Origin of the sequence: Streptomyces sp. NPDC059166, from assembly GCF_042755185.1 — a bacterium.
GTDB lineage: Bacteria > Actinomycetota > Actinomycetes > Streptomycetales > Streptomycetaceae > Streptomyces.
This window is the reverse complement of record NZ_JBHZCI010000016.1, coordinates 112,820-158,790: the sequence shown is the minus strand read 5'-3', so window position 1 is coordinate 158,790 and position 45,971 is coordinate 112,820. Positions and strand designations below refer to the sequence as shown.

51 protein-coding genes are annotated in these 45,971 nt (G+C 71.1%); 21 read left to right on the top strand and 30 right to left on the bottom strand.

The features are described from left to right. Nucleotides 1–878: 878 nt before the first annotated feature. A complete protein-coding gene (locus tag ACFXOA_RS14955; protein WP_385027138.1) occupies nt 879–1,481 on the bottom strand; it encodes a DNA-3-methyladenine glycosylase in 603 nt (200 codons plus the stop codon). 139 nt (nt 1,482–1,620) lie between these two features. On the opposite strand from ACFXOA_RS14955, the gene ACFXOA_RS14950 reads away from it, so the two are divergent. The 3 genes from ACFXOA_RS14950 to ACFXOA_RS14940 all read left to right on the top strand — a co-directional run bounded on the left by ACFXOA_RS14950 (nt 1,621) and on the right by ACFXOA_RS14940 (nt 3,641). After that, nucleotides 1,621–2,403 carry a sporulation protein gene (locus tag ACFXOA_RS14950; protein ID WP_385027135.1) on the top strand — a complete coding sequence of 261 codons (783 nt, stop codon included), beginning with the start codon at nt 1,621–1,623 and terminating at the stop codon, nt 2,401–2,403. A 55-nt stretch (nt 2,404–2,458) separates the two neighbouring features. Beyond that, nucleotides 2,459–2,992 carry a YbhB/YbcL family Raf kinase inhibitor-like protein gene (locus ACFXOA_RS14945; protein ID WP_385027132.1) on the top strand — a complete coding sequence of 178 codons (534 nt, stop codon included), beginning with the start codon at nt 2,459–2,461 and terminating at the stop codon, nt 2,990–2,992. Nucleotides 2,993–3,134: 142 nt separating this feature from the next. Further along, nucleotides 3,135–3,641, top strand: a complete 507-nt coding sequence (locus ACFXOA_RS14940; protein WP_362542452.1) for an HNH endonuclease — start codon at nt 3,135–3,137, stop codon at nt 3,639–3,641. Between the two features lie 46 nt (nt 3,642–3,687). Here the strand turns inward: ACFXOA_RS14940 and ACFXOA_RS14935 are convergent, their stop codons facing one another. From ACFXOA_RS14935 to ACFXOA_RS14920, 4 genes are all read right to left on the bottom strand, one after another. After that, nucleotides 3,688–4,461: a sulfite exporter TauE/SafE family protein gene (locus ACFXOA_RS14935; protein ID WP_385027129.1), complete on the bottom strand. Its 774-nt coding sequence runs from the start codon at nt 4,459–4,461 to the stop codon at nt 3,688–3,690. 78 nt (nt 4,462–4,539) lie between these two features. Continuing rightward, nucleotides 4,540–5,496 carry an SPFH domain-containing protein gene (locus ACFXOA_RS14930; protein ID WP_385027126.1) on the bottom strand — a complete coding sequence of 319 codons (957 nt, stop codon included), beginning with the start codon at nt 5,494–5,496 and terminating at the stop codon, nt 4,540–4,542. Between the two features lie 145 nt (nt 5,497–5,641). After that, complete coding sequence (locus ACFXOA_RS14925; protein ID WP_385027123.1) at nt 5,642–6,070, bottom strand: NfeD family protein; 429 nt, start codon at nt 6,068–6,070, stop codon at nt 5,642–5,644. Nucleotides 6,071–6,135: 65 nt separating this feature from the next. Continuing rightward, the gene (locus ACFXOA_RS14920; protein WP_385027120.1) at nt 6,136–6,936 is read right to left on the bottom strand and encodes an ABC transporter ATP-binding protein; all 801 of its coding nucleotides are present in this window, start codon (nt 6,934–6,936) and stop codon (nt 6,136–6,138) included. Between the two features lie 120 nt (nt 6,937–7,056). Here ACFXOA_RS14920 and ACFXOA_RS14915 point away from each other — a divergent pair, with 120 nt between their 5' ends. Continuing rightward, on the top strand, nt 7,057–7,836 hold the full coding sequence (locus tag ACFXOA_RS14915) for a hypothetical protein (protein WP_385027117.1): 780 nt from the start codon (nt 7,057–7,059) through the stop codon (nt 7,834–7,836). 124 nt (nt 7,837–7,960) lie between these two features. On the opposite strand, the gene ACFXOA_RS14910 is transcribed toward ACFXOA_RS14915, so the two are convergent. The 3 genes from ACFXOA_RS14910 to ACFXOA_RS14900 all read right to left on the bottom strand — a co-directional run bounded on the left by ACFXOA_RS14910 (nt 7,961) and on the right by ACFXOA_RS14900 (nt 10,172). Continuing rightward, nucleotides 7,961–8,212: a chaplin gene (locus ACFXOA_RS14910; RefSeq protein WP_385027114.1), complete on the bottom strand. Its 252-nt coding sequence runs from the start codon at nt 8,210–8,212 to the stop codon at nt 7,961–7,963. 177 nt (nt 8,213–8,389) lie between these two features. Further along, nucleotides 8,390–9,034, bottom strand: coding sequence for a response regulator (locus ACFXOA_RS14905; protein ID WP_385027111.1), 645 nt, complete (start codon nt 9,032–9,034; stop codon nt 8,390–8,392). Then, the gene (locus tag ACFXOA_RS14900; RefSeq protein ID WP_385027108.1) at nt 9,027–10,172 is read right to left on the bottom strand and encodes a GAF domain-containing sensor histidine kinase; all 1,146 of its coding nucleotides are present in this window, start codon (nt 10,170–10,172) and stop codon (nt 9,027–9,029) included. The genes ACFXOA_RS14905 and ACFXOA_RS14900 overlap by 8 nt, the downstream gene beginning before the upstream one ends. 182 nt (nt 10,173–10,354) lie before the next feature. Here ACFXOA_RS14900 and ACFXOA_RS14895 point away from each other — a divergent pair, with 182 nt between their 5' ends. From ACFXOA_RS14895 to ACFXOA_RS14885, 3 genes are all read left to right on the top strand, one after another. Beyond that, nucleotides 10,355–11,068 (top strand): SDR family NAD(P)-dependent oxidoreductase, encoded by a 714-nt coding sequence (locus tag ACFXOA_RS14895; RefSeq protein ID WP_385027105.1) that lies wholly within the window; start codon nt 10,355–10,357, stop codon nt 11,066–11,068. Beyond that, entirely contained in the window at nt 11,065–12,111 is a 1,047-nt protein-coding gene (locus tag ACFXOA_RS14890; protein WP_385027102.1) for an S-adenosylmethionine:tRNA ribosyltransferase-isomerase, read from the top strand. The genes ACFXOA_RS14895 and ACFXOA_RS14890 overlap by 4 nt, the downstream gene beginning before the upstream one ends. A 318-nt stretch (nt 12,112–12,429) precedes the next feature. After that, nucleotides 12,430–13,185 (top strand): transglycosylase SLT domain-containing protein, encoded by a 756-nt coding sequence (locus ACFXOA_RS14885; RefSeq protein WP_385027099.1) that lies wholly within the window; start codon nt 12,430–12,432, stop codon nt 13,183–13,185. Between the two features lie 153 nt (nt 13,186–13,338). Here the strand turns inward: ACFXOA_RS14885 and ACFXOA_RS14880 are convergent, their stop codons facing one another. Continuing rightward, nucleotides 13,339–15,885: an FHA domain-containing protein gene (locus tag ACFXOA_RS14880; RefSeq protein ID WP_385027096.1), complete on the bottom strand. Its 2,547-nt coding sequence runs from the start codon at nt 15,883–15,885 to the stop codon at nt 13,339–13,341. A gap of 282 nt (nt 15,886–16,167) precedes the next feature. Between ACFXOA_RS14880 and serB the strand changes: the two genes are divergently transcribed. Then, complete coding sequence (gene serB, locus ACFXOA_RS14875; RefSeq protein ID WP_385027093.1) at nt 16,168–17,424, top strand: phosphoserine phosphatase SerB; 1,257 nt, start codon at nt 16,168–16,170, stop codon at nt 17,422–17,424. Nucleotides 17,425–17,501: 77 nt separating this feature from the next. Here the strand turns inward: serB and ACFXOA_RS14870 are convergent, their stop codons facing one another. From ACFXOA_RS14870 to ACFXOA_RS14855, 4 genes are all read right to left on the bottom strand, one after another. Beyond that, nucleotides 17,502–18,020 carry a SixA phosphatase family protein gene (locus ACFXOA_RS14870; RefSeq protein WP_385027090.1) on the bottom strand — a complete coding sequence of 173 codons (519 nt, stop codon included), beginning with the start codon at nt 18,018–18,020 and terminating at the stop codon, nt 17,502–17,504. 93 nt (nt 18,021–18,113) lie between these two features. Further along, nucleotides 18,114–18,320 (bottom strand): hypothetical protein, encoded by a 207-nt coding sequence (locus tag ACFXOA_RS14865; RefSeq protein WP_385027156.1) that lies wholly within the window; start codon nt 18,318–18,320, stop codon nt 18,114–18,116. Between the two features lie 149 nt (nt 18,321–18,469). Beyond that, complete coding sequence (locus ACFXOA_RS14860; RefSeq protein ID WP_385027087.1) at nt 18,470–18,586, bottom strand: SGM_5486 family transporter-associated protein; 117 nt, start codon at nt 18,584–18,586, stop codon at nt 18,470–18,472. Between the two features lie 17 nt (nt 18,587–18,603). Then, entirely contained in the window at nt 18,604–19,866 is a 1,263-nt protein-coding gene (locus tag ACFXOA_RS14855; protein ID WP_385027084.1) for a CynX/NimT family MFS transporter, read from the bottom strand. Between the two features lie 150 nt (nt 19,867–20,016). On the opposite strand from ACFXOA_RS14855, the gene ACFXOA_RS14850 reads away from it, so the two are divergent. Further along, nucleotides 20,017–20,691, top strand: coding sequence for a FadR/GntR family transcriptional regulator (locus ACFXOA_RS14850; RefSeq protein WP_385027081.1), 675 nt, complete (start codon nt 20,017–20,019; stop codon nt 20,689–20,691). 164 nt (nt 20,692–20,855) lie between these two features. On the opposite strand, the gene ACFXOA_RS14845 is transcribed toward ACFXOA_RS14850, so the two are convergent. The 3 genes from ACFXOA_RS14845 to fabG form a co-directional block, all read right to left on the bottom strand. After that, complete coding sequence (locus ACFXOA_RS14845; RefSeq protein WP_385027078.1) at nt 20,856–21,227, bottom strand: hypothetical protein; 372 nt, start codon at nt 21,225–21,227, stop codon at nt 20,856–20,858. Nucleotides 21,228–21,386: 159 nt separating this feature from the next. Next, nucleotides 21,387–22,154, bottom strand: coding sequence for an enoyl-ACP reductase FabI (fabI, locus tag ACFXOA_RS14840; RefSeq protein ID WP_362542508.1), 768 nt, complete (start codon nt 22,152–22,154; stop codon nt 21,387–21,389). A 5-nt stretch (nt 22,155–22,159) separates the two neighbouring features. After that, a complete protein-coding gene (gene fabG / locus ACFXOA_RS14835) occupies nt 22,160–22,879 on the bottom strand; it encodes a 3-oxoacyl-[acyl-carrier-protein] reductase (protein ID WP_385027075.1) in 720 nt (239 codons plus the stop codon). Between the two features lie 220 nt (nt 22,880–23,099). Here fabG and ACFXOA_RS14830 point away from each other — a divergent pair, with 220 nt between their 5' ends. The 3 genes from ACFXOA_RS14830 to tyrS are packed head-to-tail and all read left to right on the top strand — an operon-like array spanning nt 23,100 to nt 27,336. Further along, a complete protein-coding gene (locus ACFXOA_RS14830; RefSeq protein ID WP_385027072.1) occupies nt 23,100–24,623 on the top strand; it encodes a TldD/PmbA family protein in 1,524 nt (507 codons plus the stop codon). Beyond that, nucleotides 24,620–26,014, top strand: coding sequence for a metallopeptidase TldD-related protein (locus tag ACFXOA_RS14825; RefSeq protein ID WP_385027069.1), 1,395 nt, complete (start codon nt 24,620–24,622; stop codon nt 26,012–26,014). Before ACFXOA_RS14830 ends, ACFXOA_RS14825 begins: the two co-directional genes overlap by 4 nt. 53 nt (nt 26,015–26,067) lie before the next feature. Next, on the top strand, nt 26,068–27,336 hold the full coding sequence (gene tyrS, locus ACFXOA_RS14820) for a tyrosine--tRNA ligase (protein ID WP_385027066.1): 1,269 nt from the start codon (nt 26,068–26,070) through the stop codon (nt 27,334–27,336). Nucleotides 27,337–27,404: 68 nt separating this feature from the next. On the opposite strand, the gene ACFXOA_RS14815 is transcribed toward tyrS, so the two are convergent. Next, entirely contained in the window at nt 27,405–27,689 is a 285-nt protein-coding gene (locus ACFXOA_RS14815; RefSeq protein WP_385027063.1) for a GlsB/YeaQ/YmgE family stress response membrane protein, read from the bottom strand. Nucleotides 27,690–27,903: 214 nt separating this feature from the next. On the opposite strand from ACFXOA_RS14815, the gene ACFXOA_RS14810 reads away from it, so the two are divergent. Together ACFXOA_RS14810 and ACFXOA_RS14805 are read left to right on the top strand one after the other, a co-directional pair. Continuing rightward, complete coding sequence (locus ACFXOA_RS14810; protein ID WP_385027060.1) at nt 27,904–28,278, top strand: DUF3099 domain-containing protein; 375 nt, start codon at nt 27,904–27,906, stop codon at nt 28,276–28,278. 207 nt (nt 28,279–28,485) lie between these two features. Beyond that, on the top strand, nt 28,486–28,734 hold the full coding sequence (locus ACFXOA_RS14805; protein ID WP_385027057.1) for a hypothetical protein: 249 nt from the start codon (nt 28,486–28,488) through the stop codon (nt 28,732–28,734). Here ACFXOA_RS14805 and moaA read toward each other — a convergent pair. The 3 genes from moaA to ACFXOA_RS14790 all read right to left on the bottom strand — a co-directional run bounded on the left by moaA (nt 28,717) and on the right by ACFXOA_RS14790 (nt 31,858). Beyond that, complete coding sequence (moaA, locus tag ACFXOA_RS14800; protein ID WP_385027054.1) at nt 28,717–29,706, bottom strand: GTP 3',8-cyclase MoaA; 990 nt, start codon at nt 29,704–29,706, stop codon at nt 28,717–28,719. The genes ACFXOA_RS14805 and moaA overlap by 18 nt on opposite strands. Before the next feature lie 149 nt (nt 29,707–29,855). Continuing rightward, entirely contained in the window at nt 29,856–31,496 is a 1,641-nt protein-coding gene (locus tag ACFXOA_RS14795; protein WP_385027051.1) for a cation acetate symporter, read from the bottom strand. Continuing rightward, a complete protein-coding gene (locus ACFXOA_RS14790) occupies nt 31,493–31,858 on the bottom strand; it encodes a DUF485 domain-containing protein (RefSeq protein WP_385027048.1) in 366 nt (121 codons plus the stop codon). The genes ACFXOA_RS14795 and ACFXOA_RS14790 overlap by 4 nt, the downstream gene beginning before the upstream one ends. Before the next feature lie 311 nt (nt 31,859–32,169). On the opposite strand from ACFXOA_RS14790, the gene ACFXOA_RS14785 reads away from it, so the two are divergent. Further along, nucleotides 32,170–33,702 carry a S8 family serine peptidase gene (locus tag ACFXOA_RS14785; RefSeq protein WP_385027045.1) on the top strand — a complete coding sequence of 511 codons (1,533 nt, stop codon included), beginning with the start codon at nt 32,170–32,172 and terminating at the stop codon, nt 33,700–33,702. 189 nt (nt 33,703–33,891) lie between these two features. Here the strand turns inward: ACFXOA_RS14785 and ACFXOA_RS14780 are convergent, their stop codons facing one another. The 3 genes from ACFXOA_RS14780 to ACFXOA_RS14770 all read right to left on the bottom strand — a co-directional run bounded on the left by ACFXOA_RS14780 (nt 33,892) and on the right by ACFXOA_RS14770 (nt 36,351). Next, on the bottom strand, nt 33,892–34,572 hold the full coding sequence (locus ACFXOA_RS14780) for a lysoplasmalogenase (protein WP_385027042.1): 681 nt from the start codon (nt 34,570–34,572) through the stop codon (nt 33,892–33,894). Next, nucleotides 34,569–35,456 carry a sterol desaturase family protein gene (locus ACFXOA_RS14775; RefSeq protein ID WP_385027039.1) on the bottom strand — a complete coding sequence of 296 codons (888 nt, stop codon included), beginning with the start codon at nt 35,454–35,456 and terminating at the stop codon, nt 34,569–34,571. The genes ACFXOA_RS14780 and ACFXOA_RS14775 overlap by 4 nt, the downstream gene beginning before the upstream one ends. A 181-nt stretch (nt 35,457–35,637) precedes the next feature. Beyond that, on the bottom strand, nt 35,638–36,351 hold the full coding sequence (locus tag ACFXOA_RS14770) for a VIT family protein (RefSeq protein WP_385027036.1): 714 nt from the start codon (nt 36,349–36,351) through the stop codon (nt 35,638–35,640). 141 nt (nt 36,352–36,492) lie between these two features. Between ACFXOA_RS14770 and ACFXOA_RS14765 the strand changes: the two genes are divergently transcribed. From ACFXOA_RS14765 to ACFXOA_RS14745, 5 genes are all read left to right on the top strand, one after another. Next, nucleotides 36,493–37,500, top strand: coding sequence for a DEDDh family exonuclease (locus ACFXOA_RS14765; protein ID WP_385027033.1), 1,008 nt, complete (start codon nt 36,493–36,495; stop codon nt 37,498–37,500). A gap of 64 nt (nt 37,501–37,564) precedes the next feature. Continuing rightward, nucleotides 37,565–37,798: a hypothetical protein gene (locus tag ACFXOA_RS14760; protein ID WP_078492597.1), complete on the top strand. Its 234-nt coding sequence runs from the start codon at nt 37,565–37,567 to the stop codon at nt 37,796–37,798. A gap of 68 nt (nt 37,799–37,866) precedes the next feature. Further along, nucleotides 37,867–38,661 (top strand): SURF1 family protein, encoded by a 795-nt coding sequence (locus ACFXOA_RS14755; RefSeq protein WP_385027030.1) that lies wholly within the window; start codon nt 37,867–37,869, stop codon nt 38,659–38,661. 73 nt (nt 38,662–38,734) lie between these two features. Then, nucleotides 38,735–40,528 carry a glycoside hydrolase family 15 protein gene (locus ACFXOA_RS14750; protein WP_385027027.1) on the top strand — a complete coding sequence of 598 codons (1,794 nt, stop codon included), beginning with the start codon at nt 38,735–38,737 and terminating at the stop codon, nt 40,526–40,528. A 4-nt stretch (nt 40,529–40,532) separates the two neighbouring features. Continuing rightward, on the top strand, nt 40,533–41,288 hold the full coding sequence (locus ACFXOA_RS14745) for an SDR family oxidoreductase (RefSeq protein ID WP_385027024.1): 756 nt from the start codon (nt 40,533–40,535) through the stop codon (nt 41,286–41,288). 72 nt (nt 41,289–41,360) lie between these two features. Here ACFXOA_RS14745 and amaP read toward each other — a convergent pair whose 3' ends face one another. From amaP to ACFXOA_RS14720, 5 genes are read right to left on the bottom strand one after another with little or no spacing between them, the layout of a single operon-like run. Continuing rightward, a complete protein-coding gene (amaP, locus tag ACFXOA_RS14740) occupies nt 41,361–41,939 on the bottom strand; it encodes an alkaline shock response membrane anchor protein AmaP (protein WP_385027021.1) in 579 nt (192 codons plus the stop codon). A gap of 4 nt (nt 41,940–41,943) precedes the next feature. Further along, entirely contained in the window at nt 41,944–42,618 is a 675-nt protein-coding gene (locus tag ACFXOA_RS14735; protein ID WP_385027018.1) for a DUF6286 domain-containing protein, read from the bottom strand. Next, nucleotides 42,615–42,968, bottom strand: a complete 354-nt coding sequence (locus tag ACFXOA_RS14730) for a hypothetical protein (RefSeq protein ID WP_385027015.1) — start codon at nt 42,966–42,968, stop codon at nt 42,615–42,617. The genes ACFXOA_RS14735 and ACFXOA_RS14730 overlap by 4 nt, the downstream gene beginning before the upstream one ends. Then, nucleotides 42,965–43,156: a hypothetical protein gene (locus ACFXOA_RS14725; RefSeq protein ID WP_385027012.1), complete on the bottom strand. Its 192-nt coding sequence runs from the start codon at nt 43,154–43,156 to the stop codon at nt 42,965–42,967. Before ACFXOA_RS14725 ends, ACFXOA_RS14730 begins: the two co-directional genes overlap by 4 nt. Nucleotides 43,157–43,189: 33 nt before the next feature. Next, a complete protein-coding gene (locus tag ACFXOA_RS14720; protein ID WP_385027009.1) occupies nt 43,190–43,684 on the bottom strand; it encodes an Asp23/Gls24 family envelope stress response protein in 495 nt (164 codons plus the stop codon). Nucleotides 43,685–43,780: 96 nt separating this feature from the next. On the opposite strand from ACFXOA_RS14720, the gene ACFXOA_RS14715 reads away from it, so the two are divergent. Continuing rightward, nucleotides 43,781–44,476, top strand: coding sequence for a hypothetical protein (locus ACFXOA_RS14715; protein WP_385027006.1), 696 nt, complete (start codon nt 43,781–43,783; stop codon nt 44,474–44,476). Between the two features lie 40 nt (nt 44,477–44,516). Here ACFXOA_RS14715 and ACFXOA_RS14710 read toward each other — a convergent pair whose 3' ends face one another. Then, nucleotides 44,517–45,308, bottom strand: coding sequence for an enoyl-CoA hydratase/isomerase family protein (locus ACFXOA_RS14710; protein WP_385027003.1), 792 nt, complete (start codon nt 45,306–45,308; stop codon nt 44,517–44,519). Between the two features lie 152 nt (nt 45,309–45,460). Next, nucleotides 45,461–45,682, bottom strand: coding sequence for a helix-turn-helix domain-containing protein (locus ACFXOA_RS14705; protein ID WP_006123601.1), 222 nt, complete (start codon nt 45,680–45,682; stop codon nt 45,461–45,463). Between the last annotated feature and the right edge of the window lie 289 nt (nt 45,683–45,971).

Genomic DNA, 45,971 nt, shown 5'->3' with positions numbered 1-45,971 from the left:
CCGTTTCACCGGGGCCCTCCGGGCGCTTCCCTTCGTTCTTGCGTTTCCGACTCTATCAGACTCTTTCGTGTCCGATTCCCGGCCGAAGCGGGTTCCTGCTAGGCAGTTAAATTACCGCCCCGCTTTCCAGTTCTTCGCTTTCGCGTTTCCCTTTCGGCGTGGTCACTACTTTAGCTGATTTCCTCTGCGACTCATAATCGAGCCGGTTGCGGAGAATTTCGGCATGCCGAAATTGCACCCGCCAGGGGTGAATCGTAGGTAGTGGTTGGCCCTCTCACGGTGCTTCGGCCCGGTCCGATGGACCACGCCAGCAACTGCTTCCGTTCAAGCGGCTCGGACTACGTTAGGGAAACGGCGGGGACGAGTCAAGTTGCGTCGGGGCGAGGCGCCGGCGCTCTCCGTCACCGACCGAGAGGGCCGGAACCAGCGGAGGGCCGGGAAGGCCGGCGGCGCATCCGCCCCCCGCGCCGGTGTACCCGTCGGCCCGTTCCTGGTGGGACGGGGTGATGGCACCTCGCAAGGGGTGCGAGCGATCGGTTTCCCCCATCGGAGGGGACACCCCGTTCCGCCTCGGCCGGCATCAGCGGTGGGGCGCGGCGAAACCGTTCGTTTGGCTGATTCGATCTCTTGCCTGGCTGGAAAACAAGAGGGCCGGGTTGCGGTCGTCCGTCTCGCGGAGGCGTCCTCCCGGGCCGGGGTGTACGTGTGTCCTCCGTGCACCGCATCTCATGGGCGCCTCGCCAGGAGAACGAACTCCTTCCCCGGGCGATCGGGAGCGTCCCGGACGTCGTTTCGCGCGGCGACGTCGAGCGAAGCCCTCGCGGGAACCGGAGGCGTCCTCCTCCGGGCAAGACCTGTGGACGGCCCTCGGCGAGGACTCAGGTCTCCTTGTGCGGCCTGGCTCTCGGGCTGAGCCGGTAGGCCGAGACCGTCGGGTCGTTCACGAGGTAGAAGCGGTGCTGCCAGTCGTGTGCTCTGCTGACGCCCACCCGGGGCCCGGAGCGGACGTGTGCGGGATCCGGCGGCCGGCCCTCGGACAGCTTGACCCGGGTGCCCGTCAGTACGTCCACGCCGTTCTGTTCGGCGGTGATACCGAGAGCGCGGCACAGGTTGCCCGGGCCCCGTGCGAGACGCGGGCCGTCGGCGCGGTCCCCTCGCCGTTCGCGTGCCAGTTCCTCCCCTTCGACGACTCTGCCCGCCCTGATGAGGACGGCTGACGCGATGCCGTCCGTACCGGTGACGATGTTGGCGCACCAGTGCAGCCCGTGGGACCGGTAGACGTACAGGTGTCCGGCGGGACCGAACATGACGGCGTTGCGTTCCGTCTTCCCCCGGTAGGCGTGGGAGGCCGGGTCCGCGGCGCCTGAGTACGCCTCGGTCTCCGTGATGGCGATGCTCACCGTTCCTTCGGCGGTCTCGTGGGTGAGGGTGGCACCGAGCAGCCTGGGGGCGACTTCTTCAGCGAGGTCAGTGAGATTCACATCGTCCATGCTCGCCGAACCGGCCCCTCGTGCACGAGTTCAGGCTTCCGAGAGCCCGGTGGGACCGGGACGGACGGCCGTACGGGGAACCGGTTACGGTCGTGGCGCGTATGTAGGGGTCAGGACCTAGGAGGAAAACATGGGCTTCAAGCGGCTGCTCGCGAGCATGGGTGCCGGCGGTGCTTCGGTCGAGACCGAGCTGACCGAACTCAACGTCGTCCCCGGTGGGGTCGTCCAGGGCGAGGTGCGGATCCAGGGCGGATCCGTGTCCCAGCAGATCGAGGGTCTCTCGGTCGGCCTGCAGGCGCGGGTCGAGGTCGAAGGCGGGGACCAGGAGACCAAGCAGGACATCGAGTTCACCAAGATGCGTCTCGGCGGGGCGTTCCAGGTGGAGGCGGGCGCGGTGCACGTCGTGCCGTTCGGCCTGGAGATTCCGTGGGAGACGCCGATCACGATGTTCGCGGGGCAGCACCTGCGCGGCATGAACATCGGGGTGACGACGGAGCTGGAGATCGCCCGGGCCCTGGACTCCGGTGACCTGGACCCGATCAACGTGCATCCGCTCCCCGCCCAGCAGGCCATCCTTGACGCCTTCGGGCAGCTCGGCTTCGGTTTCCGCAGCGCGGACATGGAGCGTGGCCACATCCGCGGGACCCGGCAGCGGCTGCCGTTCTACCAGGAGATCGAGTTCTTCCCGCCGCAGCAGTACCGGGGACTCAACCAGGTCGAGCTGACCTTCGTCGCGGACGACCGGGAGATGGACGTCGTCCTGGAGATGGACAAGAAGCCGGGGCTCTTCAGCGAGGGCAGCGATTCCTACCGGGCGTTCAAGGTCGGTCTCAACGACTACCAGGGCACCGACTGGGCCGCCTACCTGAATCAGTGGCTCGCGCAGGTCGGCGGCCAGCGCAACTGGCTCTGACAGCCCTTAGGGTCGGTGGGAGAAACATGCCGACCGACAAGGAGAGGTGCGAGACGTGACCGAGCCGAAGAGGGCGCCGCTTCCTCATGACTTCCATCCCGAGGTTCCCGCGTTCACCGTGGTGAGCGAGGACCTCTCTCCGGGAGCGGTGCTGTCGGACGACCAGGTCTACGCCGCCGGGAACACCTCACCGCAGCTGCGGTGGGAGAGCTTCCCCGCGGAGACGAAGAGCTTCGCCGTGACGTGCTTCGACCCGGATGCCCCGACGGGCAGCGGATTCTGGCACTGGGTGCTGTTCGACATCCCGGCATCCGTGACGGAACTTCCGGCCGGCGCGGGCAGCGGGGCGTTCGAAGGGCTCCCCGCGGGCTCGGTCCAGGCCCGCAACGACTACGGGGCGAAGGAGTTCGGAGGCGCCGCGCCGCCGGCCGGTGAGAACCACCGCTATGTCTTCACCGTGTACGCGGTCGACACCGAGAAGCTCGGACCGGACAGCGACACCCCGCCCGCGGCCGTCGGGTTCAACCTGCGTTTCCACACGCTGGGACGCGCCCAGCTGATCGGGGAGTACGCGGCCCCCGAAAGCTGAAGGTTCGCCTCCTGTTTGCCCTGCCCTGGTCTTGGAGAGATCAGGGCAGGGCACTTTTTATTGCGTTGTCCGTCACGGCACTCCCGGACAGAGTTGATCCCGGGCCCGCCGACCGACGGGCGGCACACGGGAGGTGGACAGGATGCGCGACACACTTGTACTCAACGCGAGCTTCGAGCCGCTGTCGACGGTGACGCTCAACCGTGCGGTCGTTCTGATCCTGCAGGACAAGGCCGTCGTCGAGCAGTCGCATCCCGCCCTTCGTATGCGCGGTGCCGCGGTGGATCTGCCGGTACCCCAGGTGATCAGACTCTGCAGGTACGTGCGGGTTCCGTTCCGAAGACACGCTCCGTGGTCCAGAAGGGGTGTACTCATACGGGACCAGCACCGGTGCGCGTACTGCGGGCGCAGGGCCAGCACCGTCGACCACGTGGTGCCGCGCGCCCAGGGGGGCCAGGACACCTGGCTGAACACCGTGGCCTCGTGTGCCGAGGACAACCACCGCAAGGCGGCGCGGACTCCGGAGGAGGCGGGCATGCCGCTGCTGCGTCAGCCGTTCGTGCCCTCGCCGGCCGACGCGATGCTGCTGGCGCTCGGTGCCGGTGACCGGTCCGCGCTGCCCGAGTGGCTGGCGCGCACGGCTGCGTGAGGTCGGCCCGTACGAGCCCGTCCCCCGGGGGGCGGGCTCACGTCGTTCAGCGCAGCAGCAGCTGGACGATGGCCGCGGTGCCGACGGCCACGATCAGGCCGCGCAGGAGCCGCGGGCTCAGGCGGCGGCCGACCTTCGCGCCGATCTGGCCGCCGATCGCGGACCCGACCGCGATGAGTACGACCGCCGTCCAGTCGAAGTCGGCGACGAAGAGGAAGAAGAGCGCGGCGACGCTGTTGACGACCGCGGCGAGGACGTTCTTGACGGCGTTGAGGCGCTGCATGGTGTCGTCGAGCAGCATGCCCATCAGGGAGAGGTAGATGATCCCCTGGGCTGCTGTGAAGTAGCCGCCGTAGACGCTGGCGAGCATCAGGCCGGTGAAGAGGAGGGGTCCGCCGTCGGCTCGGGCGGGGGTGCCGGTGCGTTCACGCCGGCGCTGGACGGCTCTGCTGATCCGGGGCTGCAGGACGACGAGCACGAGGGCGAGTGCCACCAGTACGGGGACGATCGTCTCGAAGGCTGTCGAGGGCAGGGCCAGCAGGAGGGTGGCGCCGGTGAGTCCGCCGATCAGCGCTCCGGTGCCGAGGTTCAGGATCCGGCGGCGCTGGCCGGTCAGTTCCTCGCGGTAGCCGATGGCTCCGCTGACGGACCCGGGGATGAGGCCGAGGGCGTTGGAGACGGTGGCGGTGACCGGGGGCAGGCCGGTGGCCAGGAGCACGGGGAAGGTGATCAACGTGCCTGACCCGACGATGGTGTTGATCGTGCCGGCACCGATCCCTGCCGCGAACACCGCGAGCATTTCCCAGATGGACAAGGCCATCTCCTTCGATGGTCAGTGACGCCTCCCCGCCATGAAGGTCGAGGGGCCTCACTGATCATGCACGAAGGTGTTCTCCGGTCATTCGACGGGGGGTGCCTCCCTGCGTTGCACGGGGGGCGCCTCCCTGCGTTGTTCCGAGCCCGTGTTGAAGCCGGGTGCCCCGCCGCCGAGGTTGCCGAACGCGCCGCTGAGTCCCTTGAGGGCGTCGCCGATCTCGCTGGGCACGATCCAGAGCTTGTTGGCGTCGCCCTCGGCGATCTTGGGGAGCATCTGGAGGTACTGGTACGAGAGGAGCTTCTGGTCGGGGTCCCCCGCGTGGATGGACTCGAAGACCGTCCTGATGGCCTGGGCCTCGCCCTCGGCGCGCAGGGCGGATGCCTTGGCCTCACCTTCGGCCCTGAGGATCGCGGACTGCTTCTCGCCCTCCGCGGTGAGGATCGCGGACTGGCGGATGCCCTCCGCGGTGAGGATCGCGGCGCGCTTGTCCCGGTCGGCGCGCATCTGCTTCTCCATCGAGTCCTGGATGGAGGTGGGCGGTTCGATGGCCTTGAGCTCGACCCGGTTGACGCGGATGCCCCACTTGCCGGTGGCCTCGTCGAGCACTCCGCGCAGCGCGGCGTTGATCTCCTCGCGGGAGGTCAGGGTCCTCTCGAGGTCCATGCCGCCGATGATGTTGCGGAGGGTGGTGACGGTGAGCTGCTCGATCGCCTGGATGTAGCTGGCGACCTCGTAGGTGGCGGCCCTGGCGTCGGTCACCTGGTAGTAGATGACGGTGTCGATGTTGACGACGAGGTTGTCCTGGGTGATCACCGGCTGGGGCGGGAAGGGGACGACCTGTTCGCGGAGGTCGATCCTGTTGCGGATCGAGTCGATGAACGGGACGACGATGTTCAGTCCGGCGTTCAGCGTGCGGGTGTAGCGGCCGAAGCGCTCGACGATGGCGGCACTGGCCTGCGGGATGACCTGGATCGTCTTGATCAGGGCGATGAAGACGAGCACCACCAGAATGATCAGGACGATGATGATCGGTTGCATCGTGTGCCTCGTGCCCTTCGGTTGCCGACGGATCGCGGTGATCGAGGTCGAACCGTCATGGGTTCCGCGTCATCCACGACGGTTGCGGTCTCATGATGATCGACTTCGAGTTTGGCAGACCGGGGCCCGCCGTGTGACCGGTTCGCTACATGACGACGGCCGTTGCACCGTCGATGTCCACGACGTCCACCTGCCGGCCTGGTTCGAAGATCTGGTCGGCGTCCAGCGAGCGGGCCGACCACACCTCTCCGGCGAGCTTGATACGTCCGCCGCCGCCGTCCACCCTTTCCAGGACGACGGCCTGACGGCCTTTCAGTGCGTCGATGCCGCTGGCGTGCGTCGCCCGGCCGGCCCGTTGCCGGGCCGCGATCGGGCGTACGACGGCGATCAGGGCGACCGACACCGCGACGAACACCAGGACCTGGGCCACGATGCCGCCTCCGAGGGCCGCGACGACGGCCGCCGCCACCGCCCCGACGGCGAACATCCCGAACTCGGGCATCGCGGTCAGGACGAGGGGGATGCCCAGCCCCACCGCGACGATCAGCCACCACACCCACGCGTCGATGTCCACATGGTCATCGTAGGACCGCGGGTGCCCTCCCCGACAGGGCGCAGGGGAGGTTGGCTGTGGTGCGACTACTGGCCGAGGGGCAGTCCCCGGGCGGTGTAGCGGTCACCGTGGTGTTCGACCACGAGGGGCAGGCCGAAGCAGAGGGAGAGGTTCCGGGAGCTGAGCTCGGTCTCCATGGGTCCCGCGGCGAGCACCTTGCCCTGACGGATCATCAGGACGTGGGTGAAGCCGGGTGCGATCTCCTCGACGTGGTGGGTGACCATGACCATGGAGGGGGCGTACGGGTCGCGCGCCAGCCGGCCGAGGCGACGGACCAGGTCCTCGCGCCCTCCGAGGTCGAGACCGGCGGCCGGCTCGTCGAGGAGGAGGAGCTCGGGGTCGGTCATCATGGCGCGGGCGATGAGGGTGCGCTTGCGTTCGCCCTCGGAGAGCGTGCCGAACTTCCGGTCGAGGTAGTCGGTCATGCCGAGGCGGTCGAGGAAGGCGCGGGCGCGCTCCTCGTCGACGGCTTCGTAGTCCTCGTTCCAGGTGGCGGTCATGCCGTACGCGGCGGTGAGGACCGTCTGCAGCACGGTCTGGCGCCGGGGCAGCTTTTCGGCCATGGCCACGCCTGCGATGCCGATGCGGGGGCGGAGCTCGAAGACGTCGGTGCCGACTCCGCCGAGCCGCTCACCGAGGACCTTGGCCGTGCCGGTGCTCGGGAAGAGGTAGCTGGAGGCGATGTTGAGGAGGGTGGTCTTGCCGGCGCCGTTCGGGCCGAGGATGACCCAGCGCTCCCCCTCCTTGACCGACCAGGAGACGTCGTCCACCAGAGCGCGTCCGTCGCGGACCACGGATACGTCCACCAGCTCCAGTACATCGCTCATGGCGCGTTGTCTCCCCATACAGTGTCGAGATCGTCGCGTGCCTGTGGGCACAGCTCCCAGGGAAAACCTACGCCACCCGGGGAGTGCTCAGGCCCTGGGGCTGTTCCCTAGGCTGTCCCCATGCTTTCGGAACCACGCTCAGGGCGGCTCGCCGCATGGGGAAACGCACTTTTGGCCGGACTTGTGTCTCCGGACGACGCGGCGCTCGCGATCGTCGGCGAGGACGCGGTGCACCGGGTCGGGGGGCTGCCGGGTGAGGAGGGGCCGGTCGGGCTCACGTTCGCGCTCGGTCGGCTGAGGGGCCTGGGTGCCGGCGGTTTCCGGGTCGCGCTGCCCGCGCCGGGGCATCCGCTGGGGCTCAGCGGTCCGCCTGACTTCAACGCCAGGGCCCTGGAGGCGGAGGAGGCGGTGGTCACATCCGGGGCTCCGTACGGGCTGGTGCCGGAGGTGACCGAGGTGGGACCCGTCGGGGATCTCCACGTGGAGGTCCTCTGGCACTGTCTGCCGGTGCGCGAGGCGCCGCCGGCCGATGTGCCCTCGCTGGGCGAGGCCGAGCGGGAGCTCGCCGAGGCACTGCGGGACGCGACCGCCGTGCTGTCCCGGCTGGACGTCGCCGGTTCGGGCCCGGTGGCCGAGGCCGCGGTGGACGCCTACCGGGCACGGGTGGAACGCGGGCGCGAGGTGCTGGCTCCCGGGTACCCCCCGCGCGCGGTCCGGGTGCTGGAACTGGCTCAGCGGGTGGGGCTGCTGGTGTCGGTGGCCCATGAGAACGGCCACGGCGGCGCGGTGAGTGCCTCCGAGATCGCGGCCCGGGGAGAGGCGCTGCGCCCGGTGGAGCGGGTTGCCCGCCGGGCCCAGGTCGCGGCGTACAACGCCTATGTGGAGCAGCAGGGGCGTTAGGGCGTGCGGCGGGCAGCCGCCGAGCGGGCGGGACTTCCGGTACGTGCCCCGGGGCCTGTCCGGCGGACGTACCGCTGGGCGGGCCCGGCCGGACCCGCCCAGCGGCCGGACGTGTGGCGTCGGCTCAGTGGTTCACGCCGTGGTTGCCGAAGGCGGGGTTGAGCAGACCGATCACGTCGACCGTGTTGCCCACCACGTTCACCGGAACGCTCACCGGCACCTGGACGAGGTTCCCCGAGACGACGCCCGGGGAGCCGGCCGCCTGGCCGTGGGCCCCGGCACCGCCGTGGCCTGCGGCGGAGGCGGCTCCCGCACCGGCGGCGACGAGCCCGCCCGCGATCATGGTGACGGCGGCGGCCTTCTTCAGCTTCTTCACTTCCGGATCCTCCTGGTGTGGCCGCGGCCGACCGCCGCAGCACGCCTGGAGAACGCGGCCCGGGGACAGAGGATGCGCCGTTCGGGTGACATCCACCCGACGGTATGAATCTCGTACCGGAGTGGAACCGCTCCGACCGGCGCACGGGCGGCGCAGGGCCTCTACGTCCCGCCGCGGTCAGCCCGCCGCGCCGTGCCGTACCGCCCACAGCGCGGCCTGGGTCCGGTCCGACAGGTCCAGCTTCATCAGGATGTTCGAGACGTGCGTCTTGACCGTCTTCTCCGACAGGACGAGCGCACGGGCGATCTCACGGTTGGAGCGGCCGTCGGCGATGAGCCCCAGAACCTCGCGCTCCCGCTCGGTCAGGGTGCTCCCGCGTCCCGTGCCGGTCCCGTTGTCCTCCTGGGCGAGCAGCGCTCCGGCGACTTCCGGCTGGAGCAGCACGTGGCCGGCGTGGACCGACCTGATGGCGCCGGCCAGCGCGTCCGGGTCCACGTCCTTGTACACGTAACCGGAGGCGCCGGCCCGGAGCGCGGGGACGACCGTGCGCTGTTCGGTGAAGCTCGTGACGATCAGCACCCTGGCGGGGTTCTCCAGCTGCCTCAGGAGGCGCAGCGCCTCGATGCCGTCGGTGCCGGGCATCTTGATGTCCATCAGCACGACGTCGGGCCTCAGCTCCTCGGCCCTGGCGACCCCCTCGGCCCCGTCCGACGCCTCCCCGACGACCTCTATGTCGTCCTGGATCTCCAGGAAGGTGCGCAGCCCTCGTCTGACCACCTGGTGATCGTCGACCAGCAGCACCTTGATGATCTTGTCAGCCACAGGAGACCTCCATCCTGACGGTGGTGCCCTTGCCGGGCTCCGAGTCGACGGTGAGCCGGCCTCCGACGCTGCCGGCCCGGTGCCGCATCGAGACGAGGCCCAGGTGGCGGCCCGCGCGCCGGACGGAGTGGGTGTCGAAACCGCTTCCGTCGTCGGTGATCCGCAGCACCGTGGTGGCGGCGTCCCTGCCGAGCGTGACGGCGACCCGTCCGGCTCCGGAGTGGCGCAGCGCGTTGTGCAGGGCTTCCTGGGCGACCCGGAGCATCGCCTCCTCCTGGGCCGAGGGCAGAGCGCGTACGCCTGTGCTCTCGAAGGTCACCCTGGCGCTGTGGGCACGGTCCAGGACCTGGATCTGGGTGCGCAGCGTGGCGACCAGGCCGTCCTCGTCCAGGGCGGCCGGGCGGAGCTCGACGACGGCGGCGCGCAGCTCGTCCACGGCCTCCCCGGCCAGGGCGGCCACCTGCTGGAGTTCGCCCTTGGCGCGGACCGGGTCGCGGTCCACCAGGGCGGCGGCCGCCTGGGCGGTCAGCCGGAGCGAGAACAGCTTCTGGCTGACGGCGTCGTGCAGCTCATGGGCGAGCCGTGAGCGCTCCTCGGCGATCGTGAGCTCGCGGCTGCGCTCGTAGAGCCGGGCGTTGGTGAGGGCGATCGCCGCGTGCTGGGCGAGGATCCCGAGGAGTTCCTCGTCCTCCTGCGTGAAGCCGCAGCCGCCCGTGGGGCGGGGGCAGCGTTTGTTGGCGAGGAAGAGCGCGCCGATGGTCTCGTCGCCGTCCTGGACGGGCAGGCCGAGGAAGTCGGACATGTCGGGGTGGGCGTCGGGCCAGCCCTCGAAGCGGGGGTCCTCACGGACGTCGTCGAGTCTCTGCGGCTTCGCCTCGTGGAGCATCGCCGCGAGGATGCCGTGCTGGCGGGGCAGCGGCCCGATGGCCTTCCACTGTTCGTCGCTGACACCGTCCACGACGAACTGCGCGAAGCCGCCGTGGTCGTCCGGTACCCCGAGTGCCGCGTACTCGGCGTCCAGCAGTTCGCGGGCCGAGGCGACGATCGTCTTGAGGACGTCCCTCATCTCCAGGTGCCGGCTCATGGCGAGCAGCGCGGCGCTGACCGCGGCGAGGCCCGACGGTGGGCGATGGCTCATGTGCTCACCGTACCGGCGGGGGGATCGGCTCCGTATCGGACCTCGGACGGCTCCGGGGTCGGGCGCCGGGCCTAGGCCGAAGTGCCTCGTACCGCTGCGGCCGACGGCCGAGGCGCGCGGAAGGGGCGCGTTCCTACGTTGGCGGCGTCGGAACAGTTCGAGAACCGAGGGGATGACGGTCGATGCCGGTAGCTGTGATCACGGGCGGATCGAAGGGACTGGGGCGCGCGCTGGGCGCCGCCCTGGCCGGACGGGGCTGGGATCTGGTGCTGGGCGCCAGATCGGCGGGGGTGCTGGAGGCGACGGCCGGGGAGCTGGGCCGCCGGTACGGGGGCCGGGTCGTCGCCGTGTCCGGTGACGTCAGGGACCATGCGCACCGGCGTGCGCTGGTGGCCGCGGCCGCGGGGCTGGGCGGGCTGGACCTCCTGGTGAGCAACGCCAGCGCCCTCGGCGCCGCACCGCTGGTGCGGCTGGAAGCCCTGTCCGCGGCGGGACTGAGGGAGGCGCTCGAGACGAACGTCGTCGCGCCGCTCGCTCTGGTGCAGGAGGCGCTGCCGCTGCTGCGGGCCTCGGCGTCCGGAGCGGTGGCGGTGGTCAGCTCGGACGCGGCCGTCGAGCCGTATCCGACGTGGGGAGGTTACGGGGCGTCCAAGGCGGCGCTGGACCAGCTGGCCGCCGTCCTCGGGCAGGAGGAGCCGGGGTTGCGGGTGTGGTCCGTGGATCCCGGCGACATGGCGACGGACCTCTACACGGCGGCGGTCCCCGACGACCCCGCCCCCCGGCCGGATCCGGAGGATGTGGCCCCCGCCTTCGTACGGCTGCTGGAGCAGCGCCCGGCCGGCGGCAGGTACACCGCCGCGGCTCTGCTGGACGCGGGCCGGAGGGCGGAGCGGTGACCGCGCTGGAGGCGCTGCGGGTCCCTGCGGAGTTGTCGGCTCGGGTGCCCGCGGAGCAGAGGGGGCGCTCCGGACGTGACGACGTGCGGCTGCTGGTGTCCCGGGGCACGGAGGTCTCGCACCGGAGGTTCTGGGATCTGCCCGGGGAGCTGCGGGCCGGGGACGTCCTGGTGGTGAACACGTCGACGACGCTGGCGGCCGCGGTGGACGGGCGTCTGGGAGGTGAGCCGGTGGTCGTCCACTTCTCGACGCGGGGTGAGGACGGCCGCTGGGCGGTGGAGCTGCGACGGCCTGACGGCAGGGGTACCACCGGGCCGCGTCCCGGCGGTCCGGCGGGTGCGGTGGTCCGGCTCCCGGGCGGCGAGTCGGTGGTCCTGGAGGAGCCGCTCGGGCCGGAGGCGGGCGCCCGCCTCTGGTGGGCGCGGGCACCCCGTGACGTCCCGGGTCTGCTGGGCGGGTACGGGCGTCCGATCCGGTACGCCTACACCGAGCGGGACCAGCCGACGTCGGCGTACCGGACGGTGTTCGCGGTGCCGTCGCCCGACGGGAGCGGTTCCGCCGAGATGCCGAGCGCGGCGAGGCCGTTCACCGCGGACCTGGTGACGGCGCTGGTGAGCCGCGGGGTGCTGTTCGCCCCGCTGACCCTGCACACGGGGGTGTCGTCACCCGAGGCGCACGAGCCCCCGTACGCGGAGCGATTCGAGGTGCCGCCCGCCACGGCTTCGCTGATCCGGGCGGCACGGGCCGACGGCGGCAGGGTGATCGCCGTGGGCACGACCGCGGTCCGGGCCCTTGAGTCGTCGGCGCGCGCCGACGGGGTGGTGCGCGCCGCGGCGGGCTGGACGGATCTGGTGGTGACGCCCCGGCGGGGCGTACGGGTGGTGGACGGTCTGCTGACCGGGCTGCACGAGCCCGAGGCCTCGCACCTGCTGATGCTGGAGGCGATCGCCGGCCGCGAGGCGCTGCGGCGGGGGTACGCCGAGGCCTTGCGGGGCGGGTACCTGTGGCACGAGTTCGGGGACTCCCACCTGCTACTGCCCTGATGCCCGGAATGTCGCTTACGCTACGCGTAGCGAAAGCAACTATTCGTCATCGTAAAGGCGGCGCGATGTGAGGCCAGGCATAGGATCCACGTCACTTACGAAGGAGGATAGTTTGACCAAAACGGGCATCACGCCTGGGTTCAAAACGGACAAGGAGGCATGAACGAGACCCGCACAAACTAAACAGCTTCGTACGTCACACCTTTGCCATGGCCTTTTGCGGTAGCTAAGAATCGTGTTGTCCCCGACGGAGATGCGCCCCGGCGCTTCCGTCCGCGTCCTCGCCGAGGACACCACGATTCGAAGAGGTACGACTGAATGTCTTTCTCCCGCATCACCAGCCGTGGCCGTCGTCTGAACAAGGTCCAGAAGCTCTCCGTCGCGGGGGTTTCGACCCTGGCAGCGGCCGGCGTCGCCTTCTCGCTCGTCCCGCACGACGGGTCGGCGACGACCGAGCCGCAGGCCGCTTCGGCCGCCGCGCCGGTGGCCTACACCGGCAAGAAGGCCGAGAACATCCAGGCCGGCGCGATCGAGCAGAACGCCACCGCCAAGCAGCTGGTCAAGGCCGCTGACGAGGCGAAGGCCAAGGACTCCGCCGCGGAGAAGAAGGCCGCCGCCAAGGCCGAGGCGAAGGCCAAGGCCGTCGCCGAGGCGAAGAGCGAGAAGGCCGCCGCCAAGAAGAAGGCCAAGGCCGAGGCGAAGAAGCGTGCTGCCAAGAAGGCCAGCCGCGCCGCCGACCGCAAGCCGGTCTACGCGAACAACCTGGACGGCTGGATCCGCGAGTCCCTCGCGATCATGCACAAGAAGAACATCCCCGGCACCTACGAGGGTCTCCACCGCAACATCATGCGTGAGTCCAGCGGCAACCCGCGTGCCATCAACAACTGGGACATCAACGCCATCAACGGCGTGCCGTCCAAGGGCCTGCTGCAGGTCATCAAGCCGACCTTCGACTTCTACCACGTCAAGGGCACCAAGCACGACCAGTACGACCCGGTCGCCAACATCACCGCTGCCGCGAACTACGCCGCGGACAAGTACGGCTCCATCGACAACGTCGACAGCGCGTACTGAGCCGACGCACACGGAGCCACGCTCCGGGCAAGGCCTGGGCAGAGCAGCCGGCCGCCGGTCCGCAGCGTCGCGTGACCGGCCGGCACATGCCGAAGGGCGGCACCCCACGGGGTGCCGCCCTCGGGCGTTTCCGGAGCCGGTCCGCGGACGGCGCTACTTCCGCATCACCTCGGGCTCGTGGCGGCGCAGCATCCGGGAGACCGCCCAGAAGAGGACGATCCCCATGAGGAGCAGGACGGCGATGTCCATCCCCCACTGCCCGGCCGAGCTCTCCCAGAGCGGGTCGAGGTCGGTGGGCTTCTCCGGGTCCCACGGCGGCATGAGGTGGGCGAGGTCCAGGGTGGTGCCGGCCGCCGCGACCGCCCAGCGCGAGGGCATCAGCCAGGCGAACTGCTCCAGGCCCGGCGACCCGTAGACCTGGAAGAGCACGCCGGTGAAGACCACCTGGACGATGGCGAACATGACCAGCAGCGGCATGGTCTTCTCGGCTGTCTTCACCAGGGCCGAGATGAGCAGGCCGACCATCATGGACGTGAAGCCGAGCACGATGATCGAGACGCAGATCTCCGCGGCGGGGGGCATGAACAGCCCCTCCTCCGGCAGCTCGCGGGTGGAGAAGCCGATCCCGCAGATGATCACACCCTGGAAAGCGGTGATCACGCCGAGGACGATCACCTTCGACAGGAGGTAGGCGGAACGTGAGAGCCCTGTGGCCCGTTCCCGTTCGTAGATCACCCTCTCCTTGATCAGTTCGCGTACGGAGTTGGCCGCGGCGGCGAAGCACATACCGACCGCGATGATCAGCATGATCGTTCCGGCCTTGCCGTTGAACCGGGAGGGCGGGTCCGGCTCCGCGAGCCCGAACTCCGCGGGGATCACCACGCTGACGACCCCGAGCACCGCGGGCAGGATGACCATCAGCGCGAGGAAGCCCTTGTCGGACACGATCACCGAGATGTAGCGGCGCATCAGCGTGAACAGCTGTGCCGTCCAGCCGGACGGCTTGGGCGGGCGCATCTGCTGCGGCGAGGGCATGTGGACGGACTGCGGGGCCACGGCGTCGATGTCCGCGGCGTACATCTGGTAGTGCTGCGAGCCGCGCCAGCGTCCCGCCCAGTCGTAGTCGCGGTAGTTCTCGAAGGCGGAGAACACGTCGGCCCAGCTGGTGTAGCCGAAGAAGTTCAGCGCCTCCTCCGGCGGACCGAAGTAGGCCACCGACCCGCCGGGAGCCATCACCAGCAGCTTGTCGCAGATGGCCAGCTCGGCCACGGAGTGCGTGACCACCAGGACCGTGCGGCCGTCGTCGGCGAGGCCGCGCAGCAGCTGCATCACATCGCGGTCCATGCCCGGGTCGAGGCCCGAGGTCGGCTCGTCCAGGAAGATCAGCGACGGCTTGGTCAGCAGCTCCAGGGCCACCGAGACCCGCTTGCGCTGGCCCCCCGACAGCGAGGTGACCTTCTTGTCCTTGTGGATGTCGAGCTTCAGCTCGGCGAGGACCTCGTGGATCCGCGCGGTGCGCTCGGCCTCGGTGGTGTCCGCGGGGAAGCGGAGCTTGGCCGCGTACTTGAGGGCCTTGGTGACCGTGAGTTCCTTGTGCAGGATGTCGTCCTGCGGCACCAGGCCGATGCGCTGCCGGAGCTCGGCGAACTGCTTGTACAGATTGCGGTTGTCGTAGAGGACGTCGCCCTGGTTGGCGGGCCGGTAGCCGGTGAGCGCCTTGAGCAGGGTGGACTTGCCGGAGCCCGACGGGCCGATGACCGCGATCAGCGACTTCTCGGGGACCCCGAAGGAGACGTCCTTGAGGATGTCCTTGCCACCGTCGACCGTCACCGTGAGGTGGCGGGCGGAGAAGGAGACCTCGCCGGTGTCGACGAACTCCTCCAGCCGGTCGCCGACCAGCCGGAACGTCGAGTGGCCGACACCGACGATGTCGTTCGGGCCGATGAGCGCCGAGCCCGACTTGTGCAGGGGCTGGCCGTTGACGTACGTGCCGTTGTGCGAGCCGAGGTCACGGATCTCGAAGCGGCCGTCGGGCGTGGCCCGGAACTCTGCGTGCAGACGCGAGACCTGGAGGTCGGAGACCACCAGCTCGTTCTCGAGCGCACGGCCGATGCGCATGACACGGCCGAGGTCGAGCTGGTGGAACGTCGTGGGGCTGCGGTCACCGTAGACCGGCGGCGCGCCCGCGGCTCCGCCCGCTCCCGGCGGGTTCCCGTGGCCCTGCTGGTGCGGCACCGGGGGCTGCCCGCCCTGCGGCGCCTGCTGCCAGGGGGCCTGCTGCGGGGGTGCCTGCTGCTGGGCGGGGCCCCCGGGCCAGCCGGCTCCCTGCTGCTGCGCGGGAGGTACGGGCGCCTGCTGCCCGCCCGGAGCCTGCGCGCCGACGACGCCGGCGCCCGCCGCGGCGGTGAGGTTCAGCCTCGGTCCGTCGTCGGCGTTGCCCAGGCGGACCGAGGCCCCGGGGCCGATCTCGGCCTGCTGGACCCGCCGCCCCTGCACGTACGTGCCGTTCGTGCTGCCGTGGTCCTCGATGGACCAGCCCCGGCCGTTCCAGCTGATCGTGGCATGCCGCCACGACACCCTGGCGTCGTCGATCGTCACGTCGCCCTGCGGATCACGTCCGAGGGTGTACGGCCTGGACGGATCGAGCGCCCAGGTCCTGCCATTCAATTCCAGTACGAGTTCCGGCACTCCGCGCCCCACTAGTCGTCCCCCGAGTCGCTCCCGTCGCAGGGAGCCTAGGGATGCTGAACATCGTGGGGAACTATTCCAGGAGCGGTCCGGTAACGGAAAGCCGGGCGGCGTGAAGACCGCGCGCAGGCTCCACGTTGCTCCCCCGGACTCGGGAGGAATGCTGCCGGACCGCCCCAACCGAGGCGCCCGCTCGCGGGTCGCACCCCACCCCGTGGAGCCCGGCCCCCTGGTGTCCGCCACTCGGGACGGGCTTCGGAGCTCAGCACCCGGCCCTATACGGTGGGACCCACCATGAGCGCATCCCAGCCACCTCGGTCACCCCTGTCCCCTGAGCCCCATGAGCCCGCTCGGGACACGGACACCCCCACGATTCTCGTCAAGATCTTCGGGAAGGACCGTCCGGGCATCACCGCAGGGCTCTTCGACACCCTGGCCGCCTACGCCGTCGACGTCGTGGACATCGAGCAGGTCGTCACCCGTGGCCGCATCGTCCTGTGCGCCCTGGTGACGTCACCGGCCCAGGGCGGCACGACCGAGGGAGACCTGCGGGCGACGGTGCACAGCTGGGCGGACTCGCTCAAACTGCAGGCCGAGATCATCTCGGGGACGGGCGACAACCGCCCGCGCGGCTGCGGACGTTCGCACGTGACCGTGCTGGGGCACCCGCTGACGGCCGAGTCCACCGCCGCCATAGCGGCCATGATCACGTCCACCGGCGGCAACATCGACCGCATCTTCAGGCTCGCGAAGTACCCCGTGACCGCCGTCGAGTTCGCGGTCTCCGGCGCCGCCACCGAGGAGCTGCGGACCGTGCTGGCGACCGAGGCCGCGGGCATCGGCGTCGACATCGCCGTGGTGTCCGCCGGGCTCAGCCGCCGGGCCCAGCGCCTGGTCGTGATGGACGTGGACTCCACGCTGATCCAGGACGAGGTCATCGAGCTGTTCGCGGCCCACGCCGGCTGCGAGGCCGAGGTGGCCGCGGTGACCGAGCAGGCGATGCGCGGCGAGCTCGACTTCGAGCAGTCCCTGCACGCGCGGGTGGCGCTGCTGGCCGGGCTCGACGTCTCGGTGGTGGAGAAGGTGCGCGCCGAGGTCAGGCTGACCCCCGGTGCGCGCACCCTGATCCGGACGCTGAAGCGGCTCGGCTACCAAGTGGGCGTGGTCTCGGGTGGGTTCACCCAGGTCACGGACGACCTCAAGGAGCGCCTGGGGCTGGACTTCGCCTCCGCCAACACCCTGGAGGTCGTCGACGGCCGTCTCACCGGCCGGGTGGTCGGGGACATCGTGGACCGGGCGGGCAAGGCCCGGCTGCTGCGCCGCTTCGCGGAGGAGGCCGGGGTGCCGCTGGCGCAGACGGTCGCCATCGGAGACGGAGCCAATGACCTGGACATGCTGAACACCGCCGGGCTGGGTGTCGCCTTCAACGCGAAGCCCGTGGTCCGGCAGGCGGCGCACACGGCGGTGAACGTGCCGTTCCTGGACACCGTGCTGTACCTGCTCGGCATCACCCGGGAAGAGGTCGAGGCCGCGGACGGTCTCGAGGGCTGACCTGCTCCCGGCTCGTTCGAGGGGCGCCCGCACACGTGGTGTGCGGGCGCCCCTCGTGCGTCACGGGTACGTCGGGCTCAGTCGTTCGGCGTCCAGTATTCGACCAGTTTGCCGACCCCGTGCTCAAGGGTCTTCCAGGATCCGCTGAACTCGACGACCGCGAAGGCGGCGGTGGGGAAGCCGTCCCTGGTCATCCGGGCGAGCGCGTCACCCTCGACTCCGCCGCAGAGCGCGTCCGCGGCCGCGTGCATACCGGGGTTGTGCCCGATGACCAGCAGATTCGTCACGTCGTCGGGGGTCTCGTCGAACAGGGCGATCAGCTCGCCCAGGGAGGCTTCGTACAGCCTCTCCTCGTACACGGTCCTGGGGCGCTGCGTGAACTCGTGGACCGCGAGCTTCCAGGTCTCGCGGGTCCTGGTGGCCGTCGAGCACAGAGCCAGGTCGAAGACGATTCCCGAATCGGCCAGCTTGCGGCCCGCGACGGGGGCGTCCTTCCTGCCCCGTTCCGCGAGGGGCCGCGCATGGTCGGACTCCTGCGACCATTCCGCCTTTGCGTGCCTGAGAAGGACGATCCTGCGAGGTGTATCGGCGCTCATACCTCTCAGCTTCGCACGAATGACGCCCCCGGGCGCAGGGAGTTGAGGTGCTCGCCCGCCACGGGTGAACGACGGCCCGGAGTGCGCGGGAACTCAGGCGGGAAGCAGTCCCACCAGGCGCTCGAACAGCCGACCGAGCACGGGGTCGGCGGTTGCCGCGTGCGCCTGACCCGGTTCGACGACCAGCAGGAGGAGCGCGGCGAAGGCGAGTGCGGGCAGGACCACCGCCCACCAGGGCAGCCGGATCTCCAGACCGGGCACGGCCGGGCTGTGGTTCCGGGTCTTCGTACGGGCCGCCATGTCCGCCTCCGGGGTTCTCGGCTCTGTCACACCGAACCTACGGGCCGGCGGACGGCGGTCCCATCCGGTGAGCCACCCACCGGACCCTGAACCCCGCCCCCTAGGGGACGGGGGGTTGTCCCCACCGCGCGGGGGGCCGGGAGGCGGTGTCAGGGGGAGGCGAGCGTGGCGATCACACCGATGACCACCGAGATGAGAAGCATGGTCCCGAAGACGAGGAGGAGCTTCTTCTGGCCGTTCTGGGGATTCGGATCGAGCACTGGCATGTGGACAGTGTCGCACCTCAGCATTCGTCCTCGATCGTCCGGGCCCGTCCGGCGAGCACCCCCGCGATCGTCTGGGGCACGAGGAGACCGGCCATCAGCGCGATCGGCATGCCCCAGCCCCCGCTGTGCTGGTAGAGCACGCCGACCAGCAGCGGACCGGGGATCGAGAGGAGGTAGCCGGTGGACTGCGCGAAGGCGGAGAGCCTGACCACGCCCGCGCCGGTGCGCGAACGCATGCCGATCATGGTGAGGGCGAGCGGGAAGGCGCAGTTGGCGACCCCCAGCAGGACCGCCCAGAGCCACGCGCCACCCGCGGGTGCCACGTAGAGACCGGCGTAGCCGAGCAGCCCGCACCCGCTGAGCACGAGGACGATCGGGCCCTGGTTGCGCAGGCGTGAGGCGGCCCGGGGGATGACGAAGGCGAGCGGCACTCCCATCGCCATCGTGACGGCCAGCAGCACGCCCGCGGTGCCCGCCGGGATACCGGCGTCACGGAAGATCTGGGGCATCCAGCCCATGGTGATGTAGGCGGCCGTGGCCTGGAGGCCGAAGAAGCAGGCGAGCGCCCAGGCCGTACGGCTCCGGGTGATCCGGAGAGCGGGCGGGGCGGGGGTGCCCGCGGCGGACGGCGTCGCCTCCCGGCGGTCCCTGACGAACGGGATCCAGGGCACGACGGCGGCGACGGCCAGGACCGCCCAGACGGCCAGACCCGTCCGCCAGCTCCCGCCCAGCGCGTTCGTCACCGGCACGGTGAGCGCGGCGGCGAGGGCGGTGCCGAGGGCCAGGGCCATGGAGTAGAGGCCCGTCACGGTGCCGACCCGGTCGGGGAACCAGCGCTTGACGATGACGGGCATCAGGACGTTGCTGACGGCGATGCCCATCAGCGCGAGGGCGCTGGCGGCGAGGAACCCCGCGGTGCCGCCCACGAAGGGACGGAGCAGCAGCCCGGCCGCGATGGCCACCATGCCCGCGCAGACCACGGCGGCGGGGCCGAAACGGCGGGCGAGCCGGGGTGCCGCGAACCCGAACAGCGCGAAGCAGAGCGGCGGGACGGAGGTCAGCACGCCGGCGACGCTGCCGCTCATGTGCAGCCCGTCCCGGACCTCTTCGAGGAGGGGCCCGAGGCTGGTGATGGCGGGGCGGAGGTTGAGCGCGGCAAGGACCAGACCGAGGGTGACGATCCGCAGCACCCAGGGGGAAGGGCCCTCCCCCGCGCGGGCGGTGGCTTCGGCTCCGGGGGCGGCGGGCGGGCTCAGGGTCGGGGTCTCGTCATGACGCATGGGACCCATCATAGAATCATGGGATGATTGACTGTCCACTCCGTCCCGGGACTTCCCCCGGGACGGTCCGCCACTGAGACAATCGGAGACGATCCGACGGGCCCGCACCTCCCGGACCGATCCCCTTCCGGACATCGAGCAAGGAGCACCATGGCGCTGACGTCCACGCGGCGTTCGGCTCTCGCCGACCAGGTGATTGCCCAGCTGAGGAACCAGATCACCGCGGGCGAGTGGCCGGTCGGCTCACGGATCCCGACCGAGCCCGAGCTCGTCGAGCAGCTCGGGGTGGCCCGGAACACGGTGCGCGAGGCGGTGCGCGCACTGGCGCACAACGGGTTGCTGGACATCCGCCAGGGCTCCGGCACCTACGTGGTCGCGACGAGCGAGCTCGCCGGGGTGATGCACCGCCGGTTCGCGGACGCCGACCCGCGGCACGTGGCCGAGCTGCGTTCGACCCTGGAGTCCTCGGCCGCCCGGCTGGCGGCCCTGCGGCGCACCGACCGGGACCTGCGGCAGCTGGACACACTCATGGCGCGGCGGGAGGCCGTGTGGGCCTCGGGGGACGCCGAGGCCTTCGTGGCCGCTGACGCGACCCTGCACCTCGCGGTGGTCGCGGCCTCGCACAACGACGTGCTGACCGAGCTCTACGCCGATCTGAACGACCTGCTCCGCGAGTACCTCCGGGACGACGTGGGCCCGGAGCTGGGGCCGGAGGGACTCATGGACCACGCGCGGCTCGTCGAGGCGATCCGGGCGGGTGACGCGGACACGGCGGCGACCGAGGCGGCGGCGCACGCGCTGACCTGCCTGCGGGAGAAGGTCTGACCGTCCCGTGCCCGGGCCGCCGCCGGGTCACGTGCCGCCCCCGGTGAGCCCGGGCAGGTCCTGGCCGCCGCCTAAGGCCCCGGGCGGGCGGCCTCACCGCGCCCGGGCCGCCTGCGGCACTCCACGCCCAGGGGCCCTGACCGGCTTCGGACTGTCCGGGCCGCTCAGGCCGCCGTGGAGTGGCTGATCCAGGCCCTGCCGACCTCTTTCCAGCAGCGGTCCTCCAGCTTCACGGTGCGGCCCGGCTGCACGGCGACGGCGGCGCCGTCCGCGTCCACGTCCCACCAGCGGGCGCACTCGGTGTGGAGCCGGACGACGTCGGTGGCGGGATACGGGTTGTGGCAGTACGCGATCACCGTGGATCCCTCGATCGACGTACGGCATTCGGCGCCCGAGGGTTCGGGTTCCGGGGTGCGGGGAGCCGTCGGCCCGCTGCGGGCCCGGTCGGCCGCGCTGACGGCCACCGGGGCCAGGAGCCCCGCGACGACGGCCGCCGCTGCGAGCAGCGCCCAGGTTCGGCGACGTGTGGAGCGCACAACGATCTCCTCCCCACAGCCTGACCAAAAGTCCGGTTCCACCACATTCTGCGGTGGAACCGCCGCCTTTTCGACTCGAGCGGCCGCACACCCGGAGACGCACGCCGGCCGCGCACCCTCCCGGTGGGGGTACGCGGCCGGTTGCCGTGGTGCGGGCGGTCAGGCGCCCATCATGTGCACGCCGCTGTCGACGTGGATGATCTCGCCCGTGGTGCGGGGGAAGAAGTCCGAGAGCAGCGCGACGATGCCGCGACCGGCGGGCTCCGGGTCCGTCATGTCCCACTTCATGGGGGCGCGCGTGTTCCACACCTCGGCGAGTCCGTCGAAGCCCGGGATGGACTTGGCGGCCATGGAACCGAGCGGCCCCGCGGAGATCAGGTTGCAGCGGATGCCGTCCTGGCCGAGGTCGCGGGCGAGGTAACGGGAGGTGGCCTCCAGCGCCGCCTTGGCCGGGCCCATCCAGTCGTACTGCGGCCAGGCGAACTGCGCGTCGAAGGTGAGGCCGACGATCGAGCCGCCCTCGCTCATCAGCGGCTTGCAGGCCATCGCCAGCGACTTCAGCGAGAACGCCGAGACGTGCATCGCGGTGGACACCGACTCGAACGGGGTGTTGAGGAAGTTGCCGCCGAGCGCGTCCTGCGGGGCGAAGCCGATGGAGTGGACGACTCCGTCGAGCGACCCGAGTTCGTCACGCACCAGGCCGGCGAGCCGGTCGAGGTGCTCGGTGTTGGTGACGTCGAGCTCGATGACCTTGGCCGGCTTCGGGAGCTTCCTCGCGATCCGCTCGGTCAGGGTCGGCCGGGGAAAGGCCGTCAGGATGACTTCGGCGCCCTGCTCCTGGGCCACCTTCGCGGCGTGGAAAGCGATGGAGGACTCCATCAGCACACCCGTGACGAGGATGCGCTTGCCGTCGAGAATTCCGCTCATGGTGATCAGTGACCCATGCCCAATCCGCCGTCAACGGGGATGACGGCTCCAGTGATGTACGACGCGTCGTCCGACGCGAGGAAGCGCACCGCGGCCGCGATCTCGGCGGGCTGCGCGTAACGGCCGAGCGGCACCTGCGACACGATGTCCTTGCGCTGCTCATCGGTGAGCACCTGGGTCATGTCGGTGTCGACGAAGCCGGGGGCGACGACGTTGAAAGTGATGTTCCGCGAGCCGAGCTCGCGGGCGAGCGACCGGGCGAAGCCGACCAGGCCCGCCTTGGACGCCGCGTAGTTGGCCTGGCCGGCGGAGCCGAGGAGGCCGACGACGGAGGAGATCAGGACGACGCGGCCCTTCTTGGCGCGCAGCATCGCGCGGTTGGCGCGCTTGACGACGCGGAAGGTGCCGGTGAGGTTGGTGTCGATCACGGACGTGAAGTCCTCCTCGGACATCCGCATCAGCAACTGGTCCTTGGTGATACCGGCGTTGGCGACCAGCACCTCGACGGGACCGTGCTTCTCCTCGATCTCCTTGTAGGCCTGCTCCACCTGCTCGGCGTCGGTGATGTCGCACCGGACCGCGAGCACACCCGCCTCGGTGAGTGCCTGGGGCGGCTCACCGGACCGGTAGGTGATGGCGACCTGGTCGCCGTTGTCGGCGAAGGCGCGGGCGATGGCGAGGCCGATGCCCCGGTTTCCTCCGGTGACGAGAACCGAGCGGCTCAACGGATCACCCTTTCCTTGGCGGGCTGGTACAGCGAAAACCTATCGGTACCAGACCTGATCCAGAGAATCGGCCATCGACAGCGCCGCCGGGCCGCGTCTGTCGGGTTCCCACAGAAGGGCCCCGTACGGATCGGGGGTCGTAAAACCGGAGCACGGACCGGCCCGAGCCCCCATGATTCACTGCGGAGACATTTTCGTCAGTGGAGTAGGGGAGGCCCGCGTGGCCCACGAGGTAGATCAGTCGTTCCTGGCCCTGCCGCTGCGTGCCCTCGCCGACGCGGCGCTCGCGCGCGCCCGCGCGCTCGGTGCCACGCACGCGGACTTCCGGTTCGAGCGGGTGCGGAGCGCCTCCTGGCGGCTGCGGGACGCCCGCCCCTCCGGCAGCTCGGACACCACCGACACCGGGTACGCGGTCCGGGTGGTGCACGGCGGGGCGTGGGGCTTCGCCTCCGGGGTCGATCTGACGATGGACGCCGCGGCCAGGGTGGCCTCGCAGGCGGTCGCCATGGCGAAGCTGTCCGCGAAGGTGATCGCGGCGGCCGGGTCGCGGGAGAGGGTGGAGCTGGCGGACGAGCCGGTCCACGGCGAGCGGACCTGGGTGTCGTCCTACGGGACCGACCCCTTCTCGGTGCCCGCGGAGGAGAAGTCGGCGCTGCTGGCCGACTGGAGCTCGCGGCTGCTGGCGGCCGACGGGGTGGCGCATGTGGACGCCTCGCTGATGACGGTCCACGAGAACAAGTTCTACGCCGACACGGCGGGCACCGTCACCACCCAGCAGCGCGTCCGGGTGCATCCCCAGCTGACCGCGGTGGCCGTGGACGGCACCACCGGGGAGTTCGACTCGATGCGGACGATCGCCCCGCCGGTAGGCCGGGGCTGGGAGTACCTCACCGGCACGGGCTGGGACTGGGACGCCGAGCTGGAGCGCATTCCGGGCCTGCTGTCCGAGAAGATGCGGGCGCCGAGCGTCGAGGCGGGGACGTACGACCTGGTCGTCGACCCGTCGAACCTCTGGCTGACGATCCATGAGTCGATCGGCCACGCGACCGAGCTGGACCGGGCGCTGGGCTACGAGGCCGCCTACGCGGGGACCTCGTTCGCCACCTTCGACCAGCTGGGCAAGCTCGCGTACGGCTCCCCCGTGATGAACGTGACCGGTGACCGCACCACCGAGCACGGCCTGGCGACCGTCGGGTACGACGACGAGGGCGTCGAGGCGCAGTCCTGGGACCTGGTGAAGGACGGGACGCTGGTCGGCTACCAGACGGACCGCCGGATCGCGAAGCTGACGGGCCTGGGCCGGTCCAACGGGTGTGCGTACGCCGACTCCCCGGAGCACGTGCCCGTCCAGCGGATGGCGAACGTGTCGCTGGAACCGGATCCCGGCGGGCTGTCGACGGAGGATCTGATCGGCGGGGTGGAGCGCGGGATCTACGTGGTCGGCGACCGGTCCTGGTCGATCGACATGCAGCGGTACAACTTCCAGTTCACGGGTCAGCGGTTCTTCCGGATCGAGAACGGCAGGCTGGCCGGTCAGCTGCGGGACGTGGCCTACCAGGCGACCACCACGGACTTCTGGGGCTCGATGGAGAAGGTCGGCGGCCCCCAGACCTACGTCCTCGGTGGCGCGTTCAACTGCGGCAAGGCCCAGCCCGGCCAGGTCGCGGCGGTCTCGCACGGCTGCCCCTCCGCCCTCTTCCGGGGCGTGAACATCCTCAACACGACGCAGGAGGCCGGGCGATGAGCCGCACCAGCAAGCCGTACGAGATCGTCGAGCGGGCTCTGGAGCTCTCCACCGCCGACGGCTGTGTGGTCGTCGCGGACGAGAACTCCTCCGCCAATCTGCGGTGGGCCGGCAACGCTCTGACCACGAACGGCGTGACGCGGGGACGGACCCTGACCGTGATCGCGACCGTGGACGGCTCCGAGGGGACGGCGTCCGGCGTCGTCTCCCGCTCGGCCGTCACCGCCGACGACCTGGAGCCGCTGGTGCGGGCCGCCGAGGCCGCCGCTCGCGCCGCCGGCCCGGCGGAGGACGCCCAGCCGCCGGTCTCCGGGGTCCCGGTCTCCCCCGGCTTCACCGAGGCACCCGCCGAGACGGGCTCCGACGTCTTCGCCGCCTTCGCCCCGGCGCTCGGCGACGCCTTCGCCCGTGCCCGCGCGGGCGGCCGCGAACTGTACGGCTTCGCCCACCACCAGATGACGTCCACGTACCTGGGCACGTCGGCGGGGCTCCGGCTGCGCCACGACCAGCCGAACGGGACGCTGGAGCTGAACGCCAAGTCCCCCGACCGGTCGCGTTCGGCATGGGCGGGAAGGGCCACCCGCGACTTCGAGGACGTCGACCCCGCCGCGATGGACGCGGAACTGGCGCGGCGCCTGGGCTGGGCCGAGCGCCGCATCGAGCTGCCGGCCGGGCGCTACGAGACGCTGCTGCCGCCGACGGCGGTGGCGGACCTGCTGATCTACCAGTACTGGTCGGCGGGGGCCCGGGACGCCTCGGAGGGCCGTACGGTCTTCTCCCGGCCGGGCGGGGGCACCCGGATCGGCGAGAAGCTCTCCGAGCTGCCGCTGACCCTGCGCAGCGATCCCCACGCCCCGGGGCTGGAGTCGGCGCCCTTCGTCGTCGCGCACGCGTCGGGGGACGACTCGTCGGTCTTCGACAACGGGCTTCCGCTGACCCCGACCGAGTGGATCAAGGACGGCCGGCTGGAGCGGCTGACGACGACCCGGCACTCCGCGGGTCTGACGGGCCTGCCGGTGTCTCCCGCGACGGACAATCTTCTGCTGGAGGGCGGGGGTGAGCGGTCCCTGGAGGAGATGGTGGCAGCGACGACCGGCCGCGCCCTCCTGCTGACGTGCCTCTGGTACATCCGGGAGGTGGACCCCGCCACCCTGCTGCTCACCGGTCTCACCCGGGACGGGGTGTATCTGGTGGAGGACGGGGAGGTGCTCGGGGAGGTGAACAACTTCCGCTTCAACGAGTCTCCGGTCGGCCTGCTGTCCCGTGCCACGGAGGCGGGGCGCACCGAGCGGACGCTGCCGCGCGAGTGGGGTGACTGGTTCACCCGTGCCGCGATGCCCGCGCTGCGCATCCCGGACTTCCACATGAGCTCGGTCAGCCGAGGCGTCTGACCCCCATAGACTGGCCGCACAACCCATCGAATCCGCAGAGGAGAGAAACGACCGTGACGGACATCGTCGACGAGCTGAAGTGGCGCGGGCTGTTCGCCCAGTCCACCGACGAGGACGCACTGCGCAAGGCTCTCGCGGACGGCCCGGTCACCTTCTATTGCGGGTTCGACCCGACCGCGGCGAGTCTTCATGTGGGCCATCTGGTGCAGGTGCTCACCATGCGCAGGCTCCAGCAGGCCGGGTTGAGGCCCCTCGCCCTGGTGGGCGGGGCCACCGGCCAGATCGGCGACCCCCGGCCGACCGCCGAGCGCACGCTGAACGACCCGGAGACCGTCGCCGCCTGGGTGCAGCGCCTGCGCGCGCAGATCGAGCCCTTCCTCACCTTCGAGGGCCCGAACGCCGCCACCATGGTGAACAACCTGGACTGGACGGCCGGCCTGTCCGCGATCGAGTTCCTCCGGGACATCGGCAAGCACTTCCGGGTCAACAAGATGCTCACCAAGGACTCGGTCGCCCGCAGGCTGGAGTCGCAGGAGGGCATCAGCTACACCGAGTTCAGCTACCAGCTCCTGCAGGGCATGGACTTCCTGGAGCTCTACCGGCGCCACGGCTGCACCCTCCAGCAGGGCGGCAGCGACCAGTGGGGCAACCTCACGGCGGGGATCGACCTGATCCACCGCCTGGAGCCGGGGGCGGTCGTGCACGCGCTGGCGACACCGCTGATGGTGAAGGCCGACGGGACCAAGTTCGGCAAGACCGAGGGCGGGGCCGTCTGGCTCGACCCGGAGATGACGACGCCGTACGCGTTCTACCAGTTCTGGCTGAACGTGGACGACCGGGACATCTCGACGTACATGCGCATCCTGAGCTTCAAGAGCCGCGTGGAGCTGGAGGAGCTGGAGAAGCTCACGGAGGAGCGCCCTCAGGCGCGCTCCGCGCAGCGTTCCCTGGCCGAGGAGCTGACGACGCTCGTGCACGGGGGCGCGCAGTGCGCGGCGGTCATCGCGGCGTCCAAGGCGCTGTTCGGCCAGGGTGAGCTCGGCGAGCTGGACGAGGCGACGCTGAGCGCGGCCCTGTCCGAGGTTCCGCACGCCCGGGTGACCGAGCCGGCCCCGGTCGTGGACCTGCTGGTCGAGGTCGGCCTGTCGGCCAGCAAGTCGGCGGCCCGCCGCACGGTCAAGGAGGGCGGCGCCTACGTGAACAACGTGAAGGTCGCGGACGGGGAGGCCGCTCCGGCCCGCGAGGAACTCCTGCACGGCCGCTGGCTCGTCCTGCGCCGCGGGAAGAAGAACCTGGCGGCCGTCGAGGTCGTCGCCGGCTGACGCCCGCGGAACGCGACAGCGAAGGGGCCGGTCACCTGTGTGACCGGCCCCTTCGTCGCTGTTCGCGCTCAGGTTCGCTGCTGCTTCTTCCGGCTGCCCTTGAAGGACTGCCAGAGCATGTCACCGACGCCGACGACCACCACGGCGCCGATCAGCTGGAGGATGTGCCGCATCCAGTCGATGCCGTCGGTGTCCCTGACCCCGATCCAGCCCGCGACGGCGTTGCCCAGGATGCTGCCGAGGATGCCGAATACCACCGTCAGCCAGAGGGGGATGTCCTGCTTGCCCGGCAGGATCGCGCGGGCGATCACGCCCAGCACCAGACCCACGATGATTGCCCACAACCAGCTCATATCGCCTCCTCGTGCGGCGCGGTGTGCGCACGTCGGTGCCAGTCTGGGCCTGCCGGGCACACGCCGCCCGCCGGGCGGGGCCGTTCGTGGCACGGCGCCCGGACCGGTACGAACCGGGCGCGCCCCGGTCTCGAACCGCGTGGGCGCCCGGCGTACCGTAGGAGCGGCGCGGTCCGGGTGGGTCCGGCACAGAGATCTGGCGGTGGAATTCACGATGCGCAAGCAGAGCGGCACGGAGGTCTTCCGGATCACCGGGGCCCGGCAGGGTCTCTCCGACGACGTACGCGGCAGGCAGCGGCGCTACATCATCTCGATGTCCGTGCGCACCCTGTCGGTGGTCCTGGCGGCGACCTTGTGGAACGTCGAGCGGCATGTGGCGATGGTGGCGCTCGCGCTCGGCCTCCTGCTCCCCTATGTCGCGGTGGTCATCGCCAACGCAGGCCGTGAGAACGCCCCTTCGCTCCCCACGACGTTCGTCCCGGCCCCGGTGCGGCCCGCGCTCGACGCGGCCCCGGCGGGGCGTGCGGGGGACGCGGCCCCAGAGCCGGGGCCCGCCGGGCGCACGGGCGACGCCGGCTCCGCGGGCTGACGGCGAGCCTTCCCGCCAAGCTCAGGAAAAGCTCAGATCAATCATGCCGTTCCGGTGCCCCGGGGCCTGGGCGCCGTGCCATACTTCCGTGAACGCTCCGCATCCCCCGTCGGAGCGACGGACCGACGCCGGGCAGCTCCCCCCGTGGCTGCTCGGCGTCGCCGTTCTCCGGCGGGGCGGCATGGCGGGAGCCCTTAGGGTTGAGTCGTGAACTTCCCCGACACCTCCGCCGAGAGCGCCTCGGGCGCACCGGTCTGTTCCGCCAAGGGCTGCCGCGCCGACGCCGTGTGGGTCCTCGCCTGGAACAACCCGAAGCTGCACACCCCCGAGCGCCGCAAGACCTGGCTGGCCTGCGAGGAGCACCGCGAGCACCTGTCGTCGTTCCTCGGTGTGCGCGGCTTCCTCAAGGACGTCGTGGCGCTCGAGGAGTGGGACTCCTCAGCCGCCGATCGCTGACATCGGGCGGTCGGGCTGGAGGAAGGTGGGGTCGTCGAGTCCGGACCCGGCCTTCTTGCCCCACATCGCGAGCTTCCAGATCCTCGCGATCTCTTCGTCCGGTGCGTCGGAGCGGAGCGCGCCGCGCAGATCGGTCTCCTCGCGGGCGAAGAGGCAGGTGCGGACCTGGCCGTCGGCGGTGAGCCGGGTGCGGTCGCATGCGCGGCAGAAGGGCCTGGTGACCGAGGCGATGACGCCGACGCGGTGCGGGCCGCCGTCCACCGTCCATCGCTCGGCGGGAGCGGAGCCGCGTTCCTCGTCGCCTTCGGGGGTGAGGGTGAAGCGCGTGCGCAGGGAGGCCAGGATGTCACCGGCCGTGATCATGCCCTCGCGCTTCCATCCGTGCTGGGCGTCGAGCGGCATCTGCTCGATGAAGCGGAGTTCGTAGGCGTTCTCCACGGCCCAGGCGAGGAGGTCGGGGGCTTCGTCGTCGTTGAGGCCGGGCATCAGGACGGAGTTGACCTTGACCGGGGTGAGTCCGGCCTCCCGCGCCGCCTGGAGCCCCTCCAGGACGTCCTTGTGCCGGTCGCGGCGGGTGAGGGTCTTGAAGACGTCGGGCCGCAGGGTGTCCAGCGAGACGTTGACCCGGTCCAGGCCCGCGGCCTTCAGAGCCGACGCGGTGCGCCTGAGCCCGATGCCGTTGGTGGTGAGCGACATCCTGGGGCGGGGCTCCAGGGCCGCGCAGCGTTCGACGATGGAGACCAGTCCGGGGCGCAGCAGCGGCTCGCCGCCGGTGAAGCGGACCTCGGTGACGCCGAGGTCGGTGACGGCGATGCGGATGAGCCGCACGATCTCGTCGTCGCTGAGCAGGGAGGTCTTGGACAGCCACTGCAGCCCCTCTTCGGGCATGCAGTAGGTGCAGCGGAGATTGCACTTGTCGGTCAGTGATACACGCAGGTCGGTGGCGACCCTGCCGTAGGTGTCGATGAGCACTGTGGGCCCCCTCCCCCGGTGGTGTCCGCGTTTGCGGTCTGACTCCTCCGAGAGTACGCGAGTGGTGTGACAGGGCGGGGGACCGGTTGACACGAGGTGCGCGGGGGCCCCGTCGTAGATCCCTACGACGGGGCCCCCGGGTGGTGCGGTCAGTGCGCGCCGGTGCCGGTGAGGGACTTGACCTCGAGTTCGGCGTACTTGCCGCGGTCCGGCTCCTCCTTGGAGACGACCGAGCCGAGCCAGCCGAGCAGGAAGCCCAGCGGGATGGAGATGAGTCCGGGGTTCTCCAGCGGGAACCAGGCGAAGTCGACGTCCGGGAACATCGAGCTGGCCTTGCCGGAGACGACCGGTGAGAAGAGCACCAGCAGGACGGACGAGGCGAGGCCGCCGTAGATGGACCAGAGCGCGCCCTGGGTGGTGAAGCGCTTCCAGAACAGGCTGTAGAGGATGGTCGGGAGGTTGGCCGACGCGGCGACGGCGAACGCCAGGGCGACGAGGCCGGCGACGTTGAGGTCGCGGGCCATGGCTCCCAGGGCGATGGAGACGATGCCGATGGCCACGGTGGCCCACCGCGCGGCGCGCATCTCCTCCTTCTCGGTGGCCTGTCCCTTGCGGATGACGTTGGCGTAGATGTCGTGCGCGAAGGAGGACGAGGAGGCGAGGGTGAGTCCCGCGACGACGGCGAGGATGGTGGCGAAGGCGACGGCCGAGATGACCGCCAGCAGGACCGCGCCGCCGGTGGTGCCGACCCCGCCGAGGTATTCGGCGAGTTGTGGTGCGGCCGCGTTGCCCGCCGGGTTCTTCGCCTTGATCTCCTCGGGTCCGATCAGGGCGGCGGCGCCGAAGCCGAGGGCGATGGTCATCAGGTAGAAGGCGCCGATGATGCCGATGGCCCAGTTCACGGACTTGCGGGCGGCCTTGGCCGTGGGCACCGTGTAGAAGCGGATCAGGATGTGCGGGAGGCCCGCGGTGCCGAGCACCAGGGCGATCCCGAGCGAGATGAAGTCGAGCTTCGAGGTGCCCGTCGCGCCGTACTTGAGACCGGGCTCCAGGAACGCCGCACCGTGGCCGCTCTTCTCGGCGGCGGTGCCGAGCAGGTCGGAGACGTTGAAGTCGAACTTCCACAGCACCATGAGGGTCATCAGCAGGGCGCCCGCGATGAGCAGGACCGCCTTGACCATCTGCACCCAGGTGGTGCCCTTCATCCCGCCGATGGTGACGTAGAGGATCATGAGGACGCCGACCAGTGCCACGATGAGGATCTTGCCCGCGTCGCTGGTGATGCCGAGGAGCAGGGAGACCAGGACGCCGGCGCCGGCCATCTGGGCGAGCAGGTAGAAGATCGACACCACGATGGTGGAGGTTCCGGCGGCGGTGCGTACCGGCCGCTGCCGCATCCGGTAGGCGAGGACGTCGCCCATGGTGTAGCGGCCCGAGTTGCGCAGCGGCTCGGCGACGAGCAGCAGGGCGACGAGCCAGGCGACTAGGAAGCCGATGGAGTAGAGGAAGCCGTCGTATCCGAAGAGCGCGATGGCGCCGGCGATGCCGAGGAAGGACGCGGCCGACATGTAGTCGCCGGAGACCGCGAGGCCGTTCTGGAACGCGGTGAACTGGCGGCCGCCCGCGTAGAAGTCGGAGGCGCTCCTGGTCTGCCGGCCCGCCCAGACCGTGATGCCCAGGGTCGCGGCGACGAAGACCGCGAAGAGGGTGATGATCAGCGGCCGGTGCTCGGACGTCGAGCCGGTGGCGGCGAGCTGGATCACGTCGTGCGATGCGTACGCGGCGCTCATGCGTCGGCCTCCAGACGGGACTTGATGGCCGCCGCCTGCGGGTCGAGCTTGTTCGTGGCGTGGCGGGAGTAGAACCAGGCGATCAGGAACGTGGTGGCGAACTGGGCGAGGCCGAACACGAAGGCCACGTTGAAGTTGGCGACGACCTTGGTGGCCATGAAGTCACCGGCGTAGCTGGACAGCAGCACGTACAGCAGGTACCAGGCGATGAAGCCGACGGTCAGGGGAAAGGCGAAGGACCGGTGGGAGCGGCGCAGTTCGGTGAACTCCGCGCTGCTCTGGGCCTCGAGGAACGCCTCGGTCGTGGGCTGGACGGGGCTGCCGTCCTCAGGCCGCTGGGGCGGTGGTGCTTCGGTGGCCACGGATTCTCCTCGCGACGCGGGTGCGGTGGTGGGAAGGGTGGATTTCACGGGGAGTCCTCCGCGGTGTGGGGGCGGCTGGGCCGGTCGTGCGACTCCCTGTGCAACGGCACGGAGAGCGCGGCGAAGTGGTTCACCGCAGGTTCGGTCTTCTGCCGCCGGCTGCCGTGGACGCGACTCCCGGAGGTCACACCTCGAACTCACTTGCCCGTATTCGTTGATGCTCCGGGAAGATCAGGGATAACTTCCTTGGTCATGTACCGGACCGGACACGGCTGTGCCCGGTCCCACGGCACGGATGATGTGGAGAACCCATGGCTCATCTGGCATCCAGACGGACTCGCGTACTCACGCTGCCCGTCGGACTCGCGCTCACGGCCTCCCTCGGCTTCCTCCCGACGGGAACCGCCGCCGCGGCACCCACGGAGGAGCCGGCGGCGGCCGTCACGGCGGACGGCCCGCAGTTGTCGTACGTCGTGAACACACGGGCGGGCCAAGGCACGGCCAAGCAGGTGCGGGAGGCGATATCCAAGGCCGGCGGAACGATCGTCACCTCGTACGACAAGATAGGCGTCATCGTCGTCCACTCGAAGAACCCGGACTTCGCCCCGACGATCCGCAAGGCCAGGGGCGTCCAGTCGGCGGGCGCCACGCGCAACGCGCCGATCGAGCCGCAGGCGACCAAGGACATCGGGGTCGAGCAGCCGCTCACGGCCGCGCAGGCGCAGGCGGCCTCGAAGGACGCGGCGGCCGGCCAGGATCCGCTGGAGCCGTTGCAGTGGGACCTGCCCGCCATCAAGGCGGACCAGGCACACAAGAGGTCGCTCGGCAGCAGCAAGGTCACCGTCGGCGTCATCGACACGGGCGTGGACGACACGCACCCGGACCTGGCACCGAACTTCGACCGCAAGGCCTCGGTGAGCTGCGTGTCCGGCGCTCCGGACACCACGGACGGCGCCTGGCGCCCGATGGCCGGTGAGAGCGACCACGGCACGCACGTCGCCGGCACCATCGCCGCTGCGAAGAACGGCGTCGGGGTGACCGGGGTGGCGCCCGGCGTGAAGGTCGCCGGCATCAAGGTCTCGACCCCGGCCGGCTACTTCTACACCGAGGCCGTCGTCTGCGGCTTCGTGTGGGCGGCCGAGCACGGCGTCGACGTGACGAACAGCAGCTACTACACCGACCCGTGGCTGTTCAACTGCAAGAACGATCCCGACCAGGGCGCCCTCGTCGAGGCGGTCACCCGTGCCACCCGTTACGCGGAGGGCAAGGGCGTCGTCAACGTCGCGGCGGCGGGCAACTCGGACCACGACCTGGCCCTCGACGCCATCGAGGACACCACGAGCCCCAACGACGCGACGACGGTCACCCGCACGGTCGACCCGAGCGCCTGCCCCGACATCCCGACCATGCTCCCGGGTGTCGTGACGGTGGCGGCGACCGGGGCGAAGAACCTCAAGTCCTCGTACTCGAACTACGGTCTCGGGGTCATCGACGTGGCCGCGCCCGGCGGAGACTCGACGCGCTACCAGACGCCCGAGGCGCCGGCCGACAACGGCCTGATCCTGTCGACGCTGCCGGGTGGCGGATACGGCTACAAGGCCGGTACGTCGATGGCGTCCCCGCATGTCGCGGGTGTCGCGGCGCTGATCAAGTCGAAGCACCCGTACGCCTCGGCGGCCGCGGTGAAGGCGCTGATGACGGTCCAGGCCGACGCCACCGCGTGCGGCGCGCCGTACGACATCGACGGTGACGGCACCGTGGACGCGGTCTGCGAGGGCGGGAAGTACTACAACGGCTTCTACGGAGCCGGTGTCGTGGACGCACTGGACGCGGTCCGCTGGTAGTCCCCACGTGAGAGGGGGCCGGTGCCCCGGCCCCCTTCTCCGTGCCGTACGGCTCCGGGCCGGGCGCACGAGGACTTCGGGCGCCGTACCGCCCGTCCACCGCCTCGCGTCCCCCGGTGTCCCGTCCGGTGCGACGGTCAGGGCGCGGCCACGAGCCGGGTGGCACGCACGGGTGAGGCCTCGCCGGTCTCAGGCTCCGGCACGGCCCGCACGGCAGGCCTCCGTGACGGTGCCCCCGGGATCCGAGCCGTGCTCCAGCGCTCCTGCGGTGAGGAGGTACTGCGCCGCGATGTAGGTCAGCATGACCACGAAGTCGTGGGCCGGTGGCTGGGGCCAGTCCGCGAGGCCCGTGGCGATCAGGGCGTCGGAGAGGAGGAAGAGGGCTCCACCGGTGCCCGCGAGGCGCCCCAGCACACCGGCCCGCCACGCCGTCGCCGTGAGCAGCAGGCTGTATCCCGCAAGCGGGACGCGCAGCCCGGTCGGCAGCCCCGGCCACAGCAGCGCGACGAACACGACGAGCACCACGGCGTAGAGGAGCCCGGTGACCGGCCGTACCGGGGCCCGGCCGAAGAGCAGCAGGTAGCAGACGTGGCCGGCGGCGAAGAAGCCCATCCCGGCGAGGAACGCGGGCTCCGCGCCGGACATCAGCAGCACGTCGCCGGCCCAGCCGCACAGCAGGGCGGCGACGAGGATCCGGGGGCCGCCGCGTGCGGCCGCGTAGGCCGCCAGCAGGGGCATCAGCAGCGGCTTGGTGGCCAGATGCAGGGGTTCGGACCCGGCGAGCAGCCCCGTCAGGTGGACCGCCGAGGCGGCGAGGAAGGCCGCCAGGAGAGGCCGTACGAGTGCGGGTGCTCCGGCGCGGGCGCTCATCCGGTGCGCTCCGCGGCCGCGTCCGGCTGTACCCGGCGGGCGGTCCCGCCCGCCGGCGGCTGCCAGCCCGGCCCCCGGAAGACGCGGCCCGCCCGCTCGCTCCAGGTGGCTGCGGCCCGTACGTCGCGGGCGATGGCGGCGTACTCGTGCGTGGCGACCCGGAACGGGTTGTGGGTGGTGATGTTCTTGGTGAGCCCGAAGACGGGCCGTTCGGTCTCGGCGGCGAACGAGCCGAAGAGCCGGTCCCACAGGATGAGGATCCCGCCGAAGTTCCGGTCGAGGTAGCCCCCTTGGGACGCGTGGTGCACGCGGTGGTGGGAGGGGGTGTTGAGGACGTACTCGAAGGGCCTGGGCAGTTTGCCGATCCGTTCGGTGTGCACCCAGAACTGGTAGACGAGGTTCGCCGACGAGCAGAAGGCGAGCGCGGCGGGGTGGACGCCGAGCGCGATGAGCGGGAGGTAGAACGGCCAGGAGGTCAGGGAGGTCCAGGGCTGGCGCAGCGCCGTGGTGAGGTTGAACTTCCGGCTCGAGTGGTGGACCACGTGGCAGGCCCAGAGGATCCGGATGACGTGGTGGCCCCGGTGGGACCAGTAGTAGAAGAAGTCCTGGGCGAGCAGCATTAGCAGGACGGTCCACCACAGCACGGGCACGCGCAGTGGGGTCAGTTCGTACAGGGCGGCGTAGATCGCCACGACGGGTATCTTCCACAGCAGGTCGAAGACCAGGCTGCCCAGCCCCATGGTGACGCTGGTGGCGGCGTCCCTGGCGTCGTAACCGGCGGCCTCGTCGTCCGGGTGAAGCCGGTAGGACACCATTTCCAGGACGGTGAGCAGGACGAAGGCCGGGATCGACCACAGCACGACATCGGGCAGGTTCGGCTCCATGCGTGCACCGTAGAGCCGCCCCGGGCGCCGGGCATAGATGTTGTTACCGACAAGTATGCGAGGGCCGGTGTCGCTCCGCTTTGGCGGTTTCCGCCAAGCGTGCGGCCGCGGGGCGTCCGGCGGCCGCGGGAGCGGGCCCGCCCGGCCGTGCGCGGCACCCGGGGAGGCCCGGGGGCTCCCTCTACACCCCCGCCGCCCCCAGCAGAGCCCCCGCCACGTAGGTGACGGCCATGGCGACCGCTCCCCCGGCCATGTTCCGCAGCACAGCGGGGCCGGCCGGGGCCGCGCCGAGCCGGGCGCTCCACCAGCCGGTGAGCGCCAGGGCGGCGAGCACCGAGGCCACCGTGACCGGGAGCCGCGCCGAAGCGGGCGGCAGCACGATCGCCAGCAGGGGGAGCAGCGCGCCCGCGGTGAAGGCCAGGAAGCTGGCGCCCGCGGCGTGCCACGGGTTGGTCAGTTCGTCCGGATCGATGCCCAGCTCGACCTCGGCGTGGGCACGCAGCGCGTCACGCCGTGTGAGCTGCACCGCGGCCTCCCGGGCGAGCTCGTGGCTCAGCCCCTTCTCCTCCAGCAGTCCGGTCAGCTCGGCGAGCTCGGCCTCCGGGGTCTCCTCCAGTTCCCGCTTCTCCGTGTCCAGTGCCGACTTCTCCGAGTCCCGCTGGGTGGACACCGACACGTACTCGCCCGCCGCCATCGACATCGACCCGGCCAGCAGCCCTGCGAGTCCCGCGGTGAGCAGGGCGGAACGTTCCCCCGTGGCCCCGGCCACACCGACGACGATGCCGGCGGTGGAGACCACCCCGTCGTTGGCGCCGAGCACTGCGGCCCGGAGCCAGTTGAGCCGGGTGCCGAGCCCGCCGCCGCGCGGTTCGTCGTGCTCCTGTGCGTCCGTCATCCGGGGCCCTCTCCCCGCGCCCGCCGCGGGCGCGTCCCGGAGCGCATTCCCGCTGCCGTGGCCAACTACGCGGCACGCCGTCCGCGTTCACACCTCCCGGGCGCCCGGATGGTCCGTTGTCGGTCCCGGCCCGTATTCTCTGTGACCATGCTCGAGGACCGTCAGACCGCAGCGCCGTGGCCGGCCGCGTATCCGCAGGGGTACGCGGTCGTCGACGTGGAGACCACCGGACTCGCCCGCGACGACCGGATAGTCTCCGCTGCCGTGTACCGCCTCGACGCGAGAGGCGAGGTCGAGGACCACTGGTACACGCTGGTGAATCCCCAGCGGGATCCCGGCCCGGTCTGGATCCACGGCCTGACCAGTGAGGTCCTGGAGGGCGCGCCGCTCTTCCCTGAGGTGGCGGCGGAGTTGTCCGAGCGGCTCGGCGGCCGGGTGCTCGTGGCCCACAACGCCGCCTTCGACTGGTCGATGATCGCCAGGGAGTACGCCCGCGCGTCGGTCACCGCCCCGGTGGAGCAGCGGCTGTGCACCATCGCGCTGGCCAAGGAGCTCCGGCTTCCGCTGCCCAACCACAAACTGGAGTCGCTGGCCGCGCACTTCGGTGTGGTGCAGCAGCGGGCGCACCACGCGCTGGACGACGCCCGGGTGCTGGCCGAGGCGTTCCGGCCGAGCCTGCACGCGGCGGCCCGGGGCGGGGTGCGCCTTCCGCTGCTGGAGTGCCGGCCCCTCACGGAGTGGTACGACTCCCCCGTCACCCCCCGCTCGGGATACCGCCCGTCGCAGGGGCAGGGCAGCTGGCGCCCCTCGCGCAAGCGTCCCGCGTGCCCGTTCCCGAACCCGGGACGCTACGAGCCGGACAAACCACTCATGCAGGGCATGCGTGTGGCGTTCTCCGGTGACACCTCCGTCGACCGCGAGCTCCTGGAGGACCGCGCCGTGGAGGCGGGTCTGCACGTGGCGACGAGCGTCTCCCGGCTCACGAGCCTGCTCGTCACCAACGATCCGGACTCGACGACGTCCAAGACGGTGAAGGCGAAGGCGTTCGGCACCCCCATCATCGAGGAGAGCGCCTTCACCCATCTCCTGCGGGACGTGGCCCCCGCGGTGACGGCCTCCGTGCCGAGGCCGTCACCGTCATCGGAGTGAACCGGGGGCGACTCGCCCGGCACCCGCTCGCCCCGCCGCCGCCCGGCGTCCCACCCTGTGGCGCATGGCACGTTGTGAGGTTTGCGGAAACGACTACGGCATGTCCTTCGAGGTGCACGCGCAGGGCGCGGTGCACGTCTTCGACTGCTTCTCCTGCGCCATCCACCGCATGGCGCCCATCTGCGAGCACTGCCGGGTGCAGGTCATCGGCCAGGGCGTCGAGGTGGACGGTCACTGGTACTGCGGCGGCCACTGCGCCCGCGCCGAGGGAAGGACGGGCATCGTGGACAAAGTGTGACGGGTCGCTCCTCCCGGCACGGGGACCCTCCGTGACGCACCCCATGACCCCGGTTGTACGGTCATGGGGTGTACCGCTTCCTGTTGACCCGGCAGTGGGTGATTGTCACCCTTCTCGTCCTCGCCATGATCCCGACGATGATCGAGCTGGGTTTCTGGCAGCTGCACCGGCATGAGCACAAGGTCGAGCAGAACGCCCTGATCACCCGGAACCTCAAGTCCGACCCGGTTCCCGTCAGCACCCTCACATCCCCCGGGCACACCGTCCCCCGCTCCGACTACTGGCGGGCCGTGACGGCAACCGGCACCTTCGACACCGAGCACGAGGTCGTCGTGCGCCGCCGCACCTCCCGGGACGAGCGGATCGGCGTCCTGGTGCTGACCCCCCTGGACCTCAAGGGCGGGGGCACCGTCCTGGTCAATCGCGGCTGGGTCGAGGCGGCCGCCTCCCAGCAGAGCTTCCCGAAGGTTCCCGCCCCGCCGCGCGGCGAGGTCACGGTCGAGGGACGCCTCAAGGCGGACGAGACGACGAGCGCCAGCGGCATCAAGGATCTCGCGGGCCTCCCCGACCGGCAGGTCATGCTGATCAACAGCGCCCAGCAGGCGCATCTGCTGGGCCGGCCCGTGCTCGGCGGATACCTCGAGCTGACCGATCCGGAACCGGCCGGGGGCAGTCCCGAGACGATCGCGGCGCCCGACGACAGCTCCATCGGCCCCCACATGGCGTACGCCGTGCAGTGGTGGCTCTTCGCCGCCGGGGTGCCCGTCGGCTGGGTCATCCTCGTACGCCGTGAGAAGCGCGACCGCGAGCAGGCGGCCCGGGACGCCGAGGCGGCGCCGGAACCGGAGCCCGCGACCACCTGAGAGACCACGTCGGACGGGCTTTCCCGCCGGGTTCGCTGCTTAGCGTGGCGCAGGTTCGGGAAGACGCCAGGACGTGACTCCACGTATCGAGGACTACGCCCTCATCGGCGATCTGCAGACGGCTGCCCTGGTCGGCAGGAACGGTTCCGTCGACTGGCTGTGCCTGCCCCGCTTCGATTCGGGCGCCTGCTTCGCGGCCCTGCTGGGCGACGAGGACAACGGACACTGGCGCATCGCACCCCAGGGCACCGACAGCACCGAGAACTGCACCCGCCGCGCCTACGTGGACGACTCCCTCGTGCTGGAGACCTACTGGGAGACCAGGACCGGGACGGTCAAGGTCATCGACTTCATGCCGCAGCGCGACAAGGCGCCCGACGTCATGCGGATCGTCGAGGGGGTCAGCGGCAGCGTCGACATGAGCTCGGTGCTGCGGCTGCGGTTCGACTTCGGCTCCGTGGTGCCGTGGATGCGCCGCTCCCACGGCCACCGGGTGGCCGTGGCCGGCCCGGACTCGGTCTGGCTGCGCAGCGAGCCGGCCGTCAAGACGTGGGGGCAGCAGTTCAGCACCTGCTCCTCGTTCACCGTCACCGAGGGCGAGAAGGTGGCCTTCGTCCTCACCTGGCACCCCTCCCACTCGCCCCGCCCCAAGCTGATCGACCCGCACAAGTCGCTGAAGCACACCCTCGCCGACTGGGCGAAGTGGTCGGCGAAGTGCACGTACCGCGGCAAGCACCGGGACGCCGTGCTCCGCTCCCTGATCACCCTCAAGGCACTCACCTACGCCCCCACGGGGGGCATCGTGGCAGCCCTGACCACCTCGCTGCCGGAGGAGATCGGCGGTGTACGGAACTGGGACTACCGCTACTGCTGGCTGCGGGACTCCACCCTCACGCTCGCCGCGATGGTCTCGGCGGGCTATCTCGAGGAGGCCGCCGCCTGGCGGGACTGGCTCCTGCGCGCCGTGGCAGGCGACCCCGCCGACCTCCAGATCATGTACGGACTCGCCGGGGAGCGCAGACTCCCGGAGACGGAGCTGACCTGGCTGAGCGGCTACGAGAACTCCCTGCCGGTCCGCTCGGGCAACGCGGCGGTCAAGCAGCGGCAGCTCGACGTGTACGGAGAGGTCATCGACTCACTCAGAGTGGCCCGCGACGCCGGGCTCGACGACAAGCCGCACGCCTGGAACCTGCAGCTCAGCCTGCTCGGCTTCCTGGAGTCCTCGTGGCGTGAGCCGGACGAGGGCATCTGGGAGATCCGCGGGGAGCGCCGGCACTTCGTGCACTCCAAGGTGATGGCCTGGGTGGCGGCCGACCGGGCCGTGCGCTCCCTGGAGGAGAACCCGGAGCTGCCCGGTGACGCCGACCGGTGGCGCGCGATGAGGGACGCGGTGCACGCAGAGGTCTGCGAGAAGGGCTACGACCCCGAGCGCAACACCTTCACCCAGTACTACGGCTCCCGGGAGCTGGACGCCTCGACGCTGCTCATCGTCCGTACCGGTTTCCTCCCGCCCGACGACCCCCGCGTACGGGGGACGGTGGACGCGGTGCGCGAGGAGCTCGCCCACGACGGTCTGATCCGCCGCTACAGCACGGCCGGCAATTCCGTGGACGGTCTCCCGGGTGATGAGGGAGCCTTCCTCGCCTGCTCGTTCTGGCTGGTCGACGCCCTGCTGCGGACGGGCCGCAGGGACGAGGCCGAGGCGCTCTTCGACCGGCTGCTGGAGCTGCGCAACGACGTGGGGCTGCTGGCCGAGGAGTACGACCCGGCGGCCCGGCGCCAGCTCGGGAACTACCCGCAGGCGTTCAGCCACATCGGCCTGGTCAACAGCGCGGTCGACCTCGCCGGGGCGGACTTGGCAGGATAGGGCCATGGATCTTGGACTGAAGGACCGTGTGTACATCGTCACCGGCGCGACCCGCGGGCTGGGCAACGCCACAGCGCGCGCCCTCGCCGCCGACGGGGCGAAGGTGATCATCTCCGGCCGGGACGAGAAGAGCGCAGCCGAGGCCGCCGCCGAACTGGGCCCGGACGCCGTCGGACTCGGCGCGGACAACGCCGACCCGCTGGCCGCGCGGCGGCTCGTGGACGTCGCGAAGGACCGCTTTGGCAGGCTGGACGGCATCCTCGTCAGCGTGGGCGGTCCCGCCCCCGGCTTCCTGGCCGACAACACGGACGACCAGTGGCAGTCGGCCTTCGAGTCGGTCTTCCTCGGCGCGGTGCGCCTGGCCCGTACGGCGGCCGAGGCACTCGGCGAGGGCGGTGTCATCGGATTCGTGCTGTCCGGTTCGGTGCACGAGCCGATCGGCGGCCTGACGATCTCCAACGGGCTGCGTCCCGGCCTCGCCGGCTTCGCCAAGTCCCTCGCGGACGAGCTGGGCCCGCGCGGTATCCGCGTCGTCGGTGTGCTGCCGTCCCGGATCGACACGGACCGGGTGCGTGAACTCGACGCGCTGTCCGGTGACGCGGAGGCCGCGCGCGCGGCCAACGAGGCCCGTATCCCGCTGCGGCGCTACGGCACCCCGGAGGAGTTCGGGAAGACCTCGGCCTTCCTGCTCTCCCCGGCGGCCTCCTACCTGACGGGCATCATGGTGCCGGTCGACGGCGGCGCCCGCCACGGCTTCTGACACCGGCGGCCGCGTCCCCGGCGGGTTCCGGCACCCCGCCCCTCGACCCGACGTCCGGGGGCCGGCACCGCGTCAGCTCACGCGCTGGGCGCTGTGCTTGACCGCCCTCAGCCGCACCTCGGCCGGCAGCTCCTCCAGTCCGGCCGAGGCACGCGCGTGGTCCAGCGCACCCTCGGAGAGCCCGCGCAGCGCCTGCCCCGGCGAGACATCGGGCTCCATCCGCATCCGGACCCTGGCCCGGGGGGCGGTGCGCTTCCCGGTCAGGGCGACCTTGGCGTCGGACACCCCGGCGATTCCACCCGCCTCACCGGCCAGCACCCCTTCCAGGGCCCTGCCTCGCAGCAGCGCGCCCTCGCCGTCGCCGCTGTCGACCAGCACCTCGGCGAGGCGGCCGCGGCGCAACTGGGCGAGGAGCCACCACAGGGTGAGGACCACCAGGACGGCGAGAGCGGCGATGACCGCCGGCCACCACCAGCCCTCGTCCCTCCACCGGGTGCGGTCGGCCTTGCTGAGCAGGACGTCGTCGGGGCCGCCGAAGGGCCACCAGGAGGGGACGGACGCACCGAGCCCCGCCGCGAGGACGGCCCCGCCGACGACGACGAGGACCAGCCCCACCAGCGCGAGCAGCAGCCTGTTGACGGTCTTGATCACGGCGTCACCCCTTCTTCGCCGTCCGGCGTACGTGCACGGAGAGGCCGGGCGGCCTCGCGAGGTCCAGTTCACCGACGGCGTCACCCAGCACGCCGTCCAGGTCGGCCCGCACGTCGTCGAGTTCCCGGAAGTGCGAGAAGGCGCGCACCTTGGCCCTGCGCCGGCCCATCCTCACCCGCACGGACTGCACCCCGGCTACCTGGACGGCCCGGTCGCGCAGGACCAGGGCGGCCGCGGTCCGGTCGAGTCCGGCGCGTACCCCGGGGCGCCTGCGGTTCATCGGGAGCAGTGCGCGCAGCCCGGGGGTGAGGGCCAGCAGGAGCAGCCAGAGACCGAGTGCGGCGGCCAGGGCCGAGCCCGCCAGGACCCATACGTCGTCGAGGTGACGGGTGGCCAGGTCGTCGGCGGCCGAGCGGCGCCACTGCATGGCGGGGTGACCAGCACGCACCGCCGCGACGTCGTAGAGCAGGAGCCCCGCCCCGCCGAGGAGGATCAGGGCGACGACGGCCGCGGGGATCCTGCGCCCGGACCAGAACCGGCGGGTCCTGCCGCCGGGGGGGTGGACCGGTTCGTAGGACGAACCGGACGCCGACTGGTCCATCTCGAGTACACCGCCTGCCGGCCGCTCCACCGTGGGCAGGGGCCGGGTGCTGTCGTCCCCGTCGTGGGGCTCGGTCATCGGGTGCTCCCCTCCGGTGCGGTGCCCTCGGCGGACGGATGCAGCCGCTCGACCTGTACGGCCACATCGGGCACGTCCATACCCGCCAGTGCTCCTACCCGCTCGGTCACACGCCGACGCACCGCCCCGCACCTGCGCCCGATGTCGCAGGGGTAGGGCAGGTCGAGGCTGACCCGTACCCGCGCGGCGTCGCGGTGCACGGTGACGGTGGCGCGCGGCGCGGCGCCGCCGGGGGGCCGTTCACCGACCGCCTCCTTCGCCGCCTGCGCGGCGATCTTGGCGACGACCCGGTCGGCGATCCGGGTCTCCCCGCGCTCGGCGGCGGGGACCCGTTCCGTCACCGCCGTCACCGTCGCCGGTCGCCGCGGTCGCGACCCCGGAAGAGGTCGCCCGGTTCCAGGTCGCCGTCCAGGAAGCGACCGGCGATGAATCCGATCGCGCCCAGGGCCGCCACCAGCAGAAAGGCCCCGAAGCCGCCGAAGTATCCGGCGAAGCCGAGAGCCATGCCGGCCACCATGCCGACCACAGCCATGCTCATCGTTTGCTCCTCAACTGCCGCGCGGGGGAGGGCCTACTGGACGCGGGACGCGGACTCTTCCTCGTCGTCATCCTCGTCGGGCAGCTTGACGTCGGTGACGGCGATGTTGACCTCGACGACCTCGAGCCCGGTCATCCGCTCCACCGCCGCGATGACGTTCTCCCGCACGTCCCGTGCCACTTCGCTGATCGCCACCCCGTACTCGACGACGATCTCCAGGTCGAGGGCGGCCTGCGACTCACCGACCTCAGCCTTCACGCCGCGGCTGACGGACTTGCCGCCGCCGGGGACCCGGTCGCGTACCGCGCCGAAGGTCCTGGAGAGGCCGCTGCCCATGGCGTGGACGCCTGAGACGTCCCGTGCCGCCATTCCGGCGATCTTCTCGACCACGCCGTCGGCGATCGTGGTGCGCCCCCTGGTGCCGGGCGCGCCCCCGCCGCGCTTGGTGAGCTGGTGCTGCCGGCCCTCGTCCCCTCCGGTCAGGCTGCCGGGGCTGTCGGGCCGGTTCCGCTGCGGGCTCTCGGTCATCGCCGCTCTTCCCTTCGGGACGGGGGGTTGGACTTCCGTGGCCCACAGTAAGTGCGCTTCCCCGGTCCCGCGCCGTGGATGGGGCAGGGTGGGGCAATGACTACGGCTGACGGCCCGCACCGGGCCGACGGATGGACCGCCGCGGTGCGCGAGCGGCTCGGCCTGGGACGGCTGCTCCCATTGGGCGGCCCCGAGGACGGTTCCTGGATCGCGGAACGGGCGGCGGCGGGGGTGCTGCGGCAAGCGGCGTCGGGGTCGGGGGCCGCGCTGGAGAAGCTCAGGATCGATACGGCGGACGCCTCCCGCGCCCCTGCGCCGGTGGTGCCGGGGCCGCCCGGCGCGCTGCCGCCCGGGCCGCTGCGGATCGAGGCCGATTTCTGCGCCACGGTCCGCCGTCCGCTGCCCGCCACCGCGGACGCGCTGCGGGCGGTTCTGCTGTCGGCGGCGGCCACGCGGCTCGGCCTGCTGGTGGAGGAGGTGGACCTCCGGGTCACCGACCTGCTGGAGCAGGAGCCCCCGCCCGGGGCCGGTGCGGTGGCGGGGATCCGTACGGCGGAGCCCGAGGGGCCCGTGGGGAACGCGGCGGCCGGGGTTCCCGGTGTGGTGTCGCTGACCCGGTCGCTGGGAAGCGCGGTCCTGGCCGGTGAGGGCCATGTCCGGGTGGAGGTGGCGACCGCAGGGGACCACCGGGCGCTGGATGTCGCCCGGGCCGTCCGGGCCGCCGTGGCCGAGGCCGTGGAGGACCGCCCCGCGGTCGCGGTCCTGGTGACGGCGGTGGTGGAAAGGGACTGAACAGGGCCCCGCCGTACGGGGCCCTGCCGGGGAGGACGTCTCAGTCGGCGAGGCCCGCGAGGTCGCGCAGCCGACGGCCCTGGGCGGCCCGTTCGGCGATCCGCTGCTCCTCGTAGGAGCGTGAGACGGCCCCGCTCAGCAGCGCCTTGGTCTCGACCACCGCGTCACGTGGGGCGGCGAGCAGGGCGGCGGCCAGGTCGGCGGCCGCCGCTTCGAGCTGGTCCGCGGGCACCACGAGGTTGGCGAGACCGGTGCGCTCGGCCTCCTCGGCGTGCACGAAGCGTCCCGTCGCGCAGATCTCGAGCGCGCGGGCGTACCCCACGAGGTGCACCAGCGGGTGGGTGCCCGTGAGGTCGGGCACGAGACCGAGGCTGGTCTCGCGCATGGCGAACTGCACGTCCTCGGCGACGATCCGCAGGTCGCAGGCGAGGGCGAGCTGGAAGCCGGCGCCGATCGCGTGCCCCTGGACGGCCGCGACCGACACGATGTCGTTGCGGCGCCACCAGGTGAACGCCTCCTGGTACTCGGCGATGGTCGCGTCGAGTCCGGCCTCGGGGCCGCGCGCCATGTCAAGGAAGGACGGTTCCCCGTCGAAGCCTTCGGGGGCGAATGCCTGCCGGTCCAGTCCCGCGGAGAAGGACTTGCCCTCGCCGCGCAGCACGACGACCCGCACGCTGCCGGGAAGCGCTCGTCCGGCTTCGGTCAACGCCCGCCACAGAGCGGGAGACTGGGCGTTGCGCTTGGCCGGGTTGGTGAGCGTCACCGTGGCAACCGCGTCATCGACGGTGAGCCGTACGCCGTCCTTGTCGAACACAGGGTCGAGCGAGGTCATGGAGCGCCTCCGGATCGGGTGCAGTCAGCACTTACTGGCAAGTAACTGAACAGTAACCACCCGGACGACCCGATGGTCGCCCGGGTGGCCACCCGGTGTTCCGGTGAAATCCCGGAGCCGGTGCGGACCGGATCCGGCCGGCGCCCGTGCCGTCAGGCCGAAGCGGCCTTCTTGCCCCGAGTCGCCCCGCCGCGTCCCCGCAGCGTGACTCCGGATTCACTGAGCATCCGGTGGACGAATCCGTAGGAACGGCCGGTTTCCTCGGCCAGCGCCCGGATACTCGCACCGGAGTCGTACTTCTTCTTCAGGTCTGCCGCGAGCTTGTCACGCGCGGCGCCGGTAACCCGGCTGCCCTTCTTCAGAGTCTCGGCCACCCGTGCCTCCTCAAGGAAGTGCGCTCTGGACTCTCATGATCACCCCTCCCGCGCTTCCTGGCCACCCATTCGGCAAGGTACGTAGGACCGGATTCCGCGTACCGGGACGGCCGGACACAAGCGGAATCCGGGATTCCCGGGGATATCGGAAGGCGATGGAGCGAGCGCCCGGAAGAAATTCCAGGTCAGGGCCGTATGGGGCGGGATGGCCGAAAATGAGTGCGCCCGGCAGATATCCGCCGGGCGCCGCGCCGGGGTACGAGACGCGCTCCCCCAGATGATGGATCAC

Excerpts from the sequence above, each read along its gene's own strand:
- ACFXOA_RS14900 (WP_385027108.1), bottom strand. The coding sequence starts at position 10,172 with ATGAGCCATCGCCCACCGTCGGGCCTCGCCGCGGTCAGCGCCGCGCTG.
- ACFXOA_RS14720 (WP_385027009.1), bottom strand. The coding sequence starts at position 43,684 with ATGACCGAGAGCCCGCAGCGGAACCGGCCCGACAGCCCCGGCAGCCTG.
- ACFXOA_RS14795 (WP_385027051.1), bottom strand. The coding sequence starts at position 31,496 with ATGAGCGCCGCGTACGCATCGCACGACGTGATCCAGCTCGCCGCCACC.
- ACFXOA_RS14810 (WP_385027060.1), top strand. The coding sequence starts at position 27,904 with ATGCGCAAGCAGAGCGGCACGGAGGTCTTCCGGATCACCGGGGCCCGG.
- ACFXOA_RS14715 (WP_385027006.1), top strand. The coding sequence starts at position 43,781 with ATGACTACGGCTGACGGCCCGCACCGGGCCGACGGATGGACCGCCGCG.
- ACFXOA_RS14865 (WP_385027156.1), bottom strand. The coding sequence starts at position 18,320 with ATGGCGGCCCGTACGAAGACCCGGAACCACAGCCCGGCCGTGCCCGGT.
- ACFXOA_RS14935 (WP_385027129.1), bottom strand. The coding sequence starts at position 4,461 with ATGGCCTTGTCCATCTGGGAAATGCTCGCGGTGTTCGCGGCAGGGATC.
- ACFXOA_RS14870 (WP_385027090.1), bottom strand. The coding sequence starts at position 18,020 with ATGAGCGCCGATACACCTCGCAGGATCGTCCTTCTCAGGCACGCAAAG.
- ACFXOA_RS14895 (WP_385027105.1), top strand. The coding sequence starts at position 10,355 with ATGCCGGTAGCTGTGATCACGGGCGGATCGAAGGGACTGGGGCGCGCG.
- ACFXOA_RS14785 (WP_385027045.1), top strand. The coding sequence starts at position 32,170 with ATGGCTCATCTGGCATCCAGACGGACTCGCGTACTCACGCTGCCCGTC.
- serB (WP_385027093.1), top strand. The coding sequence starts at position 16,168 with ATGAGCGCATCCCAGCCACCTCGGTCACCCCTGTCCCCTGAGCCCCAT.
- ACFXOA_RS14825 (WP_385027069.1), top strand. The coding sequence starts at position 24,620 with ATGAGCCGCACCAGCAAGCCGTACGAGATCGTCGAGCGGGCTCTGGAG.
- ACFXOA_RS14885 (WP_385027099.1), top strand. The coding sequence starts at position 12,430 with ATGTCTTTCTCCCGCATCACCAGCCGTGGCCGTCGTCTGAACAAGGTC.
- ACFXOA_RS14860 (WP_385027087.1), bottom strand. The coding sequence starts at position 18,586 with ATGCCAGTGCTCGATCCGAATCCCCAGAACGGCCAGAAGAAGCTCCTC.
- ACFXOA_RS14915 (WP_385027117.1), top strand. The coding sequence starts at position 7,057 with ATGCTTTCGGAACCACGCTCAGGGCGGCTCGCCGCATGGGGAAACGCA.
- ACFXOA_RS14710 (WP_385027003.1), bottom strand. The coding sequence starts at position 45,308 with ATGACCTCGCTCGACCCTGTGTTCGACAAGGACGGCGTACGGCTCACC.
- ACFXOA_RS14725 (WP_385027012.1), bottom strand. The coding sequence starts at position 43,156 with ATGAGCATGGCTGTGGTCGGCATGGTGGCCGGCATGGCTCTCGGCTTC.
- ACFXOA_RS14745 (WP_385027024.1), top strand. The coding sequence starts at position 40,533 with ATGGATCTTGGACTGAAGGACCGTGTGTACATCGTCACCGGCGCGACC.
- ACFXOA_RS14850 (WP_385027081.1), top strand. The coding sequence starts at position 20,017 with ATGGCGCTGACGTCCACGCGGCGTTCGGCTCTCGCCGACCAGGTGATT.
- ACFXOA_RS14760 (WP_078492597.1), top strand. The coding sequence starts at position 37,565 with ATGGCACGTTGTGAGGTTTGCGGAAACGACTACGGCATGTCCTTCGAG.
- ACFXOA_RS14815 (WP_385027063.1), bottom strand. The coding sequence starts at position 27,689 with ATGAGCTGGTTGTGGGCAATCATCGTGGGTCTGGTGCTGGGCGTGATC.
- fabI (WP_362542508.1), bottom strand. The coding sequence starts at position 22,154 with ATGAGCGGAATTCTCGACGGCAAGCGCATCCTCGTCACGGGTGTGCTG.
- ACFXOA_RS14855 (WP_385027084.1), bottom strand. The coding sequence starts at position 19,866 with ATGCGTCATGACGAGACCCCGACCCTGAGCCCGCCCGCCGCCCCCGGA.
- ACFXOA_RS14770 (WP_385027036.1), bottom strand. The coding sequence starts at position 36,351 with ATGACGGACGCACAGGAGCACGACGAACCGCGCGGCGGCGGGCTCGGC.
- ACFXOA_RS14930 (WP_385027126.1), bottom strand. The coding sequence starts at position 5,496 with ATGCAACCGATCATCATCGTCCTGATCATTCTGGTGGTGCTCGTCTTC.
- ACFXOA_RS14940 (WP_362542452.1), top strand. The coding sequence starts at position 3,135 with ATGCGCGACACACTTGTACTCAACGCGAGCTTCGAGCCGCTGTCGACG.
- ACFXOA_RS14735 (WP_385027018.1), bottom strand. The coding sequence starts at position 42,618 with ATGACCGAGCCCCACGACGGGGACGACAGCACCCGGCCCCTGCCCACG.
- ACFXOA_RS14920 (WP_385027120.1), bottom strand. The coding sequence starts at position 6,936 with ATGAGCGATGTACTGGAGCTGGTGGACGTATCCGTGGTCCGCGACGGA.
- ACFXOA_RS14950 (WP_385027135.1), top strand. The coding sequence starts at position 1,621 with ATGGGCTTCAAGCGGCTGCTCGCGAGCATGGGTGCCGGCGGTGCTTCG.
- ACFXOA_RS14780 (WP_385027042.1), bottom strand. The coding sequence starts at position 34,572 with ATGAGCGCCCGCGCCGGAGCACCCGCACTCGTACGGCCTCTCCTGGCG.
- ACFXOA_RS14775 (WP_385027039.1), bottom strand. The coding sequence starts at position 35,456 with ATGGAGCCGAACCTGCCCGATGTCGTGCTGTGGTCGATCCCGGCCTTC.